Source organism: Alloalcanivorax dieselolei B5 (assembly GCF_000300005.1).
Classification (GTDB): Bacteria; Pseudomonadota; Gammaproteobacteria; order Pseudomonadales; family Alcanivoracaceae; genus Alloalcanivorax; species Alloalcanivorax dieselolei.
In genome coordinates this window covers 3,553,915-3,609,211 of the sequence record NC_018691.1, presented here as the reverse complement: position 1 = coordinate 3,609,211, position 55,297 = coordinate 3,553,915, and the positions used below count along the sequence as shown (strand labels likewise).

Annotated in this window: 60 protein-coding genes and 4 tRNA genes (1 of these 64 cut by a window edge); 37 read left to right on the top strand and 27 right to left on the bottom strand. The window is 60.7% G+C overall.

Features of this window, described 5'->3' with window-relative positions; all coding sequences use genetic code 11:
* The 6 genes from B5T_RS16025 to B5T_RS16000 all read right to left on the bottom strand — a co-directional run.
* On the bottom strand, positions 1–799 hold the beginning of the coding sequence (locus B5T_RS16025) for a translocation/assembly module TamB domain-containing protein (protein ID WP_014995570.1). Its footprint begins 2,645 nt before the window's first position; only the first 799 of its 3,444 coding nucleotides appear in the window; the start codon lies at positions 797–799; the stop codon falls past the left edge of the window.
* A gap of 20 nt (positions 800–819) precedes the next feature.
* Positions 820–2,595: an autotransporter assembly complex protein TamA gene (locus tag B5T_RS16020; protein ID WP_014995569.1), complete on the bottom strand. Its 1,776-nt coding sequence runs from the start codon at positions 2,593–2,595 to the stop codon at positions 820–822.
* Between the two features lie 319 nt (positions 2,596–2,914).
* Complete coding sequence (locus B5T_RS16015) at positions 2,915–3,478, bottom strand: response regulator transcription factor (protein ID WP_014995568.1); 564 nt, start codon at positions 3,476–3,478, stop codon at positions 2,915–2,917.
* Positions 3,468–4,661 carry an ATP-binding protein gene (locus tag B5T_RS16010; RefSeq protein ID WP_014995567.1) on the bottom strand — a complete coding sequence of 398 codons (1,194 nt, stop codon included), beginning with the start codon at positions 4,659–4,661 and terminating at the stop codon, positions 3,468–3,470. Before B5T_RS16010 ends, B5T_RS16015 begins: the two co-directional genes overlap by 11 nt.
* 455 nt (positions 4,662–5,116) lie before the next feature.
* Positions 5,117–5,410 (bottom strand): PA4642 family protein, encoded by a 294-nt coding sequence (locus B5T_RS16005; protein WP_014995566.1) that lies wholly within the window; start codon positions 5,408–5,410, stop codon positions 5,117–5,119.
* A gap of 154 nt (positions 5,411–5,564) precedes the next feature.
* Positions 5,565–5,942, bottom strand: coding sequence for an HU family DNA-binding protein (locus B5T_RS16000; RefSeq protein WP_014995565.1), 378 nt, complete (start codon positions 5,940–5,942; stop codon positions 5,565–5,567).
* A gap of 399 nt (positions 5,943–6,341) precedes the next feature.
* Between B5T_RS16000 and aspS the strand changes: the two genes are divergently transcribed.
* The 16 genes from aspS to nadA all read left to right on the top strand — a co-directional run bounded on the left by aspS (position 6,342) and on the right by nadA (position 19,638).
* Positions 6,342–8,105, top strand: a complete 1,764-nt coding sequence (aspS, locus tag B5T_RS15995) for an aspartate--tRNA ligase (protein WP_014995564.1) — start codon at positions 6,342–6,344, stop codon at positions 8,103–8,105.
* A 104-nt stretch (positions 8,106–8,209) separates the two neighbouring features.
* Positions 8,210–8,941: a YebC/PmpR family DNA-binding transcriptional regulator gene (locus B5T_RS15990; RefSeq protein ID WP_014995563.1), complete on the top strand. Its 732-nt coding sequence runs from the start codon at positions 8,210–8,212 to the stop codon at positions 8,939–8,941.
* Between the two features lie 253 nt (positions 8,942–9,194).
* Positions 9,195–9,713: a crossover junction endodeoxyribonuclease RuvC gene (ruvC, locus tag B5T_RS15985; RefSeq protein ID WP_014995562.1), complete on the top strand. Its 519-nt coding sequence runs from the start codon at positions 9,195–9,197 to the stop codon at positions 9,711–9,713.
* Positions 9,710–10,312 (top strand): Holliday junction branch migration protein RuvA, encoded by a 603-nt coding sequence (gene ruvA, locus B5T_RS15980; protein WP_014995561.1) that lies wholly within the window; start codon positions 9,710–9,712, stop codon positions 10,310–10,312. The genes ruvC and ruvA overlap by 4 nt, the downstream gene beginning before the upstream one ends.
* 83 nt (positions 10,313–10,395) lie before the next feature.
* The gene (ruvB, locus tag B5T_RS15975) at positions 10,396–11,424 is read left to right on the top strand and encodes a Holliday junction branch migration DNA helicase RuvB (RefSeq protein ID WP_014995560.1); all 1,029 of its coding nucleotides are present in this window, start codon (positions 10,396–10,398) and stop codon (positions 11,422–11,424) included.
* Positions 11,417–11,860, top strand: a complete 444-nt coding sequence (gene ybgC, locus B5T_RS15970) for a tol-pal system-associated acyl-CoA thioesterase (RefSeq protein ID WP_022996145.1) — start codon at positions 11,417–11,419, stop codon at positions 11,858–11,860. The genes ruvB and ybgC overlap by 8 nt, the downstream gene beginning before the upstream one ends.
* On the top strand, positions 11,853–12,539 hold the full coding sequence (gene tolQ, locus B5T_RS15965) for a protein TolQ (RefSeq protein WP_014995558.1): 687 nt from the start codon (positions 11,853–11,855) through the stop codon (positions 12,537–12,539). Before ybgC ends, tolQ begins: the two co-directional genes overlap by 8 nt.
* Positions 12,540–12,569: 30 nt before the next feature.
* Positions 12,570–12,995, top strand: a complete 426-nt coding sequence (gene tolR, locus B5T_RS15960; RefSeq protein WP_041717081.1) for a protein TolR — start codon at positions 12,570–12,572, stop codon at positions 12,993–12,995.
* A complete protein-coding gene (locus tag B5T_RS15955; RefSeq protein ID WP_014995556.1) occupies positions 12,992–13,801 on the top strand; it encodes a cell envelope integrity protein TolA in 810 nt (269 codons plus the stop codon). The genes tolR and B5T_RS15955 overlap by 4 nt, the downstream gene beginning before the upstream one ends.
* The gene (gene tolB / locus B5T_RS15950) at positions 13,798–15,075 is read left to right on the top strand and encodes a Tol-Pal system beta propeller repeat protein TolB (protein ID WP_014995555.1); all 1,278 of its coding nucleotides are present in this window, start codon (positions 13,798–13,800) and stop codon (positions 15,073–15,075) included. The genes B5T_RS15955 and tolB overlap by 4 nt, the downstream gene beginning before the upstream one ends.
* 143 nt (positions 15,076–15,218) lie before the next feature.
* A complete protein-coding gene (pal, locus tag B5T_RS15945) occupies positions 15,219–15,791 on the top strand; it encodes a peptidoglycan-associated lipoprotein Pal (protein WP_022996141.1) in 573 nt (190 codons plus the stop codon).
* Positions 15,792–15,863: 72 nt separating this feature from the next.
* Positions 15,864–16,589, top strand: a complete 726-nt coding sequence (gene ybgF / locus B5T_RS15940) for a tol-pal system protein YbgF (RefSeq protein ID WP_229682948.1) — start codon at positions 15,864–15,866, stop codon at positions 16,587–16,589.
* Positions 16,590–16,746: 157 nt separating this feature from the next.
* Positions 16,747–17,388, top strand: coding sequence for a 7-carboxy-7-deazaguanine synthase QueE (gene queE, locus B5T_RS15935; protein WP_041717080.1), 642 nt, complete (start codon positions 16,747–16,749; stop codon positions 17,386–17,388).
* A gap of 32 nt (positions 17,389–17,420) precedes the next feature.
* The gene (gene queC, locus B5T_RS15930) at positions 17,421–18,107 is read left to right on the top strand and encodes a 7-cyano-7-deazaguanine synthase QueC (protein WP_014995551.1); all 687 of its coding nucleotides are present in this window, start codon (positions 17,421–17,423) and stop codon (positions 18,105–18,107) included.
* Between the two features lie 64 nt (positions 18,108–18,171).
* Positions 18,172–18,247, top strand: a tRNA-Lys gene (locus B5T_RS15925).
* 341 nt (positions 18,248–18,588) lie between these two features.
* On the top strand, positions 18,589–19,638 hold the full coding sequence (nadA, locus tag B5T_RS15920) for a quinolinate synthase NadA (RefSeq protein WP_014995550.1): 1,050 nt from the start codon (positions 18,589–18,591) through the stop codon (positions 19,636–19,638).
* 40 nt (positions 19,639–19,678) lie between these two features.
* On the opposite strand, the gene B5T_RS15915 is transcribed toward nadA, so the two are convergent.
* A complete protein-coding gene (locus tag B5T_RS15915; protein WP_014995549.1) occupies positions 19,679–21,112 on the bottom strand; it encodes a M48 family metalloprotease in 1,434 nt (477 codons plus the stop codon).
* Positions 21,113–21,146: 34 nt separating this feature from the next.
* Here B5T_RS15915 and B5T_RS15910 point away from each other — a divergent pair, with 34 nt between their 5' ends.
* Positions 21,147–21,425 (top strand): sulfurtransferase TusA family protein, encoded by a 279-nt coding sequence (locus B5T_RS15910; RefSeq protein WP_014995548.1) that lies wholly within the window; start codon positions 21,147–21,149, stop codon positions 21,423–21,425.
* 120 nt (positions 21,426–21,545) lie between these two features.
* Positions 21,546–22,631 (top strand): AI-2E family transporter, encoded by a 1,086-nt coding sequence (locus tag B5T_RS15905; protein ID WP_014995547.1) that lies wholly within the window; start codon positions 21,546–21,548, stop codon positions 22,629–22,631.
* Between the two features lie 36 nt (positions 22,632–22,667).
* Here B5T_RS15905 and B5T_RS15900 read toward each other — a convergent pair whose 3' ends face one another.
* Both B5T_RS15900 and B5T_RS15895 read right to left on the bottom strand, forming a co-directional pair.
* Entirely contained in the window at positions 22,668–23,132 is a 465-nt protein-coding gene (locus B5T_RS15900; protein ID WP_014995546.1) for a peroxiredoxin, read from the bottom strand.
* 16 nt (positions 23,133–23,148) lie between these two features.
* Positions 23,149–23,682, bottom strand: a complete 534-nt coding sequence (locus B5T_RS15895; protein ID WP_014995545.1) for a glycine cleavage system protein R — start codon at positions 23,680–23,682, stop codon at positions 23,149–23,151.
* A gap of 276 nt (positions 23,683–23,958) precedes the next feature.
* Between B5T_RS15895 and dapA the strand changes: the two genes are divergently transcribed.
* The 4 genes from dapA to purC are packed head-to-tail and all read left to right on the top strand — an operon-like array spanning position 23,959 to position 27,019.
* Entirely contained in the window at positions 23,959–24,840 is an 882-nt protein-coding gene (dapA, locus tag B5T_RS15890) for a 4-hydroxy-tetrahydrodipicolinate synthase (RefSeq protein ID WP_014995544.1), read from the top strand.
* On the top strand, positions 24,840–25,475 hold the full coding sequence (bamC, locus tag B5T_RS15885) for an outer membrane protein assembly factor BamC (RefSeq protein WP_014995543.1): 636 nt from the start codon (positions 24,840–24,842) through the stop codon (positions 25,473–25,475). Before dapA ends, bamC begins: the two co-directional genes overlap by 1 nt.
* Before the next feature lie 19 nt (positions 25,476–25,494).
* Positions 25,495–26,268, top strand: a complete 774-nt coding sequence (locus B5T_RS15880) for an MBL fold metallo-hydrolase (RefSeq protein WP_014995542.1) — start codon at positions 25,495–25,497, stop codon at positions 26,266–26,268.
* Between the two features lie 31 nt (positions 26,269–26,299).
* Positions 26,300–27,019, top strand: coding sequence for a phosphoribosylaminoimidazolesuccinocarboxamide synthase (gene purC, locus B5T_RS15875; protein ID WP_014995541.1), 720 nt, complete (start codon positions 26,300–26,302; stop codon positions 27,017–27,019).
* Between the two features lie 392 nt (positions 27,020–27,411).
* On the opposite strand, the gene B5T_RS22815 is transcribed toward purC, so the two are convergent.
* The 4 genes from B5T_RS22815 to B5T_RS15860 form a co-directional block, all read right to left on the bottom strand.
* A complete protein-coding gene (locus B5T_RS22815) occupies positions 27,412–27,585 on the bottom strand; it encodes a DUF2474 domain-containing protein (RefSeq protein ID WP_081586907.1) in 174 nt (57 codons plus the stop codon).
* Positions 27,585–28,592: a cytochrome d ubiquinol oxidase subunit II gene (cydB, locus tag B5T_RS15870; RefSeq protein ID WP_014995540.1), complete on the bottom strand. Its 1,008-nt coding sequence runs from the start codon at positions 28,590–28,592 to the stop codon at positions 27,585–27,587. The genes B5T_RS22815 and cydB overlap by 1 nt, the downstream gene beginning before the upstream one ends.
* Before the next feature lie 3 nt (positions 28,593–28,595).
* Positions 28,596–30,044 (bottom strand): cytochrome ubiquinol oxidase subunit I, encoded by a 1,449-nt coding sequence (locus B5T_RS15865; protein WP_014995539.1) that lies wholly within the window; start codon positions 30,042–30,044, stop codon positions 28,596–28,598.
* Between the two features lie 261 nt (positions 30,045–30,305).
* A complete protein-coding gene (locus B5T_RS15860; RefSeq protein WP_014995538.1) occupies positions 30,306–30,866 on the bottom strand; it encodes a hypothetical protein in 561 nt (186 codons plus the stop codon).
* Positions 30,867–31,053: 187 nt separating this feature from the next.
* On the opposite strand from B5T_RS15860, the gene B5T_RS15855 reads away from it, so the two are divergent.
* A complete protein-coding gene (locus B5T_RS15855) occupies positions 31,054–31,746 on the top strand; it encodes a GntR family transcriptional regulator (protein ID WP_014995537.1) in 693 nt (230 codons plus the stop codon).
* Positions 31,747–31,763: 17 nt separating this feature from the next.
* Here the strand turns inward: B5T_RS15855 and B5T_RS15850 are convergent, their stop codons facing one another.
* Entirely contained in the window at positions 31,764–33,032 is a 1,269-nt protein-coding gene (locus tag B5T_RS15850) for an MgtC/SapB family protein (RefSeq protein WP_014995536.1), read from the bottom strand.
* A gap of 220 nt (positions 33,033–33,252) precedes the next feature.
* On the opposite strand from B5T_RS15850, the gene B5T_RS15845 reads away from it, so the two are divergent.
* Positions 33,253–33,329: transfer RNA gene (locus B5T_RS15845), tRNA-Val, on the top strand.
* Between the two features lie 93 nt (positions 33,330–33,422).
* On the opposite strand, the gene B5T_RS15840 is transcribed toward B5T_RS15845, so the two are convergent.
* A complete protein-coding gene (locus B5T_RS15840) occupies positions 33,423–34,310 on the bottom strand; it encodes a LysR family transcriptional regulator (RefSeq protein ID WP_014995535.1) in 888 nt (295 codons plus the stop codon).
* A 155-nt stretch (positions 34,311–34,465) separates the two neighbouring features.
* Here B5T_RS15840 and B5T_RS15835 point away from each other — a divergent pair, with 155 nt between their 5' ends.
* The 10 genes from B5T_RS15835 (at position 34,466) to B5T_RS15795 (ending at position 41,768) form a co-directional block, all read left to right on the top strand.
* Complete coding sequence (locus B5T_RS15835) at positions 34,466–35,671, top strand: MFS transporter (RefSeq protein WP_014995534.1); 1,206 nt, start codon at positions 34,466–34,468, stop codon at positions 35,669–35,671.
* 197 nt (positions 35,672–35,868) lie between these two features.
* Positions 35,869–35,936 (top strand) — tRNA-Pro (locus tag B5T_RS23275).
* A gap of 123 nt (positions 35,937–36,059) precedes the next feature.
* Positions 36,060–36,614 (top strand): translation initiation factor IF-3, encoded by a 555-nt coding sequence (gene infC / locus B5T_RS15830; protein ID WP_051015517.1) that lies wholly within the window; start codon positions 36,060–36,062, stop codon positions 36,612–36,614.
* 53 nt (positions 36,615–36,667) lie between these two features.
* Positions 36,668–36,862, top strand: coding sequence for a 50S ribosomal protein L35 (rpmI, locus tag B5T_RS15825; protein WP_014995531.1), 195 nt, complete (start codon positions 36,668–36,670; stop codon positions 36,860–36,862).
* Between the two features lie 43 nt (positions 36,863–36,905).
* Positions 36,906–37,265: a 50S ribosomal protein L20 gene (rplT, locus tag B5T_RS15820; protein ID WP_014995530.1), complete on the top strand. Its 360-nt coding sequence runs from the start codon at positions 36,906–36,908 to the stop codon at positions 37,263–37,265.
* A gap of 178 nt (positions 37,266–37,443) precedes the next feature.
* Positions 37,444–38,463 carry a phenylalanine--tRNA ligase subunit alpha gene (pheS, locus tag B5T_RS15815; RefSeq protein WP_041717654.1) on the top strand — a complete coding sequence of 340 codons (1,020 nt, stop codon included), beginning with the start codon at positions 37,444–37,446 and terminating at the stop codon, positions 38,461–38,463.
* A gap of 67 nt (positions 38,464–38,530) precedes the next feature.
* Entirely contained in the window at positions 38,531–40,906 is a 2,376-nt protein-coding gene (pheT, locus tag B5T_RS15810) for a phenylalanine--tRNA ligase subunit beta (protein ID WP_014995528.1), read from the top strand.
* 12 nt (positions 40,907–40,918) lie between these two features.
* Positions 40,919–41,221: an integration host factor subunit alpha gene (ihfA, locus tag B5T_RS15805; RefSeq protein ID WP_014995527.1), complete on the top strand. Its 303-nt coding sequence runs from the start codon at positions 40,919–40,921 to the stop codon at positions 41,219–41,221.
* Positions 41,205–41,561 carry a MerR family transcriptional regulator gene (locus B5T_RS15800; protein ID WP_014995526.1) on the top strand — a complete coding sequence of 119 codons (357 nt, stop codon included), beginning with the start codon at positions 41,205–41,207 and terminating at the stop codon, positions 41,559–41,561. Before ihfA ends, B5T_RS15800 begins: the two co-directional genes overlap by 17 nt.
* A 130-nt stretch (positions 41,562–41,691) precedes the next feature.
* A tRNA-Pro gene (locus B5T_RS15795) sits at positions 41,692–41,768 on the top strand.
* Positions 41,769–42,533: 765 nt separating this feature from the next.
* On the opposite strand, the gene B5T_RS15785 is transcribed toward B5T_RS15795, so the two are convergent.
* Positions 42,534–43,442, bottom strand: a complete 909-nt coding sequence (locus B5T_RS15785) for a hypothetical protein (protein WP_041717077.1) — start codon at positions 43,440–43,442, stop codon at positions 42,534–42,536.
* A 488-nt stretch (positions 43,443–43,930) separates the two neighbouring features.
* On the opposite strand from B5T_RS15785, the gene B5T_RS23860 reads away from it, so the two are divergent.
* Together B5T_RS23860 and B5T_RS15780 are read left to right on the top strand one after the other, a co-directional pair.
* Positions 43,931–44,728 carry an inovirus Gp2 family protein gene (locus B5T_RS23860; protein ID WP_014995523.1) on the top strand — a complete coding sequence of 266 codons (798 nt, stop codon included), beginning with the start codon at positions 43,931–43,933 and terminating at the stop codon, positions 44,726–44,728.
* Positions 44,652–44,960 carry a helix-turn-helix transcriptional regulator gene (locus tag B5T_RS15780; RefSeq protein ID WP_330932974.1) on the top strand — a complete coding sequence of 103 codons (309 nt, stop codon included), beginning with the start codon at positions 44,652–44,654 and terminating at the stop codon, positions 44,958–44,960. Before B5T_RS23860 ends, B5T_RS15780 begins: the two co-directional genes overlap by 77 nt.
* 45 nt (positions 44,961–45,005) lie before the next feature.
* Here the strand turns inward: B5T_RS15780 and B5T_RS23270 are convergent, their stop codons facing one another.
* From B5T_RS23270 to B5T_RS22365, 5 genes are all read right to left on the bottom strand, one after another.
* Positions 45,006–45,377 (bottom strand): hypothetical protein, encoded by a 372-nt coding sequence (locus B5T_RS23270; protein ID WP_148279284.1) that lies wholly within the window; start codon positions 45,375–45,377, stop codon positions 45,006–45,008.
* A gap of 29 nt (positions 45,378–45,406) precedes the next feature.
* On the bottom strand, positions 45,407–45,712 hold the full coding sequence (locus B5T_RS15770) for a hypothetical protein (protein ID WP_014995521.1): 306 nt from the start codon (positions 45,710–45,712) through the stop codon (positions 45,407–45,409).
* Between the two features lie 71 nt (positions 45,713–45,783).
* The gene (locus tag B5T_RS15765) at positions 45,784–46,581 is read right to left on the bottom strand and encodes an OmpH family outer membrane protein (protein WP_041717075.1); all 798 of its coding nucleotides are present in this window, start codon (positions 46,579–46,581) and stop codon (positions 45,784–45,786) included.
* 44 nt (positions 46,582–46,625) lie between these two features.
* Positions 46,626–46,877 carry a hypothetical protein gene (locus B5T_RS15760; RefSeq protein WP_041717074.1) on the bottom strand — a complete coding sequence of 84 codons (252 nt, stop codon included), beginning with the start codon at positions 46,875–46,877 and terminating at the stop codon, positions 46,626–46,628.
* Positions 46,878–47,010: 133 nt separating this feature from the next.
* On the bottom strand, positions 47,011–49,851 hold the full coding sequence (locus B5T_RS22365; protein ID WP_014995519.1) for a PKD domain-containing protein: 2,841 nt from the start codon (positions 49,849–49,851) through the stop codon (positions 47,011–47,013).
* Between the two features lie 318 nt (positions 49,852–50,169).
* On the opposite strand from B5T_RS22365, the gene B5T_RS15750 reads away from it, so the two are divergent.
* Positions 50,170–50,505 (top strand): helix-turn-helix transcriptional regulator, encoded by a 336-nt coding sequence (locus B5T_RS15750; RefSeq protein WP_041717073.1) that lies wholly within the window; start codon positions 50,170–50,172, stop codon positions 50,503–50,505.
* On the opposite strand, the gene B5T_RS15745 is transcribed toward B5T_RS15750, so the two are convergent.
* The 6 genes from B5T_RS15745 to B5T_RS15720 form a co-directional block, all read right to left on the bottom strand.
* Positions 50,459–51,403 carry a recombination directionality factor gene (locus B5T_RS15745; RefSeq protein WP_014995517.1) on the bottom strand — a complete coding sequence of 315 codons (945 nt, stop codon included), beginning with the start codon at positions 51,401–51,403 and terminating at the stop codon, positions 50,459–50,461. The two genes, B5T_RS15750 and B5T_RS15745, sit on opposite strands and share 47 nt — an antisense overlap.
* Positions 51,404–51,449: 46 nt before the next feature.
* Positions 51,450–52,451, bottom strand: a complete 1,002-nt coding sequence (locus B5T_RS15740) for a YqaJ viral recombinase family nuclease (protein WP_014995516.1) — start codon at positions 52,449–52,451, stop codon at positions 51,450–51,452.
* Between the two features lie 97 nt (positions 52,452–52,548).
* Positions 52,549–52,980 (bottom strand): hypothetical protein, encoded by a 432-nt coding sequence (locus B5T_RS15735; RefSeq protein ID WP_014995515.1) that lies wholly within the window; start codon positions 52,978–52,980, stop codon positions 52,549–52,551.
* Between the two features lie 78 nt (positions 52,981–53,058).
* Positions 53,059–54,030 carry a DUF932 domain-containing protein gene (locus B5T_RS15730; protein ID WP_014995514.1) on the bottom strand — a complete coding sequence of 324 codons (972 nt, stop codon included), beginning with the start codon at positions 54,028–54,030 and terminating at the stop codon, positions 53,059–53,061.
* 131 nt (positions 54,031–54,161) lie between these two features.
* Positions 54,162–54,659, bottom strand: coding sequence for a JAB domain-containing protein (locus tag B5T_RS15725; protein ID WP_014995513.1), 498 nt, complete (start codon positions 54,657–54,659; stop codon positions 54,162–54,164).
* 67 nt (positions 54,660–54,726) lie between these two features.
* Entirely contained in the window at positions 54,727–55,077 is a 351-nt protein-coding gene (locus tag B5T_RS15720) for a hypothetical protein (RefSeq protein WP_014995512.1), read from the bottom strand.
* Positions 55,078–55,297: the final 220 nt, after the last annotated feature.

Below are 55,297 nucleotides of genomic sequence, written 5' to 3'. Positions count from 1 at the left end.
GTACCGGAGTGTCCACGGGTAGCGCCTGGGCCGGCCATTCATGGATCAGATCCAGACTCAGGGTCTGGTCCCGCCAGGCGAGGCTGCCGTTACTGCTCAACGTCAGCGGCGCGCTGAGGTCGTGGCTGATGTTCAGTTTGTTCAGGTCGCCACGAAAAATCAGGCGGCCACCCAGTTGCGGCGTGACCTCGTCTCCCGCGGCGGGGCGGCGCCAGAGCAGATCGCCCTGGGCCGGAAAGGGCGCGTGCAGGTTACCGGAGAGGCTGGCGTCCAGACGGGTGTCGGCCACGGTGAGCGCGATTCGGGGCAGGTTCAGGCGTTGCCAGGCGGCCCACTGCTGCCCTTCCAGATCTTGCAGTTGCAGGTCGGTGGCGCCTTCCAGAATCAGCTCGTTCAGCGAGAAGGTATCGATGCGCACACCCAGGGGCAGGGCAATGCTTTCGGGCAGGGTGAACGGTGTGTTATCCGGTGCCTGATCCGGCGGCGATGGCGGCACATACACCCGCACCCGGTCGGCATGCAGTTCGCCCAGGTACAGCCAGCCGCGCAGCGCCTCCAGCGGCACCAGCGAGAGGCGCAACTGGTGAAGGTCCACCACCAGCTCATCCTGGCGGTACTGCAAATGCGCCACTTGCGCGCCGCCGAGCAGGTTACCTTGCCAGTCCTCAATAGTGAGTTCGCCGGGCAATACCGGTTTGACCCGTTCCAGCACCCACAGATTTCCGGCGCGGGAAGCAAGCAGCCCGTAGACGCCGGCGATCAACAACAGCGGCAGCAGGATCACAACCAGAAGAGCCATTCTTAACCAGCGCCAGCGCTTCACAGGTCCGGCCCCATGCTCAGGTGCAACCGCCAGGTGTCGCCGCCGCCGAGGCCGCGGGCCAGGTCCAGACGGATCGGTCCCAGCGGCGAGCGCCAGCGCGCGCCGAAGCCGGCGCTGCGTTCCACGTCGTAGTCGTTGAAGTCATTAAAGGCGTTGCCGGCGTCGGAGAACACCGCCAGGCTCCATTGCCGGCTGATCGGGTGATCGTATTCGACACTGGTCACCAGCAGGTGGCGACCACCGATGATCTCGTCATCATCATTGGTGGGCCCCAGGGATTCGTAGGCGAAGCCGCGTACGCTGGAGTCACCACCGGCGAAAAACCGCAACGAGGCGGGCAGGTTGCGGACGTTGTCGATCTCGGTGTAACCCACCTCGGCACGGGTCAGGATGCGGCCCTTGCCCAGCGGCAGGACCAACTTGGCCCAGCTGTCCGCCTGTACGAAGCTGGACGACGACGCCATCGACTCATGGGCGCCGCGCACCTTGACCCCCAGCCGCCAGCCCCAGCGCGGGTAGATCGGATCATCGGCGTGGACGCGGCTGAGCTGGATGCCGGGCATGATCAGTTCAATGTGCTCGGCCTGGTCGGCTACGTCGAAGTTCTCTTGCAGGTATTCCAGCGAGGTGGTGACCACCCACTTCGACGGTAACTCACGAATGTAGTCGACCCCGGTGCTGAGGGTTTCGCTTTCGCGGGTGTCGGTGATTTCGTTCAGGTAGCGGGTGTGCAGATCCAGCCGTTCGGTATTGGGATCGCGCATGGGGATCTGATAGCTGGCGCCGATCCCCTGACGCAGGTCGGACAGTTCGGTTTCCGCCCGGGCGCGATGACCGGCGCTGTTGACGCGCCGATTCTCGATCCCCAATCGCAGTCGCGGGCCGGTATCGGTGCTGACCCCGACACCGGTGAGCAGCGCCCAGCGGTTGCGCACGGTCAGATTGATACCGACATCGATGGTTTTGCTGTCGGCGTTGACCTGGCTGCGCTCCAACCGTGCGGCGCTGAAATAACTGGTGCCCATATAAGCCTGCTGGGTTGCCAGCAAACGCTCGTTATTGAATGGCTCGCCGCTGGCGAAACGCAGGTAGGCGTTGACCAGGCGCGAGTCCAGCGGGACCTCGTTGATGGTGACCTCACCCACGCTGTAGCGCGGGCCGCTGTCCACCACCATGACCACCTTGGCCCGATGCCGGGCGCGGTCCACTTCCAGGCGATGGGTGGACAGGCTGCCCTCGGCGTAGCCGCGATCAATCAGCAATTGCTGCAGCCGCCGTTTCAGTGCCTCGTAGCGGTCATGGCGCAATGGATCGCCGGGGGACAGGCTGGCCTTGTCGATGGCGTTCTGAAAGGCGGGATCCTGCTGCGCCTCGCCATTGAAAGTGATCGACAGGGTTTCCACCGTGGTGTGAGGCCCGGGGGTGACGGTGAGTGTAACGCCGAAGCAGGCGTCGTCGGTGGCGTCCTGCCATTGCGGCACGATGTCCGGCTGGTAATACCCCAGGGCCTGCATCGCTTCTTCTGACCGGTTGCGAACCTGGCGCAGAATCAACGCCTTCTGGCCGGGGCCCGGCTGGCAGGCGGCATCGTCCAGACCCACCAGCACGCGCACATTGTCGCGCACCTCATCATGCAGATCGCCCTTGATGGTCAGCACCGGCTCTTTGTCCGCCGCCCGTGCCTGAGCGTTGACGGTAACAGCCAGCACCAGGGGCAGTCCGGAGAGCAGGGCGCGGAGCGCCAGGGGCCGGCGGCGGCGTTCGGTCCTCATAGCACAATGACAACTCGGCGGTCAGACAACGGGCAACCGGTTTGGCCGTGGTTGGGGCAAGGCGTGCGCGTAACGGCATCCCGGTGGTGGAAAGCTCTATCCCTGATCATGACGATGCGACTTCGGTTTCGCCCCTTGCTTGGCCTGGGGAATGGGACCAGACCCTGACTCTGGAAAGACTACTGGAGGAGTTTAGCGGAAAGCCAGTGGAAGCAGGATTGTTTCACATTTCAGGAGTTGGGTCCGCCCTCAGGAGGGCGCACAACTTCGTGGCGGGAGATGCCGGATCGAGTCCGGCATGGCGTTTTTTAGAGGTTCCTTAGTTCTTGCCTGGCCGTTCCCGTTCGAATTGCACCGGGCTGGGACGTTTCTTCAGGCGTCGCTGCAGGGTGCGCCGGTGGATGCCGAGAGCGGCGGCGGCGTGGGAGATATTGCCGCCGTGGGCGTCCAGTACCCGCTGGATATGTTCCCATTCCAGCCGTTGCAACGATGGCGGCGAGTCTGGCAGGGACTCCATTTGCGCCGGGTCGAGTCGCAGCGCGTCGAGAATGTCGCCGGCTCCGGCGGGCTTGGTCAGATAATTATGGGCGCCGCGGCGGGTGGCGGCGACGGCGGCGGCAATGCTGCCATAGCCGGTCAACACCAGAATCCGGCATTGGGGGAAATGCGTCAGTAGCGGGGCGATCAGATCAAGCCCGTTGTCGGCACCCAGATTCTGATCCAGCACCGCCGCGTCCAGGGTGGGCAGGGAGGCCATGCACTGGCGCGCCTGCCCGGCGTCGGCGGCCAGGGTCACGCTCAGGCCGTGGCGTTCCAGCGCCCGGCGTGTCTGGGTCGCCAGTAGCTCGTCGTCTTCCACCAGCAGCAGGGTTTCAAGCGCCATAACCACTCCAACGGATGCGGGCCTGGGTCCATTGCCGGCTGAATTCCATCTCCAGCCGTGCGTCCAGGTTTTCCAGGGTACTCTCCACCAGCGCCAGGCCGATGCCCATCCCCTCGCGGCCGGGGCGTTCCGGATGATCCGGACCATCATCACTGATCTGCAGGCGCCACTCCTCCGGCGCCGTGCTCAATTGAATCGCCAGCGTGCCGGCGCCGGCATCGATGGCGTTGTAGCCGAGATTGGCAAGCACCCGGAACCAGTCGCTGGCCTGTTTGAGCACGGCGTGGTCGGGGCCCTGATGGCGGATCTCCAGGGTGGGTTGCAGATGTCTGAGGTGCAGGCGCAAGCGGTCGATCAGGGCGGCGAAATCGATGTCCTCGGGGACGTCATGGTGATCGGCCCGGCGCAGCTTGCCGGCGACCTGCCGGGCCAGTGCGTGGATTTGTTCCAGATCGGCGCGCGTGGTGCCGGACAGCCCGGGCTCCTGCAAGGCGTTATCGCTGATCATCACCAGACTGCTCAACGGGGTGTTGAGTTCGTGGGCCTGGTGGGCCAGTGTCGCCGCCACCTGGTACATGCGCTCGCGGCGCCCGGCCAGTTCCATGGCCTTGTCCTGCTGACGCTGCTGTTGCCGGGTCAAGGCCTGGATCACCTGACCGAGGATGGAAAGCGTCACCGCCAGCGCGGCGAAAGCCACCGCCATGCCGATATTGTGCAGGGCGCTCAGTTCCCGGGTCAGAGCGTGCAGAGCGGTATGGGGGGCGGGCATGTGGTGCCACTGGCTCACCGTCATATAACCGGTCAGGGCGAGAATCAGCACCAGGCCATTGGTCATGGGGGGCAGGGTCATGCCGGCCATCAATACCGGTACCAGCAGGTAAAAGGTCATCGGGTTGCTGGCGCCGCCGAACAGTTGCACCACGGCGAGAAACAGCAGCACGTCCATGGCCAGCTCCACCGCCAGCAGACGTTGCTGAGGGCGGGGATCCAGATTCAATGTCAGCAGGGTCAACAGATTGGGCAGCAGTAGCGCGCCCAGCCACAGCAGTGGCGTGAGTGATAGCGGCACCAGCGCTGAAAACTGGCGCAGCACCAGCAGCGCCAGGGCGAGGGCGATCACCAGCACCGCCCGCAGCCAGAGCATGCGGCGGCGCCAGACTACGTAGGGAGGCAATCCGGTCATGGGCGCGATTGTACCTGGGCCAGCGCGGACAAGGTGCGGCTTTTTGCCACCGCCATCCCTGGCGGTGGCCCTGCGGGCCGTCGTTGGTACGACGTCGTGAATCGCTCCCGGCGATTCTTTTTGCCACCGCCATCCTTGGCGGCGGCCCTGCGGGCCGTCGCTGACGCGACGTCGTGAATCGTTCCGGACGATTCTTTTTGCCACCGCCATGAAACAGGGTGCCTCTTGCCAAGGGAGGAGAGCCGGCGGGCAGTGTTCCAGGACACGGGAGAAGCACGGTCCTGGAACACTGCCCGCCGGCTCTCCAGGAGCTTTGAAGTCACTCGCCTCGAATCAACCCTGCTACGAAGCCGCTGTAGGAGCTTGCCCTGCAAGCGAATTCCTTGGACGCAGCGGCCCGCTGCCCGGACAAGCTCCCACAGCGGCCTTGTGGCGACCTCAGGATTGATGTTTCCTCAGCCGCCGGCCTGTTCCAGCACGGCGATGTAGTCGTCGTTCTTGCCGTGGCCGCGCATCACCTCGATCAGGGTCCGGCCCTTGTCGTCCCGGGCGCGCAGGTCACCGTCCTGTTCGATGAAGAAGGCCAGGAAACGCTCGAAATCCTCCACGCGCAGGGCGCGATAGGCGCGAATCAGCACATGAAAATCGGCGTTCTCACCTTCCTCGGGAGGCAGGTCCAGAAACAGTTTGATTTGTTCGTCGGTCATCGGCTCGCCGATGACTTTGCGTTTGTCCTTGCGTTCAGCCATGTCGTGTCACCTTGGGAATGCCGGTACGGAGACCTTAAGGCTCCAGGGGCGGGGGATTATAGGGGGTTGGGCGGCGACTCGCATCTGTTGCGCGGGATGGAAGGGGAAGGGGAGGAAAGCCTGGCCGCGAGGAGCTCCCGGCCAGGCCAGCGGATCAGCCCGCCATATCCTTGAGCTTTTTCAACGGACGGATTTTTACCATGGTGCGGGCCGGTTTGGCCGCGAAGGTGGTTTCCTGACCGGTGAAAGGGTTGATGCCCTTGCGGGCCTTGGTCGCCGGTTTCTTCTGGGTGACGACTTTGATCAGACCCGGCAGGGTGAACTGGCCGGCGCCACGTTTCTTCAGATGACCTTCCATCACCACGGCCAGCTCATCAAAGACGGCATTGACGTCTTTTTTGGTGAGACCGGTGGTTTCACTGATCTGAGTAACGATTTGGGTTTTGGTCATCGGCTCGGCGATGGCTTTCACGGCTCGGGCCTTGGGAGTGGAGCTGGCGGTTTTCTTCACCGCTTTTTTCTTTGCAGCCATAGGATCGTTTACCCCTGTGTTTGATGACTTCCTGGAGAAGGTTGTTTAGTTGCTTCCCTGTCAGGGTACCCCTGGACTGCCTGACTCAGAGGCACGACTGAGCTGGTGCGCAGTCAGTTATATGCCAACGTTTCCCGACGTACAAGGCGTCCGGCACCTATTTTTTGCGGTGTTTGGCGTGCTTTGTCGGCTTTTTACAGATTCGCGGCAAGACCGGCACTGAAAATGGGCGATAACGAAGAGGGCGCCCCGCCTTCCGGCAACCCCGCCCAATGCTCCCTCGCGCGCCGGATGGCATGGCCCGGCCGCCCCTGAATCGCTATACTAGGCCGCCTTTTTCGGGCCCTGCCGGTGATGGGCCGGGACCGGCCAAAACGAACTCAAGACTGGACTGTGGACATGCGAAGCCATTATTGCGGTGATTTGCGGGCCTCCCATGATGGGGAGACGGTGGAACTGTGCGGTTGGGTACATCGCCGCCGCGATCACGGCGGGGTTATTTTCCTGGACGTGCGTGACCGCACTGGTCTGGTGCAGGTGGTGTTCGATCCCGATACGGTGGACGCCTTTGCCCTGGCCGACAAGGTTCGTGGCGAATACGTGCTGAAAATCACCGGCCGGGTGCGGCTGCGTGACGAGGCGGTGCGTAATGCGCGCATGGCCACCGGCGATATCGAAGTGCTGGGCAAGGCGCTGACCATTCTCAACGAAGCACAGACGCCGCCGTTCGAGCTGGACGAGTATTCCGCCGCCGGTGAGGAAGTGCGGTTGAAGTACCGCTATCTGGACCTGCGTCGACCGGAAGCTCTGCAGCGCTTCCAGTTCCGTTCCCGGCTCACCCATGCGGTACGCGCCTTCCTGGAGCAGGAAGGTTTCATGGACGTGGAAACCCCGGTACTGACCCGGGCCACGCCGGAAGGGGCACGGGATTATCTGGTGCCCAGCCGTACCCACGCCGGCAGCTTCTTCGCGCTGCCGCAATCTCCGCAGTTGTTCAAGCAGTTGCTGATGGTGGCCGGTTTCGATCGCTACTATCAGATCGCCAAGTGCTTCCGCGACGAGGACCTGCGCGCTGACCGTCAGCCGGAATTCACCCAGATCGACCTGGAAGCGTCTTTTGTCGAGGAAGAGGACATCATGGGCGTGGCCGAGCGTATGGCCCGTACCCTGTTCCGCGAGTTGCTGGATGTGGAGCTGCCGGAGTTTCCACGCATGACGTTCGCCGAGGCGATGAACCGCTACGGTTCCGACAAGCCGGATCTGCGCGTGCCGATGGAACTGGTGGACATCGCTGATCTGATGGATGGCGTGGAATTCAAGGTGTTCGCCGGCCCGGCCAAGGATCCCAAGGGGCGGGTGGTGGCGCTGAAAGTGCCCGGCGGCGCCGATCTGTCCCGCAAGGAAATCGATGAATACACCAAGTTCGTCGGTATCTACGGCGCCAAGGGGCTGGCCTATGTGAAGGTCAACGACCTGGCCGCTGGCGCCGAAGGGCTGCAATCCCCGATTCTCAAATTCCTCACCGAGGACGCCATCAAGGGCATCCTGGAACGGACCGGGGCCGCCACCGGCGATCTGATCTTCTTCGGTGCCGACAAGGCCAAAGTCGTCAATGAAGCGATCGGCGCGTTGCGGGTCAAGGTCGGCCATGAGCGTGGTCTGGCCGAGGGCGACTGGAAGCCGCTGTGGGTGGTGGACTTCCCCATGTTCGAGGAAGAAGACGGCCGCTATTATGCGCTGCACCATCCGTTCACCATGCCCAAGTGCGACCCCGAGGAACTGAAGAGCAACCCGGAAGGCGCGCTGTCGCGGGCCTACGATATGGTGCTCAATGGCACCGAACTGGGCGGCGGTTCCATCCGTATTCATCGCCCGGACATGCAGCAGACCGTGTTCGAGGCACTTGGCATTGACGAACAGGAAGCGCGCGAGAAATTCGGTTTCCTGCTCGACGCACTGAAATACGGTGCACCGCCCCACGGCGGTCTGGCCTTCGGCCTGGACCGCATGGTGATGCTGATGACCGGCAGCGACTCGATTCGTGAAGTGATTGCTTTCCCGAAAACCCAGACCGCGGCTTGCCTGATGACCAACGCGCCTTCGCCGGTGGACAATCAGCAGCTGCGCGAAGTGGGCATCAGCGTTCGCAAGGAAAATAACTAAAGCGCTGACACGCTTGCACGCAACACGCGGGTACGCTAAAAACGCGGGCCTCGCGTAACGGCGTGCCAGCGTGCCGGCGTGTTGCGTGCAAGCGGAGGTTTTTCATGGCAGGTCATAGTAAATGGGCCAATATCAAACACCGCAAGGCGGCCCAGGACGCCAAGCGCGGTAAGATCTTCACCAAGCTGATCCGCGAGATCACCGTGTCCGCCCGCATGGGCGGCGGCGAGATCAACGATAACCCGCGTCTGCGGGCGGCGGTGGACAAGGCGCTGACCAACAATATGACCCGGGACACCATCGACCGGGCGATCAAACGTGGCGCCGGCGGTGACGACAGCGCCAACATGGAAGAGATCACCTACGAAGGTTACGGCAAGGGTGGCGTGGCGGTGCTGGTGGAAACCATGACCGACAACGTCAATCGCACCGTGGCCGAAGTGCGTCATGCCTTCTCCAAGTTTGGTGGCAATCTTGGTACCAGCGGTTCGGTGGCGTTTCTGTTCACAAAGCGGGGTGAAATCTTCTTCGAGCCCGGCGTGGACGAAGAAAAGCTGATGGAATTGGCCCTGGAAGCCGGCGCCGAGGACGTGGAAGAAAACGACGACGGCAGCTTCCTGGTGGTGACCGCCCCGGATCGCAGCTTCGGTGACGTGGTCGATGCGCTCAAGGCGGGCGGCTTGGAGCCGGCGGATGCCGAGGTCACCATGCATCCATCCACCAGCGCGGAGATGGACGCCGACACCGCCGAGACCGTGGGCAAGATGGTCGACCATCTGGAAGATCTGGACGACGTGCAGAACGTCTACACCAACGCCGAGTGGTCGGAGCAATAACAGACGGCATTCACGCCTGCACGCAACACGCTTGCACGCCATGCTTGCCGGCCCAGTAGCGAGACGGGAAGGGCTGATTGCTCGGCAAGTCAGTCATCGCCGGTACGCTATTGCTTAGGGTTTTGCGTGCAAGCGTGTTGCGTGCAAGCGTGCTGGCGCCCATACGCTTGTACTGGACATAAGAACAGCGGAAAGGTTATATGAGGCAGGTAACGGCTACCTGCCTTTTTATTATGAGAATCGGCTGGACTCTATGACCATTTTGCTCGGTATCGACCCTGGCTCCCGGCACACCGGTTACGGTGTCATCGAGCAGCAGGGTAATCGCAGCCGCGCTTTGACCTTCGGCACCATCAGTACCCGCGGTGAGGACATGGCGCCACGCCTGGGGCAGATTTTCACCGGGCTGACCGAGCTGCTGACGCGCTTTCAGCCGGCGGAAATCAGTATCGAAAAGGTGTTCATGGCACGCAACGCGGATTCCGCGCTGAAGCTGGGTCAGGCCCGGGGCGCCGCGTTGGCGGCGCTGGTGCAAAGTGGCGCGCCGATATTTGAGTACTCCGCCCGCCAGGTGAAACAGGCGGTGGTGGGGAGCGGCGGCGCCGAGAAGGTTCAGGTGGCGGAAATGGTCCGGCATTTGCTGGGTTTGGACAAACGCCCGCAGGCGGATGCCGCCGATGCTCTGGCCATCGCCCTGTGTCATGCGCACATGCGCGTATCGCTGGCACGCATCGCCGGCGCCAGCGCGGTAAGACGAAGACGGATACGATGATCGGACAACTCAAAGGACAACTGCTGGACAAACGGCCGCCCTGGCTGCTGCTGGATGTGGGTGGTGTTGGCTACGAAGTGGAAGCGCCGATGACGGTGTTCTATGACATGCCGGAAGTCGGGGCGTCGTTGACACTGCATACCCATTTCGTGGTTCGCGAGGATGCCCAACTGCTGTACGGCTTCAACAGCCGTTATGAGCGCGAGCTGTTCCGCAGCCTGATCAAGGTCAACGGTGTCGGCCCGAAAATGGCGCTGGCGATTCTCTCCGGCATCGAAGCGGATCGGCTGGCCGCCTGTATCCGTGATCAGGACACCAGCTCCCTGGTGAAGGTGCCGGGTATCGGCAAGAAAACCGCCGAGCGTCTGGTTATCGAGATGTCCGATCGCCTGGACAAGCTGGAAGGCGCGCCGGCGATGCCGTCGGGGCTGGTGTCCCAGGCCGGCGCCAATGGCGTTCGTGACGACGCGGTGGCGGCGCTGGAAGCTCTGGGCTATCGCAATAAGGACGCGGTGGCGGCGGTGGCCCGCGCGGCGGAGGCCGGGGAGGAGACCAGCGAAGGTCTTATTCGCCGGGCTCTGCGTGGTCTGGCAAAGTGATGTCCTGTAAAGAGTGATGCCCCCGCACCATAAAGGGTGCTGCTCTGGCTCTATTGCTCTATTAGAGAAGGTGTAATGTCACCATGGACAATGATCGCCTGATTTCCTCCGGCGCTTCGGATCCCCGGGAAGAACAGCATGACCGGGCGATCCGGCCCGCCAATCTGGCCGATTACAACGGGCAACCCAAGGTCCGGGAGCGGCTGGAAATTTTCATCGACGCCGCCCGCGGGCGTGGCGAGACTCTTGATCACACCCTGATTTTCGGACCGCCGGGGCTGGGGAAGACCACGCTGGCCCATATCATCGCCCGGGAAATGGGGTCCGAATTGAAGTCCACCTCCGGTCCGGTGCTGGAAAAAGCCGGAGACCTGGCCGCCATCCTCACCAATCTGGAAGAGGGCGATGTGCTGTTCGTGGATGAGATCCACCGGCTGTCACCGGTGGTGGAAGAGATCCTCTATCCGGCCATGGAAGACTTCCAACTGGACATCATGATCGGCGAAGGGCCGGCGGCCCGTTCCATCAAACTGGATCTGCCGCCGTTCACCCTGGTTGGTGCCACCACTCGCGCCGGTTTGCTCACCGCGCCGTTACGTGACCGCTTCGGTATCGTGCAACGGCTGGAATTCTATAACGTCGACGACTTGTCGCGTATCGTCGCCCGTTCCTGCGACATCCTTGCCATTCCAGTGGATGAAAATGGCGCCCGGGAAGTGGCGCGCCGCGCCCGGGGTACGCCGCGGATCGCCAACCGGCTGCTGCGCCGGGTGCGGGACTATGCCGAAGTGAAAAGTGACGGTCGCATCGTCGGACCGGTGGCGGAGGCGGCGCTGGATATGCTGGAGGTGGACAGCCACGGTCTGGATGGCACCGACCGGCGGTTGCTGAACATGATGATGCATAAGTTCGACGGCGGTCCGGTGGGGCTGGACTCGTTGGCGGCGGCCCTTAACGAGGACGCCGGAACCCTGGAGGAAGTGGTGGAACCCTATCTGATTCAACAGGGTTTCATACAGCGCACGTCGCGGGGCCGGCAAGTGACCAACCACGCCTGGCGCCACTTCGGACTGCGCCGCCCGGGGAGTGATGGGGATTTGTTTAATGACTGAAAAATCTTCGACGGATCAGGACTTTGTCCTACCGGTGCGGGTCTATATCGAAGACACTGACGCCGGCGGTATCGTCTATTACGTGAACTATTTGAAATTCATGGAACGGGCCCGTACCGAATACCTGCGCTCCCTGGGCTACCAGCATTATGGGTTGTCCGAGGAGAATTATCAGTTCGTGGTGCATTCCTGCCAAGTGCGCTACCACAGTCCCGCGCGTATCGATGACGCCCTCGGTGTCAGCGCCGGACTGCGCCATCTGGGCAAGGCGACGTTGCTGTTCGCCCAACAGGTGCGCCGCGGAGATCAGCTTCTATGTGAAGCGGAAATCAAAATAGCCTGCGTCAGTGCCGACGGTATTCGCCCGAAAGCGTTGCCGGCGCCGCTGTACCAAAGATTCAAGGCCGAATATCGAGGAGAACGGGCCAATGATTGAAGCCTCCGACATGTCCATTGCTTCCCTGGTGCTGCATGCCGGGCCGGTGGTGAAGGCGGTAATGCTGGTGCTGCTGTTCGCCTCCCTGTTCTCCTGGTATGTGATCGTTACCCGCTACCGGGTATTGAGCCGGGCGCGCAAGGCGGGGCAGGCGTTCGAGGAAAAATTCTGGTCCGGCGGTGATCTGGCCAGCCTGTATAACCAGGTGCGCAAGAAATCCAATCCGGATTCCGGTACCGAGGCGATTTTCCGCGCCGGGTTCCAGGAATTCGTGCGGTTGTCGAAGACCTCCCGGGACAGTGACGCGGTGATGGACGGTGCCCAGCGGGCCATGCGCGTGGCGCTGCAGCGGGAAGAGGCGAGGCTGTCCCGCTACCTGCCGTTCCTGGCGTCGGTGGGCTCCACCAGTCCTTACATCGGCCTGTTCGGCACGGTATGGGGCATCATGCATTCGTTCCGCGCCCTGGCCAATGTGACCCAGGCCACGCTCAGCGTGGTGGCCCCGGGTATCGCCGAGGCGCTGGTGGCCACCGCCATCGGCCTGTTCGCGGCGATTCCGGCGGTGATGGCCTACAACCGCTACGCTTCTCTGTCCGATTCCCTGGTGGGCAACTGCGAAATGTTCGCCGAGGAGTTTTCCGCCGTTCTCCACCGCCAGGCCCATAGCCGGGAGGAGTAGATCGTGGCCCGATACCGACCTTCTTCAGGTATGCGCAGGCATACTCCGCGGAAGCTGGCCGCGGAGATGAACGTGGTGCCTTACATCGACGTGATGCTGGTGCTGCTGGTGATCTTCATGGCCACCGCGCCGATGATGACCCAGGGGGTCTCCGTGGATCTGCCCCAGGCCAATAGCGCGCCGCTGCCGACGGAAAATGACGAGCCGGTGATGATCGCGGTGGCCGCCGATGGCGGCTACTACATTAATGTCGGCGACGACAGTGAAGCCGCCACCGATCTGGAAGCATTGACCCAGCGGGTCACCGCCATTCACAGCGAGAAACCGGAAACCCTGTTCCTGGTGCGCGGTGATCAGAACGTGCCCTATGGCAAAGTAGTGGTACTGATGTCGGAGCTGCAGAGCGCCGGCGTCACCAAGCTGGGCCTGGTGACCGACCCGGCGGAGTTGCCATGAGTGACCGTGGGGTAGGCGCGGGGCTGTCCCTGTTCCTGCACCTGTTGGTGTTGGGAATGGTGCTGTTTACCTGGACCTCCGAGCCGGAACTGCGCCGTCCCCCGAAGATTCCTCCTCATGTGATGGCGGTGGTTACCGACCAGACCGAGCGGGCGGCGGCGCCCACCCGTCCCGAGCCCAAGCAAGAGACGCCGCAGCCCAAACCAGAGCCCAAGCCGAAACCTAAACCGGAGCCTAAGCCGGAACCGAAGCCGGAACCGAAGCCCAAGCCTGAGCCGAAGCCGGAACCCAAACCGAAACCCGAGCCTAAGCCAGAGCTGAAACCGAAGCCCGAACCCAAACCGGAACCCAAAAAACCGGAACCGAAACCGAAACCGAAACCGGAGCCACCGCTCAAGTTCGAGCAGCCGGACATGGAGGAACTGCTGGCTCAGGAACGGCTGGAGATGGCGCGTCAGGGTAAGAAGCAGGACCAGGAGAATCCCGGCAGCGGTGACCCGGACAGCAAGGTGGAACAGGAAACCGCCAGCTATATTGACGCCATCTCCTCGGCGGTGGCCCAACGCTGGCGCATTCCCGGCAACTACCGTAACCGGAACGACATCCGTACCCGGGTACGTATCCGGATGGTTCCCGGCGGTGACGTGGTCAATGTGGATGTGGTGAAGTCCAGCGGTTATCCGGACTTCGATGATTCCGTGGTCAAGGGCGTACAACTGGCCAGCCCCCTGCCGGTGCCGAAAGGCGACGGTTTTGAAGAGTTCCGAACGCTTGTGCTCGAATTTGAACCTGGAGATGCCAAATGAAGCGACTGATATTGGCCCTGGTCCTGGCGACACTGACGGTGGCCGCGCGGGCCGAGCTGTTGATCAAGGTCACCGAAGGACGGGTGGACGCGGTGCCGATCGCCATCGTGCCGTTTGACGGCGACAACCAGGCGCCGGAGCAGGTGTCCTCCATTGTCGAGGCGGACCTGCACCGCAGTGGTCAGTTCAAACCGCTACCGGCCAAGAACATGCTCAGCCGGCCGCACACCAAGGACGCGATCATTTACCGGGATTTCCGTGTGCTCGGCCAGGAGTATCTGGTGATCGGCCATACCAAGCCGCGGGACGATGGCCGCTATGAAGTGACCTATGGCTTGTATGACGTGGGTCGCCAGCGTGAACTGTTCAGCGAAAGCTACAGTCCCACCAAAGCTCAATTGCGGGATGTGGCCCACGCCATTTCCGATCGCATCTATGAAGAGCTCACCGGCATTCCCGGTGCCTTTTCCACCAAGATCCTTTATGTCACCCATAACCGTGGCGCCAAGCTGCCTTATCAACTGCAGTACGCCGATGCCGACGGCCATCGGGTGAAGACCATTCTGTCCAGTGCCGAGCCGATCATGAGCCCGTCCTGGTCACCGGATGGCAGCAAGATCGCCTATGTCTCCTTCGAGAACAACGGCAAGCCGAACATCTACGTGCACAATCTGGCGTCCGGACAGCGCTCGGTGGTGAGCCGGGAGCGGGGTATCAACGGCGCTCCGTCCTGGTCACCGGACGGTCAGCGTCTGGTGATCACCCTGTCCAAGGATGGTAATCCGGAGCTGTATATGGTGAATGTGAACGGCGGCGGGTTGACCCGGCTGACGGACAACTACGGTATCGATACCGAGGCGCGCTGGATGCCGGACGGCGAGCACGTGGTGTTCACGTCCAGCCGTTCCGGTGGCCCGCAGATCTACATGCTCAACATCAACGACAAATCGGCCCGGCGGGTTTCCTTCGAGGGCAATTACAACGCCCGTCCGGATGTCACCCCGGACGGCCGGTATCTGGTTTATGTGCACCGTCGCAACGGCAGTTTCAACGTCGGCGTGCAGGACCTGCAGCGGGGTACGTTCGATATTGTGACTCAGACCAATATGGATGAGTCGCCCAGTGTTGCGCCTAATGGAAGTATGGTAATTTACGGTACGCAACGTCGCGGCACGGGGGTCCTGGAGGCCGTATCCATTGATGGCAGAGTCAAGGTAGAGCTGCCGTCGAAGGAAGGGGAAGTCAGGGAACCGGCCTGGTCGCCGTTTCTGTAGATGCTGACTCGCATCTCAGGTGTCTGGCCCAGGATGAGCCACGCGTCAGCGTTGTCACTGACGGGCCGGGGACGGATGCGGAGGTTTCTCCATAAACGGGTCTCAGTGTTCGAAATTACAGGAAATTAATCAGGAGTTTTGTCATGCGTTCATTCGTCAATCCTTTGTTTGCCGTTATTCTGGCCGGTGTTCTTGCCGCCTGTTCCAGCACGCCCACCGAGCAGGACACGTCCGCCACGGACACCTCCGGCATGGACTCCCAGACCGGCACCACTCAGCCGGTTCAGCGTCCCGAGTCCACCCGTCCTGACACCAGCAGTGTTCCGCTGACCGCGGATAACTTCCACAACCACCCGTCCAACTACGACGGCACCACCGATACTCGTGTGATCTACTTCGCATTCGACAGCAACACCGTTCCGGCGGCCGCTTTCGAAACCCTGCGTGCCCATGCGACCTACCTGAAGAACAACGCCAACGCCAAGCTGCGCCTGGAAGGCCATGCCGACGAGCGCGGTACCCGTGAGTACAACGTGGCTCTGTCCGAGCGTCGTGCTCAGGCGGTACAGAAGTTCCTGCGCGTTCAGGGCGTATCCTCTTCCCAACTGGAAGTGGTGTCCTACGGTGAAGAGAAGCCCGCCGCTTTCGGTCACAGCGAAATGGACTGGGCGAAAAACCGTCGCGTTGAATTGAACTACGTGGCAGGTCGTCCGTAAGCCATGATGTTGAAGCAGGCCATCAATAGACTCGCAACACATGGGTTCATCGGTGCCCTGCTTGCGGGGGCCGTGATTACTGCGCAGGCGCAGACCGGCCCTCTGTCCGTGGAGGACCGTAGCGGTTCCCGGGGTGGTGCTCGCACCGTCGCTGCGGAACCCGCTGGCGGTAACGACGGCGTGATCATGCTGATGCAGCAAATGCAGCAGTATGAGGAACAGCTCCAGGATTTACAGGGACAGATCGAACGTCTGCGCCATGAAGTGGACCGGCTCAAGGCCGCCGAGCGTGAGCGTTATCTGGACCTGGATACCCGAATCAATGCTCTGGTGGAGAGTACCGCGCCGGCTCCGGCCGACAGCGAGAACGCCACCGGGGATGGAGAGGAAGGCGGCGAGCCGGCGGCGGATCCGCAAGCCGATCGCCAAGCCTATAATGATGCCCAGCGTAAATTGCTGGACCGCGACTTCGAAGGCGCCGTACCGGCCCTGGAAACCTATCTGGAAGAGTATCCGAACGGCCGGTATCGTCCGCAGGCCCACTTCTGGCTGGGTGAAGCCTATTCCAACCTGAAATCACCGCAACTGACCAAGGCCCGGGAACAGTTCTCCAAGGTGGTGGACGATTACCCGGATCACAGCCGGGCGCCCACCAGCCTGTACAAACTGGCCAGCCTGCAGGCGCGGGGCGGCAGTACCGTCCAGGCTCGCGACACTCTGAACCGTCTGGTCAAACAGTATCCGGACTCCTCCGAGGCGGAGCTGGCCAAGGCCATGCTCAAGCAACTGGGCAACTGAACCGCCAGCCCGGCGCCGGGGAGTCCCCGGCGCTTTCCCTGTGTTAGAATGCACGCCATTCCGGGGCTCGATTCCGACCCTGAATGATTCCGCCCTGTTCCGGGCGGTCATCCGTATCCACCATCACATCCGCATTCGCCGCCGGTCAGGAGCCACAGTGGAACTGCGTATCACCGAGATTTTTCACTCTCTGCAGGGCGAAGCCCGCAGCGTGGGACGGCCCACCGTCTTCGTGCGGCTGACCGGCTGCCCCCAGCGTTGCGTCTGGTGTGATACGGAATATGCCTTTCAGGGCGGGCAAAAATGGTCCCTGGACGATATTCTCGAGACCGTGGACGGCTACGGAGCAGGCTATGTCACGGTGACCGGCGGCGAACCGCTGGCGCAACCCAACTGCCTGCCCCTACTGACGCTTTTGTGTGACCGGGGCTATGAGGTGAGTCTGGAAACCGGGGGCGCCATGGACATCGCCGCCGTGGACGAGCGCGTCTCGGTGGTGATGGATCTGAAGGCGCCGGGCTCCGGTGAGCAGCACAATAATCGGCTGGAAAACATTCCACTGCTGCGGCCGAACCATCAGGTGAAGTTCGTGCTGGCGGACCGTCGCGACTACGACTGGGCCCGCTTCATGCTTGATCAGCACCAATTGGCACGGCGGGTGTCCGATGTGCTGTTCTCGCCGGTGCAGGGGCAGCTAGCACCGACCGACCTGGCGGATTGGATCGTGCGGGACCGCTTGCCGGTACGCTTCCAGATCCAGCTGCATAAATTACTGTGGAACGATGCTCAGGGGCGCTGAAGCCCTGGGGCTGTGATGACGGAGAACATAACATGAGCACCGCCGTGGTACTGCTGTCCGGGGGCCTGGATTCCGCCACCTGTCTGGCCATGGCGCGGGCCGAAGGGCACCGCTGTCATACCATCGCCTTCGACTATGGCCAGCGCACCCGCTCGGAACTGAAAGCCGCCGAACGCGTTTCCCGCGCGCTGGGCGCGGAGTCCCATCGGGTGATCGAACTGGGTCTCGGAAACATCGGCGGTTCCGCGCTCACTGACCACGACATCGCGGTGCCGGAAAACGTACCTGAAGAAGAGAGCGACGGCATTCCGGTGACCTATGTGCCGGCGCGCAACACCGTGTTTCTGTCACTGGCGCTGGGATTGGCGGAGGTGCTGGAGGCCGATGTCATTTATATCGGTGTCAACGCGGTGGATTATTCCGGTTACCCGGATTGCCGGCCGGCGTTCATCGAAGCGTTTCAGAACATGGCCAACCTGGCCACCAAAGCCGGGGTGGAAGGACACCCGATCCGTATCGCCACGCCACTGATGAATTTGTCCAAGGCGGACATCATTCGGGAAGGGACGCGGCTGGGGCTGGATTATGGCCTCACTGTGTCCTGCTATCAGGCCGACGAAGAGGGGCAGGCCTGTGGGCGCTGCGACAGTTGCCGGCTGCGCCGCCAGGGCTTCGAGGAAGCATTGGTTAAAGATCCGACAAAGTATCAGGGGGCGTGAAAAAAATCCCGGTTTCCCCCTTGTCATGCGGAAATAAATCCGTATTATTTGCGCCTCGTTCGACGGGTCGTTAGCTCAGTTGGTAGAGCAGTTGGCTTTTAACCAATTGGTCGTAGGTTCGAATCCTACACGACCCACCAATTTCCAAGAGGGCTGCCGCCAGGCAGCCCTTTTTTTTATGACCGCCGTCCATGGCGGCCACACCCTGCGGGCCGTCGCCCATCCTGCCTAGGGGGCGGCATTTTAGCCTTATTTTATATGCATAAAATGCTTTATTCTGAGCCCGAAAGACAATGAATCCGGGGCTTGTGGCGTTTTACTCCATACTCTTGACGGCACCCGCCGTGACCCCCTCTTTGGCTGTGGTATGATTCGCCCCCCCGGTGGCATCAACATCCTTGATTGTCACCGGGACAGCGACGAGGGTCCGATCCGGACCGATTGTCGGCTTTCCGATCCTCACACGGGGCGGCGATGCGATATGAGTGCTCAGGCTAAAGAACTGGTCCGCGCCCATCTGGCCCATGCCGGTGGCGAGCAGGAGATGACCCTGGAACAGCGGGAATTCTACCGCGAGCGGATTAAAGAGAAGTTACAGGCCCGCGACGCGGTGATGGTGGCGCACTATTACACTGATCCGGAGATCCAGGCTCTGGCCGAGGAAACCGGCGGTTGCGTGGCGGATTCCCTGGAAATGGCCCGCTTCGGCAAGGAGCATCCGGCCAGTACCCTGATCGTGGCCGGTGTGCGTTTCATGGGCGAGACGGCGAAGATTCTCAGCCCGGAAAAGCGGGTGTTCATGCCCACTCTGGAAGCCACCTGCTCCCTGGATATCGGCTGTCCGGAGGATGAGTTCGCCGCCTTCTGCGAACAGCATCCGGACCGTACCGTGGTGGTTTACGCCAATACCTCCGCGGCGGTGAAAGCCCGGGCTGACTGGGTGGTGACGTCGTCCATCGCGGTGGAACTGATCGAGTATCTGGACCAGCGCGGCGAGAAGATTCTATGGGCGCCGGATCAGCATCTGGGAGCCTATGTGCGCGACAAGACCGGTGCCGATGTGCTCTGTTGGGACGGCGCCTGTATCGTCCACGAGGAGTTCAAGGCGCGCGGCGTGGAAGAGCTGAAAGCCGTCCATCCCGGTGCCGCGGTACTGGTGCACCCGGAGTCACCGGCCTCGGTGGTGGCCATCGCTGACGTGGTGGGTTCCACCTCGCAGTTGATCAAAGCGGCCACCGAGATGCCCAACGACACCTTCATCGTCGCCACCGACAAGGGCATCTTCTACAAGATGCAGCAACTGGCGCCGGAGAAGACCTTCATCGAAGCGCCCACCGCCGGCAGCGGCGCCACGTGCCGCAGTTGTGCCCATTGCCCGTGGATGGCCATGAACGGCCTGGAGAACACCCTGGCGGTGCTGCAGGACGACAACGGTTGCGGGCAGGAAATCTTTGTCGATCCGGACCTGGCCCGCCGCGCCATGGTGCCTCTGGACCGCATGCTGGATTTTGGCAAGAGCCTGAAACGCTGATCGATTGGGCGGCGGTTCGGGGATGCGTCCCGGGCCGCCGTCAAAACTCCTCTTCGGAAAGCCGCTCCATTTCCTTGAGACGCGCATTCAGAGCGCTGCGTAGGGCGAACTGTCCGCTGGCTTCCTTCAGAGCAAACTGCATTTGTTGTTTGGCCTCGCGGTCCCGGCCGCGCAGGAACGCGTATTCGGCCCGGCCCCGATGAGCGCGCGCCAGTTCCCCGCTGTTGCCCCAGGCATCCGCCGCCATGGACCACAGCATGGGATCATCCGGGCGCTGCCGTAGCAGCGGTTCCAGGATCGGCACCGCTTTTTTCGGCTGCTTGGAATACAGATACGCCCGTGCCAGCAGTACCGAGCTGGGGTAGCCTTCCGGGTTGATCTTCTGCACCCACTGGGCCATTTCGATGGCACGGGGATAATCGCCTTCCGCCAGCGCCACTTCCGCCAGGCCCAGCGGATACCACAGTTCGGTGCGGTCCTGTTGGCGTAACTGCTCCAGCCGACGCCGGGCCAGATCGTACTTTTTGTCGTACAGGGCCGACATGGCGAGGCCATAGCGGGCCGCTTCCTGCTGCCTGGCGTCGCCGTTTTTCAGCCGTTTCTGGAAGTAGGCTTCGGCGCGTTGATAATCGTCGAAGAAGGACGCCTGGATACGGGAGCGTACCAGCTCGAAGGGCAGCGAGGTTTCCTGTTTCGGGTGAGGAAGGTTACGGGCTCGGGCGCGGCTGTCCGCCACCCGGCTTTCGGTGACCGGGTGAGTGAGCAGAAACTCTGGCGGATCGCCGGCGAATTGTTGCTGTTCCACCAGCCGTTCAAAAAAACGGGGCATGGCATTCGGGTCCAGGCCCGCCGAGACCAGAGTCTGCATGCCAACCCGATCCGCCTCCCGTTCGTGGTGGCGGGAGTAGGCCAGTTGAGACTGGATCACACCGGCCTGGGTGGCGGCCATGCCGGCCATGCCGGCTTGAGCGTCGCCCGCCACCGCCACCGCGATGCTGGCCAGCATGGCCGCCAGCATGGCGATGTTGGTGCGCTGGGAATCCACGTAGCGACGGGTAAAATGGCGTTGACTGACGTGGGCGATTTCGTGGGCCACCACACTGGCCACTTCATCCATGGATCCGGCGTTGAGAAACAGGCCGGCGTTGAGGCCGATGACGCCACCGGGTACCGCGAAAGCATTGATGGCATGGCTGTTGATCACCACGATGGAGAGATTGGGTTCGTGCAGGTCGCTGAACGAAGCCAATCGATAAACCAGGCTTTCCACGTAGTCTTGTACCAGTGGATCGGTCATGATCGGTGTCTTGCCGCGCAGACTGCGCAGCCAACTACGGCCCAGCCGGTACTCCTGGTCCGTGGACAGCAACGCCGCCGCCGGATCACCGAGATCGGGCAGATCCTGGGCGCGGCCGGGCGGCGCGGCGAGCACCACCACCAGGCTGAGTATCAGAGCGTGCATGGCACGGATCACAAAGTAACTCCTGATATAAGGATGGCACCCTTTGATGGATGGCACCCGACACAATTCCGAGGATCCGATGACAGTTCATCAGACCCTGGACGCCAGGGGGCTTCAATGCCCCTTGCCGTTACTGAAAACCCGCCAGGCCCTGCGACATCTGGCGCCGGGGCAGATGTTGCGGGTACTGGCCTCCGATGCCGGTTCGGCAAGGGATATTCCCGCCTATCTTCGACAATCACCTCATGATCTGGTTCGCGATGGCGAAACGGAGGGCGAGTACGAGTTTCTGATACGCTGTGGGGCCGCCGACGACGGCGCATAGAGACTGTGTAAATTACACGGAACTATCAACCCCTCCGAGAGTTCTTTACGCCGTGGCGGCGTAAAGGTTATGAACAGGCTCTGATAATCCGATACCCGGTTTTAATAAGGAAGGCACTCGATGTTCAAAGTGTTCAAGGGCTGGATGGAACGCTGGTTCGCTGATGAAGAGGCGGTCTATCTGCTGGTGGCCCTGGTGGGGGGGCTGGCCGTCATCCTGCTGTTTGGCAACATCCTGGCGCCGGTGCTGGCGGCACTGGTGCTGGCCTATCTGATGCAGGGGCTGGTCAGTGCCCTGGAACGGCGTGGTTTGCCCTCTCTGTTGGCGGTGACGTTGGTGTTCCTGCTGTTCCTTGGCGGCCTGGTGGCCACGCTGGTGGTGCTGTTGCCGATGGTGTGGCAGCAAACGGCCATGCTGGTGCGGGATCAACTGCCCCACGTGCTCAAGAACAGCGAGCAATGGTTGCGGGAATTGCCTCAGCAATATCCGGAAGTGATTTCCATCGAGCAGGTGAACATCCTGGTCAACTCCGCCCAGCGGGAACTGGCCCAATTCGGACAGGCGGTGCTGTCGTTGTCGCTGTCATCGATTCCCAACTTGTTGGAAATTTTGGTGTTTCTGGTGCTGGTGCCGCTGCTGGTGTTCTTTTTCCTCAAGGACCGGCAGGCACTGGTGTCCTGGCTGCTCGGGCTGCTGCCTTCCCGGCGCAACGTGCTGGGCCGGGTTTGGCAGGAGATGGACGGCCAGATCGCCAACTATGTGCGTGGCAAGGCCATCGAAATCCTGGTGGTGGGAACGGCAAGTTTCGTGGCGTTCCTGTTACTGGATCTCAATTACGCGCTATTGCTGGCGGTGATGGTGGGCTTGTCGGTCATCGTCCCCTATGTGGGGGCGACCCTGGTGACCTTGCCGGTGGCGGCGGTGGGCTACGCCCAGTTTGGCTGGAGCGGAGACTTCGCCCTGGTGATGGTGATATACGGGGTGATTCAGTTCCTGGACGGCAACATCCTGGTACCGTTGCTGTTTTCCGAAGCGGTGAATCTGCACCCGGTGGCGATCATCATCGCGATTCTGTTCTTCGGCGGGATCTGGGGGCTGTGGGGTGTGTTCTTCGCCATTCCCCTGGCCACTCTGCTGAAAGCGGTGCTCAACGCCTGGCCGCGGGAAGAGAAGGAAAAGCCCCAGGAACTACCCGCAGCCGAGTAAAGGGGGGCGGCTCGTGAGCCGCGCCCCCTCCCGGGCTCAGAGCGCTTGGGCCGCTTCCAGCACCTCGTCCACGTGGTCCTTGACCTTGACCTTGCGCCATTCCTTGCGCAGTACGCCCTTGGCGTCGATCAGGAAGGTGCTGCGTTCGATGCCTTCGAATTCCTTGCCGTACATCTTCTTCAGCTTGATCACATCGAACAGACGGCAGACGGTCTCGTCCTCGTCGCTGATCAACTCGAAGGGAAATGCCTGCTTGGCCTTGAAGTTCTCGTGCCGGCGCAGGGAATCCTTGGAGATGCCGAACACCTCGCAGCCGGCTTTCTGGAAGGCGCCGTACTGATCGCGGAAGTTCTGGCCCTCGGTGGTGCAGCCGGGGGTGCTGTCTTTCGGGTAGAAGTACAGCACCAGATTCCGGCCCTGCCAGTCACTGAGAGTGAAGGTGGTGTCGCTGGTGGCCGGAGCGGAAAAGTCGGGGACCGGCTTGTCCAGTTCTACGGTCATGGGGTGTCCTTATCGTTTATCGTTTCGGGGTCATGGTGGCGTCCAGGTTGCGGCCTTCGCAGAAATCCAGGAAGGCCTCGCGCAGGCGCGCCACCGAGTGTTCGGTGGGAATGCTCAGTGCCAGATGCAGGCGGAACATGGCGGTGCCGGTATGGGGCGCGGCGTAGGTGCCGGTGGTCAGGTCGGCGATGTTGATGCCGCGTCCGGAGAAGAACTCGGCGATTTCATGGACGATGCCCGGGTGGTCCATGGCCACCACCTCGACTTCGTAGGGCAGCGCCTGCTGCGCGGTATCGCCGCTGCGGGTGCGTTTCAGCGTCAACGCCAGATCCAGCTTGCCTTCCAGGGTGGTGCGGTCCTGTTCCAGACGCGCCAGGGCGTCTTCTTCCGCCGCCACCAGCATCAGCACGGCGAACTCGCCGCCCAGCAGGGTCATGCGCGAGTCCAGAATGTTGCCGCCATACTCCAGCACGGTCCTGGACAGGGCATGAACGATGCCCGGCCGGTCGGAGCCAAGGGCGGAAATGACGATCAGTGACTCAGTGGCCATGATGGGATCCTCGCAAGCGTAAAAACTTGCTAACGTCGGTGGAACGTCGGCAAGCGGGAAGGCAGTAGCTTAACGCTACTGGTCGGGGACCGAAACCTCGCTCCGATGTTCCGGGAATGCGCCGCGAATGCCCCGTGCCGATGCCTTTTCCGGCGAATTGATATTGTTCAGGCCAAGCGCGGAGGGGTACCATACGCGGTTTGGGGAACCGCGGTTCCCAAGCGTCTGTGCGCTAAAACGAACCGGCTCTCAACGGGCCAGGCAGGAGATGACGGCATGATTCGCGGCAGTATTGTGGCGCTGGTCACCCCGATGCGGGAAGACGGCTCGGTGGACTGGGAGCGGTTGCGGAACCTGGTCGACTGGCACGTCGAGCAAGGTACCCACGCCATCGTGGCGGTGGGCACCACCGGTGAATCCGCTACCCTCGGCTTCGAGGAGCACGACAGCGTGGTCCGTGAAGTGGTGGCCGTGGCCAATAAACGGATTCCGGTGATCGCCGGTACCGGGGCCAACAATACCGAGGAAGCCATTCGCCTGACCCGTGACGCCAAACGCGACGGCGCCGATGCCTGTCTGCTGGTGACCCCGTACTACAACAAGCCGCCCCAGGAAGGTCTGTATCAGCACTTTCTGGCCGTGGCGCGGGCGGTGGATATTCCCCAGATCCTGTATAACGTGCCCGGGCGTACCTCCTGTGATCTGCTGCCGGAGACGGTGGAGCGCCTATGCCGGGTGCCGAACATCGTCGGCATCAAGGAGGCCACCGGTAATCTGGAGCGGGCGCGGGAGATCCGTGAACGCTGCGGCGCGGATTTCATGGTCTATTCCGGTGACGACGCCACCGCTTGCGAGCTGATGCTGGCCGGCGGTGATGGCAACATTTCCGTCACCGCCAACGTGGCGCCGGCGAAGATGGCGCGGCTCTGTGATGCGGCGCTCAGTGGCGATGCCGATGGTGCCCGTGCATTGAATGCGGAACTCGAGCCCCTGAATCGTGATCTGTTTATCGAAGCGAACCCGATCCCGGTGAAATGGGCGCTTTATGAGATGGGGATGATCGACCGGGGAATCCGGTTGCCCCTGGTTACATTGTCGGAGGCCGCACAACCGCGCTTGCGTGAAACGCTGCGTCGTAGCGGGCTCCTGGAGGCATGATGCAGCGCTGGCTTACTGTTGTCGCGCTGGCTACCACGAGTATGGTGGCCGGCTGTGGTTTGATTCCGAATCAAAGTCTGAAGTATCGCGAAGCCGAGGTGGTGGAGCCGATGACCGTGCCGGACGGCTGGGTATTCATCGGACAATCCCCGCTCTATGAGGTGCCGGACGCGGATCAGCGGCTGACCGCCGCAGACGGCGAACGGAGCTTCCAGGCGCCGAAACCGCCGGATCTGGTCGGCGCGGTGCCGGAAGACGGCGACCAGACGCCGGTGCCGGCGTCGCCGGCCGGCGCCAAGGCGGTGCTGGCGAAGGACGGTACCGGTTATCCCATCATCATGATGCCGGACCGCTATGCACAAGCCTGGGAAAGCGTGGGGCAGGCACTGACGCAGACCGACCTGCGCGTCACCGACCGTAACCGCGACCAGGGTGTGTTCTTCCTCACCACGCCGGAACGCTATCAACTCCAGCCGGCGGAGGCTCAGCTCAAGCTCAGCCATACCACCAACGGCATTCAGGTGGCCCTGATGAACGCCGAAGGCACCGCGCTGGCGGATAAAGCCTCGAGCCTGGCGGTGCTGGAAAGTCTGTACGGCGAGCTGCAACGTATCGGCTCGGGTATCCGGCGCTAGGCGCCGGCGGAAGGCCGCGGTGCGCCTGGCTTCCCTGGGCAGTGGCAGTAAAGGCAACGGCACCCTGGTGTCCGCTGGCGACTGCCTGGTGCTGGTGGATTGCGGCTTTTCCGTCAAGGAAACCGAGCGGCGTCTGGCCGGGCGCGGTCTTGGCGGCGATGATCTCGGCGCCATTCTGGTCACCCACGAGCACGGCGACCACATTCGTGGCGTGGGCGCTTTGGCCCGTCGGTACCGGATCCCGGTTTACAGTACCTTTGGCACCGCCCGGGCGGTAACCGGGAAGGCGGCGGGCCTCCATCGCTGTGACTGGCACGAAGTGCGCCCCGGACGGCCTTTCCAGATAGGGGCGCTGGCGGTGACGCCGGTGACCGTGCCGCACGACGCCCGTGAACCGTGCCAATACCGGTTCTCCTGGCGGCAACGGGAGGTGGGCGTGCTCACCGACCTGGGCTCGGTAACCCCTCACGTGCTGCAGGCCTATGCGGAATGCGACGCGCTGGTGCTGGAATGCAACCATGAGCCGGAATTGCTCGCCAATGGCCCTTACCCGCTGTCGCTGAAGCGCCGGGTCGGGGGGCATCTGGGGCACTTGAGCAATCAGCAGGCGGCGGCGATGCTGGCACAGTGCAACGTGGATCGCTTGCAACATCTCGTGCTGTCGCACTTGAGCGAGCAAAATAACACTTCCGACCATGCCCTGTGGGAGATCCATCAGGTCATGGAGCAGGGCCGGGAGCGAATTCAGGTGGCCAGCCAGACCGGTGGGTTTGACTGGCTGGATGTTTCCTAGCGCAGGATCACGAGGTCAAAGCAGGTACCCCATGGAAAAACGTGACGAACTCTACGCCGGCAAGGCCAAGTCCGTATACACCACCGACGACGCCGACAAGCTGGTGATCGTGTTTCGCAACGACACCTCTGCTTTTGACGGCAAGAAGAAAGAGGCGCTGGACCGTAAGGGCGCGGTGAACAATCAGTTCAACGCCGCCATCATGGAAAAGCTCCAGGCCGCCGGTATTCCCACTCATTTCGAGAAGCTGCTGTCCAACACCGAATGCGTGGTGAAGAAGCTGGAGATGATCCCGCTGGAATGCGTGGTGCGTAACATCGCCGCCGGGTCCATCGTGCGCCGCCTGGGCGTGGAGGAGGGCAAGGCACTGAATTCGCCCACCTTCGAGCTGTTCCTCAAGGACGATGCCCTCGGCGATCCGATGATCAACGAATACCACGTTCGCAGCTTCGGCTGGGCCGAACCCGAGCACCTGGAAAAAATGAAGGAACTGACCTTCAAGGTGAACGACGTGCTCAAACAGCTGTTCCTGGATGCCAACATGCTGCTGGTGGACTACAAACTGGAGTTTGGTCTGTTCCACGGCGAGGTGGTGCTGGGCGACGAGTTTTCCCCGGATGGCTGCCGCCTGTGGGACAAGGACACCCGCGAGAAAATGGACAAGGACCGTTTTCGCCAGGGGCTGGGCAATGTGGTGGAGGCCTATGAAGAAGTCGGCCACCGCCTTGGTATCACCTTCCAGTACGACTGATCCGACCTGAGCTCTACCGCGGTCCTTTTCTGATACCTTTCTGACACCGGAAAGGACCGCGATTGTTGCCCGTTCCCGCCTTCCCGCTCCCTCCTTCCGCCCACCCCCGGGGCCCGCTTCCGGCGCCATATCGGTGCGTTCAGCGTTACGGTTTTGCACAAGGTAACGAAAATTTCACAATGCGCTGAAGCTGCTTGGCGCAAGTCGTTGTTTTTTCTTGGATCGATATTTAACTTATTGATTTAAAAGGAATTTAATTTTATGGATACTTTTTCGTCATTCTGTCGAAATGTCAGGGTAAATGGGGCCTGGCGACAGTTGATGACAGTCTGTGCACAGAGTTATCCACAGATTCTGTGAGTAACTCGCCGGTGGATAAACCCTGATCAATTTCAGCCGCCGTGCAGGCCCAGGGCGTTCATGAACAGACGCATCAGTCCGGCGGCGAAACCGAGCGCCAGCACGCTGGCACTCCAGATCAGCGCCATCCATCCCAGCCGTTTCGGCCAGGAGGGCGGCGGGGTGGCTTGGGTCGTTTGAGGGTGTTCCATCTGCCGGGGTGCCATCAGTGGTAACCGTCCTCCGGCCGGACTTTGCCACGGAACACGTAGTAAGCCAGGGCCGTGTACATCAGGATGAAGGGGATAATGAACAGGGCCCCCACCAGGGTGAAGCCGAGGCTTTGCGGTGGCGCGGCCGCCTCCCACAGTGTCACGTCCGGAGGCAGGATGTGCGGCCAGCCGCTCACCGCCAGGCCACTGTAGCCGAGGAAGATCAGTATCAGGGTGTAAATGAACGGCGCAACCTGGGCGCCCTGTTTCAGCCCCTTGAGCATGAGCGTGGCGCAGAACACCACCAGCAATGGTATCGGCGAGAACCAGAAAATATTGGGAAAGCTGAACCAGCGCGCGGCGATTTGCGGGTGCGCGATTGGCGTCCACACGCTGATAATGGCGATCAATGCCAGCATTATCCAGGTCAGCGGATGGGTCAGGCGGCGCATACGGTCCTGAAGGGGGCCTTCCGTTTTCATCAGCAGCCAGGTGCTGCCCAGCAGGGCGTAGGCGAACACCAGACCGACCCCGGTGAACAGCGGGAAGGGCGCGAACCAACCGAAAGCGCCGCCGGTGTAGACACCGTTTTCCATCGGCAGACCGCTGATGAAGGCGCCCAGCACCACACCCTGAAAGAAGGTGGCGGCCAGCGAACCGCCGATGAACGCCTTGTCCCATATCGGCCGCTCGTGCTCGCGGGCCTTGAAGCGGAACTCAAAAGCGATGCCGCGGAAGATCAGCCCCAGCAGCATGAAAATCAACGGCAGGTAGAGCGCGGTGAGGACCACCGAATAGACCATCGGGAAGGCGGCGAACAGGCCGGCGCCGCCGAGCACCAACCAGGTCTCGTTGCCATCCCAGACCGGCGCCACCGTGTTCATGGCCACGTCCCGATCCTGTTTGTCCGGCAGAAACGGATAGAGGATGCCGATGCCGAGATCGAAGCCGTCCATGATCACATACATCATCACCCCGAAGCCGATGATGAGCGCCCACAGCAAAGGAAGATCGATACCCATGGTTCAGCTCCTGGTGTGCGGTTGTGGATGCCCGGCATCGTTCTCGTCGTCCTCCACGGCGGACAACGGGCGCATGGGCTGGCGATATTGGCCGGGGCCGCCGTGGGCTTCCCGTTCTCCTTCGCTGATCACCGGCCCCTTGCGCACCAATCGCAGCATGTAGGCGATGCCGGCGCCGAACACGAACAGATAGACCAGCACGAACAGCGACAAGGACAGCGCCAGTTGTCCCGGAGGGTGGGGCGATACCGCGTCGGCGGTGCGTAACAGCCCATATATCACCCAGGGCTGGCGGCCCACTTCGGTGGTGTACCACCCGGCGAGAATAGCGATCAGACCGGCGGGGCCCATCACCAGCGCGAAGCGCAGCAGCAAAGGGTGGTCATAGAGGCGCCCGCGCCAGCGTTGCCACAGGGCGTAGGCACCGAGCGTGATCATCAGCAAACCAAGGCCGACCATCACCCGGAACGACCAGAACACCACCGGCACATTGGGACGATCCTCCGCGGGGAAGTCCTTCAACCCGGCGATGGTGCCGTCCCAGCTGTGTGTCAGGATCAGGCTGGCGAGCCGCGGAATCTCCACGGCGAAACGGGTGGTTTCCGCTTCCATATCCGGCCAGCCGAACAGGATCATCGGCACGCCTTCGCCGGCCGCGTGTTCGTCGCCACCCCAATGGCCCTCCATGGCGGCCACCTTGGCCGGCTGATGTTCCAGTGTGTTCAAGCCATGGGCATCGCCGATCAGCGCCTGGATCGGCGCCACCACGATCAGCATCCACATGGCCATGGAGAACATCTTTTTCACCGCCGGGTTATCGCGCCGCCGCAGCAGGTGCCAGGCGGCGGATGCGCCGACGAACAGGGCGGTGGCAAGGAAGGCGGCCACACTCATGTGCAGCAGGCGGTAGGGGAAGGAGGGGTTGAAGATCACTTCGAACCAATTCACCGGCACCACCACGCCGTCGATGATCTCGTGCCCCTGGGGGGTTTGCATCCAGCTGTTGGAAGCCAGGATCCAGAACGTGGAAATCAGAGTGCCGATCGCCACCACCACGGTGGAGCAGAAATGCAGGCCGGGGCCCACCCGGTTCCAGCCGAACAGCATGATGCCGAGAAAGCCCGCCTCCAGAAAAAAGGCGGTCAACACCTCGTAGGTCAACAGCGGGCCGGTGATGCTGCCGGCGAACTCGGAAAAGAAGCTCCAGTTGGTGCCGAACTGGTAAGCCATGACCAGGCCGGAGACCACGCCCATGCCGAAATTGACAGCGAACACCTTGCTCCAGAAATGGTAAAGATCGCGGTAGACCGTGTTCTTTCGATACAGCCAGAGCCCTTCGAGCACCGCCAGATAGCTGGCCAGACCAATGGTGATGGCGGGAAAGATAATATGGAACGAGATAGTGAAGGCGAACTGCAGACGGGCAAGGTCCAGCGCCAGGGCGTCAGACATGGGCGTACTCCTTCCGGCGGCAATGGGGCTCGCGCCCCGGCCCAACGGGCAAAGGATCGGGTGGCGTCGCCGCCCCCGTTCAAGAATCCTTTAAAGGCTAGCAAGAAGGGCGGATGCCGGAACCTGGGCAGAGTGTCCTTGGGCATTGTGTCCTTGGACCGAATGTCCCAGGGGCCTCTGTGCAGGTAAGGAGAATCGCCGGTCAGAGTTCCAGGACACGCGACAAGCACATCCGTGATAAGGAAGAAGGGGCAGTGAAAGCTATCGCCGCAGCATCGGCAGAGGGCGCCAGGGCTCGGTGGCCATCTGACGCAGGAACAGCGTCAGCAGCCGGCGGTGGAAGCCGGCGTTGGGGAAGCGGCGCAGCACCGCGCGCAGAGCCGGGCGCGGCACGGTAAAGTGCAGCAGTCCCCGGGACAGATCGATCCAGTCGGCGCGGCGGAAGGCCTCCACCAGCGCTGTCTTGCCGGGCTCGCAGGCGCTGAGTTTATGGTGATCCAGGATCATGTCCTGAACTTCCGTGCTCCAGGCTCCGCGACCGTTTTCGTGGAGATAGTGGCAGGCCAGGCGGGCGGAAGGGCTCAGGTAATTGAAGGTGCCGGCCAGCCAGATGCCGGCGTCATGGAAGAAGGCCGCGACTTGCAGCTTCTCCAGGGTGTCTTCCGTCAGCGGCTGCTGCAGCGCCACCAGATTGACCAGGCGATAGACATGGTTGCGGTAGGCGGTCTGGTCACGGCCAAAGCGCTCCGCGTACTGGTCGAACAGGGCGTCCACCAGCGGTAATTCAGTAATCAGAGCCTGATGCATTGACACGGTGTCCACGGACCCGTCCTCCTTTGTGTCCCTGTTTGGTCGGGAGCTTATCCTTGAGCTAACCAGACCGGGGTGAGCTTGTCACCGGGCAGAATGCCGATAATTGCAAACCGTTACGTAAACAGGGCGCTGTGTTGCTTGATCTCCTGTTGTATAGTCCGACAATGCTTCCAAATTGTTAAACAATGCGACGATCGTGACCTTTAAAGCCAGCCAAAGCCTTGCCGAACAGATCGCCGGACACCTGGCCGGCCAGATCATCCGTGGGGAAATGCTGGCGGGAGACCGGATTCAGGAACTGCGGGTAGCCGGTGAGCTGGAAGTGAGCCGGGGATCGGTGCGCGAGGCGTTGCTGATCCTGGAGCGCCGTCATCTGATCGAGATCCTGCCGCGGCGGGGCGCGGTGGTGCGGGAACTGACGGAGGCCCAGGTACAGGGTCTGTATGAGCTGGTGCAGGTGCTGCTCGGGCTGGTGATCCGCAAGGCCATCAAGTCCCTGCGCGAGGAGGACCTGGACCCGTTCATCGAGTTGATTCACGAGCTGCAACTGGCCGCCGGCGAGCGCAACGTGGAGCGCTTTTTTACCCTGTGCTTCCGTTTTCTGGAACTGGCCTATCCGTTCGCCCGCAACAGCTATGTGGAATCGGTGCTGGGTAACCTGCAACCGGCGCTGCAGCGTACCTGGTTCATGGCGCTGCATCTGGATCACGACGAAATGAAGGAATGCCTGTCTTTCTTCAAGGCGCTGGTAGAGACCATCTTCCGCCGTGACGTGCGCTCCGCGCTGGAAATCATCCGTGAGTTCGCCGAGCACCAGAGCGCTCTGGTGCAGGACTCCATCATCCGCGCCCGCCAGATCGAGGCCGCCTGGAGCGCCCGCCGCCGCTGATCGCGCCGATTAGCCCTCTATAACAACCAGGCGGTGAGCAGGCCGGCGCCCAGGGACACCGCCATCGGGACCAGCACCGAGCGGCCCAGGGCTCGGTCGCCGATGGTCAGGGCCATGCCGGTTTTCACCAGATTATTCACCACCGTTGCCAGCACGATGGCCAGCACGGCGGTATCGGTGGTCAGCCCCTGGCGGGAAAGCCGGGTCAGCGACAAGGTAATGGCGTCGACATCGGTGATGCCGGACGTGGCGGCGAGAAGGTAGATGCCGGTATCACCCAGCCACTCCTGGAGCAGGGCGCCCAAGGCCATGATGATCAGCAACAGTAAGCCGAAAAACAGGGCCGATTTCAGATCCAGCGGGTTTTGCTTCAAGGCCGGCTGCTCGACGCTGGTTTCAGTGCGGTGGCGTAACCAGATGACCAGGGCCGGCAGATAAAGCAGCAGGGCCATCACCAGCACTGGCGGCGCCAGCGCCGGCAGCAGCTGCCGATTGATCAGTAGGCAGTAGATCAGGATGCGCGGAAACATGGTGCCGCAGGCCAGCAGGATACCCGCCGCCAGCAGCGGCGAAAGCGCTGGCGACTTCCGTGACAGGCGGGCGAAGTGCAGGGTCAGCGCGGTGGAGGAACTGAGGCCGGCAAAGACGCTGGTGAACAGCAGACCCCGTTCGGTTCCTCCCACCCGTACCGCAAAGTAGCCAACGAAGGAGATGGAGGCGATCAACACCACCATCCACCAGATCTCGTAGGGATTGATCATTTCGCCCGGGCCGTAGCCCTGGTTGGGCAGAAGAGGCAGGACCACCACCGAGATCAGCAGCAGTTTGAGGCCGGCGTCCAGTTCCTGCTCGTGCAGTTTGCGCAGTAATTCGTGCGCCTCCTTCTTGTTGTCCAGCACGATGGTGGTGATCACGGCCACGGCGGCGGCGATCTCCGGGGCTTGCAGTATGGCCAGAGCGCCCACGGTGAAGGTAAGCAGCAGCCCGATCAGCCCGGTGATGCTGTAATCACTCACGCGATAGGAGCGTATTGCGAAAGCGAAAGCCCCCACCAGCGCCACGGTGGCGAAGCCCGCGACCAGAATCAGGCCGCCGGTATGGTCCGTGAGCGCCGCGCAGACACCGCCCAGCAGTCCCACCAGAGCATGGGTGCGCACTCCGGCCACCCGCTGGCCCGGTGGCTGATCACGGTCCCGCCAGCCCCGCTGAATGCCCACCAGCAAGCCGAGAAGCAGTGCCAGTCCCAGCTTGATCAACAAGGTGTCTTCCCAGGCGAGGTCGCTCATGGTGTCGGATTCCGGTGTTGGCGAGCGGTGAATCGTCCCGGCCGGGTCCTCTTGGTGGGGGCTGTTTCGCCGGGAATACTATTCAATGGGCTCTGGCAGTATAGCGGCAAGGCACCCCCGGCCGGGATGGCGAATGCCCTTATTGCCATGGTTCGGTCAATAAAGCCGCCACCAGGGCTTGCCAGGGCGCGCGCGTATCCCTAAAATTGCGCCCCTCTTCAGGCACGTAGCTCAGTTGGTTAGAGCACCACCTTGACATGGTGGGGGTCGTTGGTTCGAATCCAATCGTGCCTACCAAAAATACTATGTAAATCAACGGCTTGCCCGGTTTCCCGAGCAGGCCGTTTTTATATTCGGGGAAAATTCGGGGTATTTTCGGGGAATGAGCGGTCAGCGCTTGAACAGCGTCTCGACCACGAAATCGATGAAGACACGCAGCTTGGGGGCCAGCTGTTTGCTCGATGGCCACAGCAACCGAAAGGTGCCTTGATGTTCGACACAGTCATCCAGCACCGCAACCAACTCGCCCCGCTCAATGGCCTGTCGCACCATGAAGTCCGGCAGGCAGGCGATGCCAAGACCGGCCAGGGCCACGTCCATCAAGGCGGCGGACGTATTGCACACCATGGTGACCGGTAACTCCCATTCCGGTGCTCTTTCGGCGCGCTGCAATGGCCACGGTTCAAGCTTCCCGGTGGAAGGGAACTTGTGCTGTAAACAGGCGTGACTCGCCAGATCCGCGGGAACCCCGGGCGTTCCGTGGGCCGCCAGGTAATCCGGGGAGGCGACCAGTTGCAGCCGATAGTTACCGAGCGGGCGGGACATCAGACGCGAGTCGGTGGGTTCGCCGGTGCGCATCACCACATCGAAGCCTTCTTCAATCACGTTCACCAGGCGATCCGAGAAATCCACGTCCAGCTCGATGGCCGGATAACGACGCATGAAGGCGGTCAGCGCGGGCATGATCAGCATACCGACCAGGGGCAGGCTGATGCGTAGCCGGCCCCGTGGCGCTTGGCGCGTTTCAGATAGTTCCAACTCAGCCGCTTCGACTTCGCACAGGATGCGCCGGCAGCGTTCCAGAAACAACGCGCCTTCGGTGGTCAGAGTGATGCTGCGCGTACTGCGATGAAGCAGGCGCACTCCCAGGCGCTGTTCCAGCCGGGACACACTTTTGCCCACGGCTGACGAGGACACGCCGAGGATGCGCCCGGCCTCGGTAAAGCTGCGGGTTTCCGCCGCTTGCACGAAGAACGCAATGCCGTTGAGCGATTCCATTATTGGGCCTTTTTAGGAATATTTGTCCGATATGATTTGAATATTAGCATTATTGTCTTGCATTGAAATCCCTCCAACAATGGCCGCCTGAGTTCAATTCATGCCGATTCCGCGCCATTTGCACGCGCTCCCGGCACTCAAAAAAAGGCCAAACCATGCCAAGTTCAACAGCAACGGCTCTCGGTGGTGACACGGATCAACGGGCTGCACGTCTTCCAATCGCATCGCTGCTGGCCCTGTCGCTGGCGGGGTTCGTCACGATCCTGACCGAAGCCTTGCCGGCGGGCCTGTTGCCACAGATCAGCGCCGGCCTGGGGATTCCCGAGGCGCTGGCCGGGCAGCTCGTCACCCTCTACGCTATCGGGTCGCTGGTTGCCGCGATTCCTTTGGTTGCCGCTACGCAAGGTGTGCGCCGCCGGCCGTTGCTGCTGGCAGCCCTTGCCGGCTTTGTCGTCGCCAATACAGTCACGACATTTTCCAGCAGCTATGTCCTGACGATGGTGGCGCGCTTCCTGGCGGGCGTCTCGGCGGGACTGCTTTGGGCGCTGCTGGCGGGCTATGCCGCGCGCATGGTCCCCGAGCAGCAAAAGGGTCGGGCCATCGCGATTGCTATGGTGGGGACACCTCTGGCGCTGTCGCTCGGCGTGCCGGCGGGCACGCTTCTGGGCAATCTGGTGGGCTGGCGGATGTGCTTCGGCATCATGAGCCTGCTGGCGTTGCTGCTGATGGTGTGGGTGCGCGTCAAGGTGCCGGACTTCGCCGGGCAGGCGGCGGGCAAGCGGCTGTCGCTGGGGCAGGTGTTCACCATGCCGGGGGTGCGCCCGGTGCTGTTCGTGGTGCTGGCCTTCGTGTTGGCGCACAACATCCTTTATACCTACATCGCGCCGTTCTTGGCGACGGCTGGCCTGGCCGAGCGGACGGACCTGGTGCTGCTGGTGTTCGGCGTCACGTCTTTGCTGGGAATCTGGATCATCGGTGTTCTGATCGATCGCCATCTGCGTGTGCTGACGCTCGCCAGCACGGCCCTGTTTGGCCTGTCCGCTCTGATGCTCGGCGTCGCCGGAGAAGCGCCTGCCGTGGTTTATGTGGCGGCCGCAGTCTGGGGGTTGGCCTTCGGCGGTGCGGCCACGCTGTTCCAGACCGCCATTGCCAAGACGGCCGGGAAGGCGGCCGACGTTGCGCAGTCCATGCTGGTCACGGCCTGGAATATGGCGATTGCCGGTGGTGGCATCATTGGCGGCATGTTGTTGCATCGTCTTGGCGTGGCGGCATTCCCACCAGCAATGCTGGTGCTGCTGGCGGCAACGCTGGTCGTCGTGTGGGTGGCCAGATATGGCGGGTTTCCGGCTCCGCGGGGGTAACGAGGAAAGGGCTTTGGCAAAATGACCCCGTTGTCCCACCACGGTCATATTGCCCTGCCACAATGGCGCTGGCGCAGATGGGCCGCGATTTGACCCAATCCATGCCTCCCGGGCAGCCAGGTACCAGACGGCGACGGTCCATGCGTATCTCGCTACTTGAAAATGGCTGGTTTTCCGTTATCATACGCGGCCTTATTGGCACAGCATTGGCACAGGCCCCGGTCTTGGGATCGCGGAGGGCCTTGGTTCGAATCCAATCGTGCCTAGCAAACATTCCCGTTTTGAGATTCGATGCCCGGCGTCGGGGTTGTCCGGGTGTCGCTGCGTGGCATACAATGTCGCGCTACCCGTCAAAACGGGCGAGGTTCGCCTCATTTCGATTCACTAAGTGGAGGTTCACGACATTAAGCGTGGAGGCAAGGGACGCGAGCAGCGTGCCAACATCAATCAGCAAATCCAGGCCCGCGAAGTGCGGCTGATCGACGAAGACGGTGAGCAGCTTGGTATCGTTTCCCTAGAGGAAGCGTTACAAACGGCCACCGGAAAGCAGCTGGATCTGGTGGAAATCTCCCCTGGTGCGGAACCGCCCGTTTGCCGGATCATGGATTACGGCAAGCATCTGTTTGAGCAAAAACAGAAGGCCAAGGAGTCTCGCAAGAAACAGCGTCAGACTCAGGTCAAGGAAATCAAATTCCGGCCTGGCACCGATTCCGGCGACTACGAGGTGAAGCTGCGTAATCTGAAGCGCTTCCTCGAAACCGGCGATAAAGCCAAGGTCACTGTCCGTTTCCGGGGTCGGGAAATGGCGCACCAGGAGCTCGGTCGTGAGCTGCTGGCACGGATTGAAGAGGATTTGGCGGAATACGGTTCCGTCGAGCAACGCCCGAACATGGAAGGGCGCCAGATGATCATGGTGCTCGGCCCGGGCAAAAAGAAGAAGTGATCCGGATTCGGGTTGCTTAAGGTAATCAAGCACTCAGCAACGAGAAGGTAACCATGCCTAAAATCAAGACAAACCGCGGGGCTGCAAAGCGTTTCAAGAAAACCGCCTCCGGTTTCAAGCGCAAGCAGGCATTCAAAAACCACATTCTGACGAAGAAGTCCTCCAAGCGGATTCGTCAGCTGCGTCCGAAGCAGGAAGTCCACGAAAGTGATGTGGCCCTGGTTAAACGCATGATGCCCTATAGCTGAGCCAGCAGCTCAGTATCGCAATTGGTTTTTGGAGATCTGAATAATGGCTCGAGTTAAACGTGGTGTGCAGGCCCGTCGCCGGCACAAGAAAATCCTTAAGCAAGCCAAAGGTTACTATGGCGCGCGCAGCCGGGTGTTCCGCGTAGCGGTACAGGCGGTAACCAAAGCGGGTCAGTACGCTTATCGCGACCGTAAAGTTCGCAAGCGTCAGTTCCGTCGTCTGTGGATCGTGCGTATCAACGCCGCGGCCCGTGTCAGCGGCCTGTCCTACAGCCGTTTGATCGATGGCCTGAAGAAGGCGTCCATCGACATCGACCGTAAAGTGCTGGCCGATCTGGCCGTGCGTGATCTGGGCGCGTTTGGTGCTTTGGCTGAGAAAGCCAAAGCGAGCCTCGCCGCCTGAGCACCTGTGACGTTACTCTTGTAATCAGAAGCGTAACGACAAGGCACTCTCGACGGGGGAAGAGCTCGCGCTCTTCCCCCGTTTTCGTTTGCGCGGCCGCCAGGCCGCGCCGGGATCGACCCGCGGGCCAGGGGCGTGGCGGGGGAAATCAGCAACCACTGGTGGATATGGCTTTATGATGGAGAACCTGGAAACCCTGGTCAGCGAAGCGTTGGCGCAGGTGGCCGAGGCCGGCGACGCCCGTGTTCTGGACGAGGTGCGGGTCCGCTATCTGGGCAAGAAAGGGGAAATCAGTGCTCTGCTCAAGAGCCTGGGGGGGTTGGGGCCGGAAGAGCGCCCCAAGGCCGGGGCTTTGATCAACGAGGGCAAGCAACGGGTCCAGGACGCCATCGAAGAGCGCAAGTCGCTGCTGCAGGAGCAGGTACTCAATGCCCGTCTCGCCGAGGAAGCGCTGGATGTGACCCTGCCGGGCCGTGGCGAAATGCCCGGCGCCCTGCATCCGGTGACCCGCATGCGCCGGCGCATGGAGGATTTCTTCCTGCGGCTCGGTTTCGACATCGCCGAGGGCCCGGAAGTGGAGGACGACTACCACAATTTCGAGGCGCTCAATATTCCCGATCATCACCCGGCCCGGGCCATGCATGACACCTTCTACTTCGGTGACGGACGTCTGCTGCGCACCCATACCTCACCGGTACAGGTACGGGTGATGAAGGCCGGCAAGCCGCCGTTCCGGATCATCGCCCCGGGCCGTGTTTATCGCTGCGACTCCGACCTCACCCACACCCCCATGTTCCACCAGGTGGAAGGGTTGCTGGTGGACGAGGGCATCACTTTCGCCGATCTCAAGGGCACGGTGGCGGAGTTCCTCAAATTCGTGTTTGAAGTGGATGATCTGCCGGTGCGCTTCCGCCCCAGCTATTTCCCCTTCACCGAGCCCAGCGCCGAAGTGGACGTGGGCTGCGTGAGCTGCGGCGGTAAAGGCTGCCGGGTGTGTTCTCACAGCGGCTGGCTGGAAATCATGGGCTGCGGCATGGTGCACCCGAAAGTGCTGGAGCACGGTGGCGTGGACCCCGAGCGCTACACCGGCTTCGCCTTCGGCATGGGGATCGAACGCCTGACCATGTTGCGCTATGGCGTCAACGATCTGCGTCTGTTCTTCGAAAACGATGTGCGTGTGCTCTCGCAGTTCGCCTGAGCGCGTCACCACCGGATACCGCAGCGTAGGCCGAGCGGCCGCGAACCGAATTTAAGGAACACCGAGAATGCGTTTCAACGAAGCCTGGTTACGGGAATGGGCTAATCCCGACATCGATACCGACACGCTGGTGCACCAACTGACCATGGCGGGTCTGGAAGTGGACGCCGTGGAAGCGGTGGTGCCGGCCTTCAGCGGAGTAGTGGTGGGCCGCATCAAAAGCTGCCAGCCGCACCCGGATGCCGACAAGCTGCGTCTGTGCGAAGTGGACGATGGCACCGAGGTGTTCCCAGTGGTGTGCGGCGCCCCCAATGCCCGCGAAGGGCTGAAGGCGCCGTTCGCCCGTATCGGCGCGGTGTTGCCCGGCGACTTCAAGATCAAGAAGGCCAAGCTGCGCGGCCAGCCTTCCGAGGGCATGCTCTGCGGTGCTTCGGAACTGGGCATGGAAGACCTCATCGACGGCCTGCTGGAATTGCCGGAAGACGCGCCGGTGGGCACCGATATCCGTGACTATCTCGGGCTCAACGACACCATCATCGAAGTGGACCTGACCCCCAACCGGGCGGATTGCCTGAGCCTGCGCGGTGTGGCCCGGGAAGTGGGCGTGCTCAACCGGGTGCCGCTGAATGAACCGGTCATCGAGCCAGTGGCGCCCCGGATCGACGACGTTTTCCCGGTGTCCGTGGAAGACGCCGAAGCCTGCCCCCGTTATCTGGGCCGGGTGATCCGGGACGTCAACGTTTCCGCGCCGACGCCGTTGTGGATGGTGGAACGGTTGCGCCGGGCTGGCCTGCGCTCCATTGATCCGGTGGTGGACGTCACCAACTACGTCCTGCTGGAACTGGGGCAGCCGTTGCACGCGTTTGATCTGAACCGTCTCAGCGACGGCATCCGTGTACGCCGGGCACAAGCCGGTGAACGGCTGGAGACCTTGGACGAGCAGACTCTGGAACTGCGTGACGATACCCTGGTGATCGCCGATGGGCAGGGGCCACTGGCCTTGGCCGGCATCATGGGCGGCCGCCCCAGCGCGGTGTCCACCGATACCCGTGATCTGTTCCTGGAATGCGCTTTCTTCAGTCCGCTGGCTGTTGTTGGCAAGGCCCGTTCCTACGGCCTGCACACCGATTCTTCCCACCGCTTCGAGCGTGGCGTGGATCCGGCGCTGCAGGTCCGGGCCATCGAGCGCGCCACTGCCCTGATCCTGGAGATCGCCGGTGGCCGCCCCGGCCCGGTGAGTGGCAGCGAGGACACGGCGTCCTTGCCGACCCCGGCAGCCATCGAACTGTATGCCGACCACGCCACCCGATTGCTGGGCAGTCCCCTGCGGAACGACGAAATCGTCGATATTCTGCAACGGCTCGGCATGGACGTGAGTGAGCAGGGTGAGGGGCACTGGCGGGTAACCGCGCCGAGCTGGCGTTTCGACATGGCCATCGAGCAGGACCTGATCGAGGAACTGGCGCGGATTCACGGTTACGACCGTCTGCCCAACCGGGTACCGGCGGGCACGCCCGCGGGCAACACGCAATACGAACACAAGGTGCCGCTGCGCCGGCTGTCCGATGCGCTGCGCGATCGCGGCTATATGGAAGCGATCACCTACAGTTTCGTGGCGCCGGAAATCCTGGCCCAGGTGGATCCGGACCACCCACCTCTGGCGTTGCTGAACCCGATTTCCGCCGATCTGGGGGTGATGCGCACCACCTTGATGGCGGGTTTGCTGACCACCGCCCAGCGTAACCTGAACCGGCAGATCGACCGTCTGCGCCTGTTCGAAACCGGGCTGCGTTTCGTGCCCGGTGAGCAGGAACTCACTCAGCAGCCGATGGTGGCGGGGCTGCTCTACGGCAGCGCGGCGCCGGCCCATTGGCAGAGCAAACCGCGGGCAGTGGATTTCTATGACCTGAAAGGGGACGTGGAATCTCTGCTGGCGCTGTCCGCCAGCGGGAACTTCCGCTTTGTCGCCGCCACCCACCCGGCATTGCATCCGGGACAGTGCGCGCGGCTGGAGCGCGACGGCGAGACAGTGGGTTATCTGGGGCGTATTCATCCGCGTCTGGCCGCTCAACTGGATCTGCCCACCGACCTTTACCTGTTCGAGCTGATCCTGGAACCGCTGGTGACTGGGCGTTTGCCACGGTTCCAGCCGGTGTCTGAATTCCCGCGCGTGCAGCGGGATCTGGCTTTCGTGGTGGACACCGAGGTGGCGGCTGGGGACATGCTGGAACTGGTGCGGGAAACCTGCGACGAACGTCTGCGTGACGTGCAGGTATTCGATGTCTACCAGGGCGAGCACATTGACCACGGTTACAAAAGCCTGGCCATGACCTTGACCTTCCAGGACGCTTCCAGCACTCTTAGGGACGATCAGGTCAATGCCCTGGTCGAAGCAGTAGTATCCCAGTTAAAACAACGATTTAACGCCAATCTCAGGGTCTAAACCGAGGCAGATATGAGCGCGCTGACCAAGGCCGGCATGGCGGAGCGACTGCACGAAGAATTGGGACTGAACAAGCGGGAAGCCAAGGAATTGGTGGAGATGTTTTTCCAGGAACTGCGTGAAGCGCTGGAAAATAATCGCCCGGTGAAACTGTCCGGCTTCGGCAACTTCGAACTGCGTGATAAAAGTGAACGGCCCGGTCGCAATCCCAAGACCGGTGAGGAAATTCCCATTACCGCGCGTCGGGTGGTGACCTTCCGGCCTGGACAGAAACTCAAGCAGCGGGTGGAAGATTACCATGCTGGAACCCAGTAATAACGACGAGCTTCCCGCCATCCCCGGCAAACGCTACTTCACCATTGGTGAGGTCAGCGAGCTGTGCGATGTGAAGCCGCATGTGCTGCGTTACTGGGAGCAGGAGTTTCCGCAACTGAAACCGGTGAAGCGGCGCGGCAACCGCCGCTATTACCAGCGTCAGGATGTGCTCACCATCCGCCAGATCCGTAGCCTGCTGTATGAGCAGGGTTTCACCATCGGCGGTGCCCGTCAGCAGCTCTCCGGCGACGCCAACTCCGAAAGCGCCACTCGCTACCATCAGCTGATCCGGCAAATGAGGGTGGAGCTGGAGGAAGTGCTGGACGCGCTGAAGGCCTGACGAGGGGCTGGCCAATTCCCACCCAACCAACGCCGGGCGGCGGTTTTTCGGGTTCCATCCGCGTCATGAATCCGTTATGATTCCCGCCGCTTCGACGCAGAGCCCTCTCTGCCGAGCAAGCAACCACTCTCGGGGCGTAGCGCAGTCTGGTAGCGCACTTGCATGGGGTGCAAGGGGTCGGAGGTTCGAATCCTCCCGTCCCGACCAAACAAAACAAGGGGTTAGGCGATTCACAGCCTAACCCCTTTTTTGTTGCCTGCATTTTTGCCCCACTTTTTGCCCCACCGAATAATTGCTCGGCCCCGGCGATGACGCTTGCCCGGGCCCGAGTGAACCCGTCGGACAGAAGGCCCTGCGCGCCAGCGGCGTCTGTCCCAAAGCGGAGTGTACCCGCGAACGGCAGGAACAGGCCGGCAGCTTCACCATCGCTGATCTGGTGGAGCTGTATCTGTCTGAGAGTCGGGTGGTTGTCGATTCCCAGGTGAGCGTAAGTGCATCCCTGGCAGGCGCAAGCTCAAAGCCCAAGCAATCGGCCCGCCGTACCCTCTTCAACACCCTGCGCGCCGCCTGAGGCGCTCCGTGCGCACTGGCTTGGCATGGCTGCGCTGCCCCAGTGATGTCGCCGAAGTGATCGGGGCCCTCCTGGCATCGAGGGGGCCTATAACTTGCGCGGTTATGAGGAAGAATGCCGGGAGTGGCTGCAGCGTTGGGCGGACCACCTGGATACGCTTCGATAGACTTTCAGCTTCAGAGCGTCTCGTTGTCCGGTGCTGGGGAAGTACGCGATACCATTGGCCGGGGGCGTCCAGGTGGTCTTGGGGTTCGTGACAGTTCCGCCAGGTATTGCTGGTCCATGTCTTGGATCTGCTTATCGCGAAAAATAAATAAAACCTTATAAAACAATGGGTTGCTTATTTTTAACAGTGGATTATTGCGTGTTGCCCACCGTATTGTCCACCAGTTAGCCGAGGGTTACTCGAAGGGCTTGGATTTCACTGCTTGTGAGAGCAGGTCTTCGATGATGCGATTCTTTGACTGTTTTCGGGCTTTTTCGAGCTGTTCAAGGTGGCGCCTAGCCTCGTCGCTTAACGAGAAGTATACCTGCTTCTTCGCCTTCTCGGACTCCCGATATTTCTTCTGGGACCAAGTCTTGCGCATTTTGATTGTGAAAAGCTCTTGGGAGTCCTTGCCCAACCTATATAAGTGGTCGAGAAAGCCAAGTATATACGTATATTTCTCTTTGGGGTCGGAGGAGTGCCGACATGAGAAAAGCAGATCGTGCTGCTTCCAGAGCATGGACTTATTGATGTACTCAATAGCCCAGTTTAGCTGGCTGATATCTCTTTTATTAAGCCACTTTATCTGACTCCAGGTTATCTGACATTGATCCCAATATTGTCTCATTTTATCAAGGACCTCTCTCTTTTGGTCCAAACGAATGGCCCAGGCGTCAATTGTTGCAATGACGGAGTGATATCTTCGTTCAGAGGGTATGGTTGCTGGGTCAGGAGGTTGGAGCAATATCTGAACTTGGAGAAAGAGAGAAGGGGGAGGATCTCGAACAATTATATTTGGAATGGCAATGTTTAGTTCATTGAGTAGCCAAATTAACTGCCTGTCATTATCGGCTGATATCCAACTCAGTTCATTGTTGGGCAGAAAATAAGCCTCCTTCCATGTCCTAATGTGAGAGGACATGTAATGTCTGTTCCAGTTGTCGGCCAAATCCTCAACGATCGACTCGACACTTTTGATCTTCTCAGAGCTTCCTGGGTAAACCCAATCCGAATTGTAGGATAAGTGCAGGCGTAACCAATACTTCTCTCGTTTACTGAGGTGGGGGAGGGGCGGTGTTTCTGTGAAAGGGGAGTACATGATCATATGGCATCTACATGTAGAGTTTTGAGTGTAATTAAAAGAAGGGTTTAGTGTAATGTTTAACTTAGGATTAAATGTATGTCAAGTAAACCGCAACACTAAAGAATACATCGTATGTATAAAGTGGAAGATAAAGAAGAAAAGGATTTTGAAAAAATTAAGAGCGAGAGGTTGAGCGATGGAGCATCTCTCAAAAGGCACGAATTAGGATGAGGGTTGGCAGCGTTCTCAAATCATGAGAGTCAAGGGATGATCTAAAGCGGAAGCGTAGATAACTATCTTGGCGCAGTGTTTGTGCGCAGAAATGGTTATTTTCTGAACGGTATATAGTTATGATTATAATGATTTTTTATCATTAACAGGGGCTTTTGGCTTATTCTTAGATAGGTTCTTCGGCATGAAAATGTCAAATTCTCTTGTGGCTGATGGAAAATAAAGAATATAGCAGGGTGTAATTGGTGTTGCTGGAGTTGCAGAGCTTAAAAAAATAAATGGCGGCTTGTTCCTATGAACACTACTGTTCTGAGGAGCAAAAAATGCGAAAACGTAATCACGATAATACCAATCTCTCCCTTCATCACTCAGGCCCTTGGCAAGGCTACGATGTTCAGCTTCAACGAGGACCTCTCTTTATCCCCTATTTAGAGCGAATTCACGAAACGATGACACGGGCTATCCACAGCCAGCCAAGAACTATGGCTGTGCGGGTGGATCTTGCTCTGCCGGTAAATGGGTATTATCGCCGAGGGGATCTAATAGAACGGTTTATACAGTCATTGCGAGCTCAACTAGAGGCTGAGCTGATGAAACGTAAGCGGGATGGAAGGACAGCACCTCGGTGTCGACTCGAATATGTTTGCGTGAGAGAGCAAGGCGTGTCTCATCAGCACCACTTTCATGTGTGCTTGTTTCTGAACGGGGATTGCTACCGAGGCCTTGGCGAAATGCCGCGAGCAAATGGGACGGGCGAGTTCGATCCTGATATCCCGGCGGACCCTCGCATTGAACGTCCAGATGGTCTGGCAAAACGTATTGTCGCGGCTTGGGCCCGTGCGTTGGGGTGGACTACGGAGCAAGCGGTGGGGTTGGTGCATTTTCCGGAAGGAGGTGTCTACCGGATAAAGCGGCATTCGGCAGTGTGTGATAGCCAGATAGCAGGATTATTCAATCGACTGAGCTATTTGGCCAAAGAAGAGACAAAGCAGTTTGGAGATGGTTTTCGGAACCTTCGGTGCAGTCGAGGGGGAGGTCGTTACGGTTATATTTTACAGCCAGGCCCTATCGCATGAGACGAATGCCGAGGTGTTAATCATCATGAGAATCATGCGTTTGAAAGAAGTTATGGATACCACCGGTCTGAAGCGGTCAGCCATTTATAAAGCGATCTCTGAAGGACGCTTTCCCAAACAGGTCAGTTTGGGTGCACGTGCAGCAGGCTGGGTCGCTGATGAAATAGAGTCTTGGATTATGGAGCGGATAGAGGAGAGGGATGGGGAGGAGGAGCAAAGCACAAGAAATTAAGGATGTATTTTGGTTGGATTGTGAATTGTATCGGTTTTTATAAGATTAATTATTTGGGCTGCTAGAGTAGGCTATTATAAAAGTGAGAAAAGAGATTATAAGATAAACAATGTATTTGTTGTCTGGTGAAGAAAAGAAGGCCACACCAACAGCTATTACGGCCCACTCTATAAAAGGAGCTCCTCTCCTTCTGAAAACTTCACTTATTGATATTATTGAGTATATAAACGCGGTGCTTGCCATGAAGGCAGATGGGACCTTTCCGTTAAAGGATGCAAAGAATCTTTCTGTAGCCATGACTGAGATAAGAGGCGTGTTTGCCCTTACATAAATCCCCATTGCAGACGTTTCTTTGAATAATGTGAGAGGTAATGATATAATTCCAATTAACAGGATAACTGCAATAACTATTCCCATAACGGTGCCTTCCAGTAATGGTAATGCTGTTATTCATCGTGTTGAGAGTAGTAGTCGACTTTGTCGTAGTGCTGCCAGAGCTCATTCATGACTTCATCGAACTTCATCCCATGTAGGTTTTTAAGGTCTTCTGTAACGATCTCGCCATTGATGTCTTCGTATGGTTGTAGGTATGCGACATAGAGATCAAAAAAATACTCCTTCTGATCATTTGGGGCATTCGATGCCAGTTTTATAAAGCTATCAATCTGAGTGCTCTTGTCTTTGGCGTTATAGCTTGGTTCTGAGCAGGCAAAAAGGGATAAAAAAAGAAAGCAGAGTATAATATTTCTCATTAGTATTTCCTATGAAGTTGAGACGGCCTCTCAGATGGAAAGAAGCCGTTGGTAACTTGGGTGGCGGTGTTTTAGAATAACCCTAGTGCTTCTTTGTAGTAGAAGTAATGGCTTGGTACGTTCTGGTAGATTAAGTCAAGAGCTAGGTCAATATCCTGGTTGGGTATTTCTCTAAATTCGCTCTGCCCAAGTTCCACTTCATGAAGACTCCCCCCAATAACCATAAAGGTTCCATCCTCGATCACAACCCAGTCGATGGTTTCATAGGCGCCGGTGCCTTTGTAGTTGTTAAGGATGTATTCGCCGGTTTTTCTGTTTTTCTTGTCTAGTATATCCTCTTCTTTTATGAGTTTTTTGTTCTGCTCTATCTTCTTTGTTAATTGGCGCTCTCTCATTATTTGGTTTGCTCTTGCAATATTCAGGTTTCCTATCTCGTCTCTTTGACGCCAATATTCATTAAAATCTTTTCCTAGTAGTCCGGAACCATCAAGGGCTTCTCGATCATTTTTCATTTTTTCGAATTTTTCTTTGTTTGTCTTTATTTCTTTTTCCATTTTTTGAATTTCTGATCTAAGCTGATTTTGCACAGATTTGTCTTCCGATCTTGATATCAAATCGTTAGCCATGTCGAGATTATATTTCTCGATGCCTTTCATTTCGCATTTGTAACGAACGATCTTTCGGCCTCGGCTGTCGGTAAAGGTAGTCCAGCTGGTGTCTTCGCATATATCTCTATTTTCTAATGCTTGAGACACAGTATACTCAGGAAACTCCTGTAGACGACCCTTTCTTACCGTGTCGACATCTGATGAACAGCCGATAATTAATAATGATAAAAGTAATATGGTTGTTACTTTGGGTAGCAGCATGGTTTGTTCCTTGTCGATATAAATTATAAATGAGGCTAGGGAGCTTAAGGGTTGCGTTCTTCGGGGCTGGTGTGTTTACCCTCGGTTCGGTCGGAGTGAGGCGGGTCCAAAGGCGGTTGTCGCCATAGCTGTGAGGCGCCGATGATCCCCAGGATCAGTGCGCCGGAAGCTGCAAGTTTGCCGATCTTCTCGTCGGTTGCTCCGAAGAGCAGGGCAACAAGTAAAGCGGCCACTCCCAGCCCCACAATCACGATTGCGAGGGCGCTCTCCCGTCTCGGGTTGCGATGGGGTTTCACTCAGTATTCCTTTTCCGAGTTTTTGGGGGATCGATGGCCAAGCTGGGAGACGGTGGTTCGCGCTGACCAGCCCATCGTCATGCTCGGGGCCCTGATGCACAGCCAGGCCCCCGAGCAAGACGCGAGTGTCGGTTTATCGCAGCGTTATGGTCTCCGTAGCCGTGAATCGATCACCCGTTTCGTCCACCTCGAACGAGAATTGGACGGTAACGTTGGATACCCGCACGTAGGACACGTCCAAAGTGAAGCCAACGGTGGTGCCGTCCGCGATGACCTGGTCGGAACTCAGGCCTGTGATACGCGGATTGAGGCCAGTACCGGCGCCACTGATGATGACCGCCTGAACATTTTTCACGGTGTAGTTCCGGCCCACGGCCGTCAGTCGGAAGGTGCTCAGCGTATACCGGTCTCCACAGGAGCCGACACAGCTTCGGGAGGATGAGCGGCTGGTCGTATAGGGAAGGCCAACTGAACTCCAGCCGGTTGGATTGCCCAAGACATCCGTTTCCTGCTTTTCCATTCGAAGCTTGGGATTGGCGGCCTGGATCTTAACGGAGGCTGTATTACTGCTGCTTTCCCCGTCACTCACCGTCAGGTTCACCACATAGTCACCCGCCACATCCGGCGTGAAGGACGGGGCGACGGTACCGGCATCCACCAACTCTGCGGAGGAACCGGCCGGACCGGACTGAAGGGTCCAGGTGTAGGTCAGTGGATCCCCGTCCGCATCCGAGCTGCCGCTGCCGTCCAGGGTGACCGTGCTGCCCACATAGACGGATTGATCCGGCCCCGCGTTGGCCACCGGAACGCTGTTTGCGGTAGTGGCGGTGATGGTGACCTGGCTTGCCGGGCTTTCCTGTTCGCCATCACTGACTTTCAGTTCGGCCACGTAGGTGCCATCAAAATCCGGCGTGAAAGACGGCGTGGACGTTGTGGCATCGACTAAAGCCGCCGCACTACCCGCCGGCGAGGAGACCAGCCGCCATTGATACGTCAGCGAGTCACCGTCCGCATCATGGCTGCCGGAGCCATCCAAGGTGACCAATGTGCCGGTATAGACGTTTTGGTCATGCCCGGCGTCCGCGACCGGTGCCGTGTTGAGACGTTCCGCGGTGATGGTCACGTTGTCGCTGGCGCTGTCGGCCTCGCCGTCGTTTACCACCAGGCTGAGAACGTAGTTCCCTTCCACATCAGCCACGAAGGTGGGGGACACGACCTGGGTATCCGACAACGTCGCGGTGCTGCCCGCAGGTTTCGACACAAAGCCCCATTGGTAGTTCAGAGGATCGCCATCGGCATCCCGGCTGTTGCGACCGTCCAGAACAACGATGTCATCCACCAGTACGCTCTGGTTGGCACCCGCATCGGCGACAGGGATGGAGTTAGCTTTGCTGACCGTGATCATTACCGTGTCCGCGTCGCTCACGCCGCCGGCCTCATCGGTCACGACCAGTCGCACGACGTACTGCCCCTCGACATCGGCGCCGAATTGGGGCTTGGCACTGTTGGGCTGATCGAGCGCCGCAGCGCTGCCGTCAGGCCGGGATACGAACGACCATTGATAACTCAAGGGGTCGCCATCGGCGTCGCTGCTGGCGGAGCCGTTCAAGGTAACGGTGGCGCCTTCGGTGACGTTCTGGTCCGGCCCGGCATCGGCCACGGGCAAGGTGTTTTCCCGTTCGGCGGTAATGGTGATCCGGTCACCAGCGCTGGCGGTCTCGCCGTCGTTGACCACCAGCTCCAGCACATAGGTGCCCGCCAGATCCGCGATGAACGTCGGGGTGACTTTGGTGGCGTCGGAAAGGGCCGCCGCGCTGCCATCGGGCTTGGCAACGAAGGTCCATTGATACGTCAGGGAATCCCCATCCGCGTCGCTGCTGGCGGAGCCGTCCAGTGAGACAGTGATGCCCGCGATGACGTTCTGATCACGGCCGGCGTCGGCCACCGGTGGAACATTGGCCTGTTCCGCCGTGACGGACACGCTGGTCGGCTCGCTGTCGATCTGGCCGTCGTTGACGATCAACTCGATCACGAAAGTACCAGCGACATCCGCGACGAAGGTGGGCGCCACGGTATCCGCACTGGCGAGCGTAGCGGTACTGCCGTCAGGGCGGGATACGAACGACCATTGATAACTCAAGGGGTCGCCATCGGCGTCGCTGCTGCCGGAGCCGTTCAAGGTAACGGTGGCGCCTTCGGTGACGCTCTGATCGTTACCCGCGTGAGACACGGGGGCGCTGTTCGGGGTTGAGGCGGTGACGGTGATCGTGGCGGAGGCACTATCGATGAGGCCGTCATTGACCACCAATGCGATCTCATAGACGCCATCCACATCCGGTACAAAGCGCGGCTTGGCGGTGTCGCTGGCTTCCAACTCCGCCATGCTCCCTTCAGGGCGGGTGACGAAGGACCATTGATGGCTTAGGAGGTCGCCATCCGCGTCGCTGCTGGCGGAGCCATCCAAGGTAACAGTGGCTCCGGTTTTCACCGATTGATCGGGACCAGCGTCCGCAACCGGGGCGCTGTTGTCGTGGTCGGCGGTAATGGTGACGCGGTCGGCTTTGCTATCGGCCTTGCCGTCGTTCACGGATAAACTGACGACGTACTCGCCGTCCAGGTCGGGGACGAAAGTGGGCTTGACGGTGTCCGCACCCTGCAACTCAGCGGCGCTGCCATCAGGACGGGATTCCAGTTCCCATCGATAGGTGAGGGGATCGCCGTCTTCGTCGCGGCTTTTGGTGCCATCGAGGGTAACGGTATCCCCCACCTTGACGTTCTGATCCGGTCCGGCATCCGCCTTGGGAGACACGTTAATGGTGCCGGGCGGCGGTCCATTGTCGTCTCCGCCGTCGTCGGGATTCGTTGGTGGGGTGCCGCCGTTATTACCAGGGTGGCTGCCGCCACCGCTGCCACCACAGGCGGTGAGAATCAAGCAGGCCAGGATAAGACTGAGGCCGGTCCATCGTTTGATCATGATGACTCCTTTAGGTATTGAAGCTGCCAATCGGCAAAAGGGACCCGAACCGGGTGCAGGGGGAGGTCCTCTGTGTGCTCTTCCGTGTCGTATCACCGCTTATGTGGCTTTGCCGTTTCCCCCCAAAAGGCGGTCAGCCGGGCAATGACGCCAGAGCGGTGTTTTGAGTTATTTCAAGTTCGGAAAGTGAGGGCTGGTTCACGGATTCCGTACTAATTAAGTATGGTATAAATATACTTTTGAGGTCTATTTATGCCATACGACAAAAGTATGGATATTCCATAGTGTGCTAGGGGTCATCCATGCTGAGGCCCCCTAATGTCAGGCTTTCACACGCGTCTGAAGTCAGCCCGGCGACGCCTGGGAATGACCCAGGAACAATTGGCCTTTGAGCTGGAGGTGACCAAAGCCTCCGTGTCTGCCTGGGAAAATGACCGGGAAAAGCCGGGCTTTCGTTTACTGCACAGGCTGAGCATGGTGCTCGGCGTCTCGTTGGACGAGCTGGTCTACGGCGAGGGGGAGGGCGGTCTGCCGGAAACCCCGAAGGCCTTGTCGGCACGCAATGATGCGGAGGAAGCGTTGTTGCGCTCCTTCCGCCGCATGCCAGTCAAGCGACGCCAGGCCCTCCTGGCCTTGATGGAGACGCTGGATTAGCGTCGGAGGGATGAGCCAGTCCCAGCTTCTGGCGCAGCCCCGAGGGCGGGGTCTCGTCCGACTTGGGACCGTCCCTGTGCGGTTCGGAGCCAGGGGCTTCCGGCGGGAACTCTTCCACCACCTCCAGCCCTTCATCCTCACTGTATTCAAAGGCTCCATTGGCCAGTCCGGCTTGAGCGGCGGCATCCAGGGCGGCCTGATCGAACCCGCGGGCCGCCAGGGTCTCAGCTAGATCGCGAGCCTCGACCAGGGCCACGTCCAGGGGCTGCTCCTCACGCAGAGTCAAATCCACATAGTAGATCGCGGTGCCGTGACTTTGCCGGGTGCTCTTGCCGCGCAGTTTCAGACACAGCGGCAGAGTGGCGAGGTGCCCACCGGACAGGGCGTGGTAGTAGCTCAGCCGGGCGGTGAGGGTACGAATGCTGTTGTAGCTGGTGGTCCGGAACAGAAACACACCGACATCATCGTCATCGCCAATCCGGACGCTCAACCGGGCGTAGGGTTTGCAAGCGCCCTCGCCGGCCAGCGGGCAGGCCTCCGGGCCGGGACAGGGTAAGGACTGAACACCGTCCTCGGTCCGCCGCCGACAGGTTTCCCCATCCCCCACACACAGAGGGCGTCCCGTGTTGCGATCGAAACGGGTGTAATTGGCTCTCAGGTTGAGATCCGGATCGTTGAACAACAGCCGCACCGGCAGGCTCCGTAGCTTGCCGCCGGGGGCGTCCTGACGCAGCTGCCCGTCCAGGGGGTGGGTGACCCAGCCCTGACGGGTCTGGATCTGGGTAGTGAGCGTGAACTGATCGTCTCTCTCCGGTCGGCGTTTCCCGTCTTTCTCGACGATGCGACCGATGCTGATCCGACCGATCACGGGCGGCGTGATGGCAAGCTGCTTGAGCATGGTGAACTCCCGTAGATGAGGCAGTGGTGATAGCGGTGGTGAGGTGTCAGGTGCGTACTAAAAAACGGCGTGTACCCGGTTTGACTTTCCCGTAGCGCTTGAGCAATCCGGGATGGACCTGGAGCAGTCGCTCGCTGTCCAGCACGGTACTGTCCGCACTGCGTTTCCAGGACACCTCGCCGTTACCAAAAAGGGCGCCGGATGCGTGGCCCATGGCCTGTTGGAGGCGTTGCTTGAGCCGGGATTCCCGCGCCTGTAGCCGGGCCAGGCGCTCGCGCAGATCCAGCAGCTCGTCGAAATCGCCGCACAGTCCGGCGTCGTCGGTGAAATCCAGCACCGCCCCGTCGTCGTGGGGGTAGAGCGCCCGCAGGGCCCGGTCCGAGGAGGCGCTGCCATCCACGGGGGGCGGCGTGTCGTTCTCGACGTGGCGCCAGAACGTCCGCTCCCGTTCGATCAATCGCTCGATCACGGCGTCGTCCCGTGGGATGCGGAAGATTTTCATCTCATGGCCGCAGAGCAGCACGCAGACATCGGCCGCCTGTTTGCCGGTGACGGCCAGCTGGTGTTGGACCTGGCATTGGACGTAGTCCGGTACCCCGTCCCGCCAGAGGCGGGCGCCGTACTCTCCGGCGGTCTTGCACTCCAGGATCTGGACGTCGGGATGCCCGACCACGGTGTAGTCCAGATTGGCGAGCATCCAGGCCTTGTCCGAATCCGGATGTTGCAGGACCGCGTGGACGCGGCGCACCTTGCGGCCGGTGTGACGGGCGTAGGCGTCGGCCACGATGGGTTCCAGCACGGTGCCCCAATACAGGGGGGAGGCGAGGTCGTCCTGAGGCGCGGTGGGCAACGCGTCCTCTCTCCCGGTTTTGATCATCCACAACTCCAGGGGAGACTGATAGGGATTGAGGCCGATGGCGCTGGCGGCGTCGCTGCCGCCCAGGCCCTGTTTGCGGACTTCGAGCCAGTCTGCTCGGCTGAGACGTTTGGTGGAGACCAGGCGCAGAGCCGGGCGGCGCCGTTGTGGGCGATGAGGGTGAGGGTTCATGGGGCGTACTCCATAACCGGGCCGCGCGGCAGCCGCTCGGCTGTCGCAGGGCTTGGATCGAGAAGGGAGAGAGAAGACGAGATCGGGGAAGAGTGGGCTACGCGGGCGCGGAAGGCCCCGACGGATACCGATTAAAAAACGCGGTGACAAGATCGTGGATGACCGCTTCCGCTTCAGTGTCCGAGGGCCACTGACCCTGGTGCAGAACCAGGTGGTAACCGAGCAGCTCGCCGAAGGGGCGCACCACGTCCGCTTCAAAGGCCCCGTCCGCCGGTGCACCCGGTGGCCAGAAGCGCCGGCAACAGGTCCAGAGCGGCGCCAGATAGCGGGTGCTGGCGCAGATCAGATCAATCCACTCGCCGTGCCCGCACGGCCGAAGACGCTGGTCATGACCGGGCGCTCCGGGTGAGCCCATCAAGCCGTCGAACAGGGCGGCTCCCCAAACGGCCGCTACCCCCGTGGGTAAGGTCTCACTGACCCGGTCCGCCGCCTGTCCACAAGGGCGGAAATACAGTGGGGTCGTTTTCATTATCGATTATCCTCCATAACAACGCCCACCAGAGCCTACCGCTCTGGTGGGGGTATGGCATGTCGTGGGCAAAGGGCGTCATGCCGTCAGCCGCAGTGCCTGGTCCAGCGCCTTGCGTTTGAGGGTGGCGCCCTGGCCGAACCAGGCGGAGTCCAGGCGATGATCGGCGGTGCGGCTGCGCCGTTCGTGATCGACGAACTCGGTGACCGCGTTTAACAGGCCATAAGCGGTGCGGTGCGAGGAGGGCAAATGAGCGCCCCGGCCCCGGCCGTCGTACAGGGCCCTGACCGTTTCCATGGCGCGTTCGTTGACGGGCGTGATCGTCGCCTTGGTCCGTTGGGCGGTTTCGTCCTGAAAGACGCTGCGGAGGAAGGTCTGTACCTCGGTGTCCTTGACCTGGCGCTCGCTCAGCCGCTTGAGGCGGTACATGAACTCGTCCCAGGCGGACACGGAAATCCCCAGCTGGCGCTTGACCGCGTCCGGATCGAACACCGATCGGTGGGAGACCTTCACCGCCTGGCTCTGGCCGTTCAGCGCCACCGCCAGCGTGTTGTTGCAGACCACCCGAACGCTGGTGAACTGGGCCGTGGTGGCCATGGTGCCGTCACAGGCGGTGGCCAGCAGGACGTAGGCGTCGGTGCGGTCGTTGCCCTTGAGCACGCCGGTCTGGCCGGTGCGGGCCAGCGCCCAGATCTTGCGGCCACCCCTGAGGACTCCGGCGGTCTCCAGCTCGAAGCCGGACACCTCGGTCAGATCCCGGTAGAACTCCAATATGGCCTCCGGCTGCACCACCTTGTAACGCTGGCTGACCACGGAAAGCGGTGCGCGGCTGTCGGAGCGATAGAGCACCTTGTGATCCTCGAAGGACAGGATCTCCCCGAGGCCGCCGCGCGGGCTGTCGATAAAACGGACCGGGGCTTCTTCGATGTGCCAGTCCAGGCCGGCCTGGTGGCGCCAGACCTCAAGCGGTTGATGCGGGGTTAAACGATTGCCCAGGCCGTGCCAGGGCGTTTGGCCGACATAGGCCATGTTTTCAACAAGATGCGCCATGATGATTTTCCTTAAAAATGGCAATAGGGATTACCGTCGGATGACGGGCAAGTAAGAAAGTGAAGAAACGAGCGCGGGCCGGGCCGTCAGACAGGCGGGTGGGGCACGGGGCGACGCCCGTTCAAATCCGCTTAAAGAAACCCGAGACGGCCGAGACTGGTCCATTCGGTGGGCGTCACGATCAGATGATCCAGGACCCGGATGTCCACCAGCTCCAACGCCTGCGTCATCCGGCGGGTACTGGTGCGATCCGCCGTCGAGGGCTGGGAACAACCGGACGGATGATTGTGGGCCAGGATCACCGCCGCCGCGTTCAGCGCCAACGCCCGTTGGGCGATCACTCGGGGATGGATGGTGGTGGTGTCGATGGACCCCTGAAAAAGGTGCTCATAGGCGATCACCCGGTTCTTGTTGGTCAGGAACAGCACGCCGAAGTGCTCGGTGGGGTGCTGCGCCAGGGTCAGCTTGAGGAAGGCCACCGCCTCCTCGGGATCGGACAGGCGGTCCTGACTGACCAGATCTTCCAGCAACAGTGCCGAGGCGGCGTTAATCAGTTCGTCGCGGGACAGATAACACGGCACGCGGTGAAGTACGCTGTCCTCGCACGTGGAAGGGACATCTTTGGCCATAGCGGTCTCCAGACATAAAAAAGCCCGCAAGCGCGGGCTGAACAAGACAAGAGGGGAAAGGGGAAGATCAGTCCCTGGAAGGCGGAGGTTGGGTCGGAGCCGGAAAACGATGACCGCACTCCAGACACTCCTGGCTGTCGAGCACCAGATCATCGAGCATGTCGCCGACCACGGCACCGGCGGAACCGCCGGCAAAACCGCCGGCGAGCGCCCCGACCAGGGCCCCCGCCAGACCGCCCACCGCCGGGCCGAATCCTGCCGCCAGGGTACCCACGACCATGCCGGCGCGGGCGCCGGACAGCGCGGCGGAAAAACCACCGGCGGCACCGGCCGCCGAGCCCAGAGCGCCGCAGACCTTGCGGCCCTCGTGATGCCGGAGGGTTCGGGAAGAGCCACATTTGGGGCAAATGGGGAGCATACCGTCTCCATATTGGGGGATGAGGGAAAGAGCAGGACAAGAAGTCACACCGAGAGGCTCCGTCATGACGGTGGTATGTATCTGAAATTTGCTTGAGTAGCGGCACTTTGCGCGTAAATCCCCAGCCTATGGCGCTGTGCTTGTGATGCGTGACGCCTCTACGCACATCAAGGTAGAGAAGGACCATTATTAGGCACCAACGGGGTATTTGTGCCTTGTA

Bases quoted from the DNA above. Each gene is read 5' to 3' on its own strand.
- B5T_RS16020 (WP_014995569.1), bottom strand. From the start codon at position 2,595: ATGAGGACCGAACGCCGCCGCCGGCCCCTGGCGCTCCGCGCCCTGCTC.
- B5T_RS16015 (WP_014995568.1), bottom strand. From the start codon at position 3,478: ATGGCGCTTGAAACCCTGCTGCTGGTGGAAGACGACGAGCTACTGGCG.
- B5T_RS16010 (WP_014995567.1), bottom strand. From the start codon at position 4,661: ATGACCGGATTGCCTCCCTACGTAGTCTGGCGCCGCCGCATGCTCTGG.
- B5T_RS16005 (WP_014995566.1), bottom strand. From the start codon at position 5,410: ATGGCTGAACGCAAGGACAAACGCAAAGTCATCGGCGAGCCGATGACC.
- B5T_RS16000 (WP_014995565.1), bottom strand. From the start codon at position 5,942: ATGGCTGCAAAGAAAAAAGCGGTGAAGAAAACCGCCAGCTCCACTCCC.
- aspS (WP_014995564.1), top strand. From the start codon at position 6,342: ATGCGAAGCCATTATTGCGGTGATTTGCGGGCCTCCCATGATGGGGAG.
- B5T_RS15990 (WP_014995563.1), top strand. From the start codon at position 8,210: ATGGCAGGTCATAGTAAATGGGCCAATATCAAACACCGCAAGGCGGCC.
- ruvC (WP_014995562.1), top strand. From the start codon at position 9,195: ATGACCATTTTGCTCGGTATCGACCCTGGCTCCCGGCACACCGGTTAC.
- ruvA (WP_014995561.1), top strand. From the start codon at position 9,710: ATGATCGGACAACTCAAAGGACAACTGCTGGACAAACGGCCGCCCTGG.
- ruvB (WP_014995560.1), top strand. From the start codon at position 10,396: ATGGACAATGATCGCCTGATTTCCTCCGGCGCTTCGGATCCCCGGGAA.
- ybgC (WP_022996145.1), top strand. From the start codon at position 11,417: ATGACTGAAAAATCTTCGACGGATCAGGACTTTGTCCTACCGGTGCGG.
- tolQ (WP_014995558.1), top strand. From the start codon at position 11,853: ATGATTGAAGCCTCCGACATGTCCATTGCTTCCCTGGTGCTGCATGCC.
- tolR (WP_041717081.1), top strand. From the start codon at position 12,570: ATGCGCAGGCATACTCCGCGGAAGCTGGCCGCGGAGATGAACGTGGTG.
- B5T_RS15955 (WP_014995556.1), top strand. From the start codon at position 12,992: ATGAGTGACCGTGGGGTAGGCGCGGGGCTGTCCCTGTTCCTGCACCTG.
- tolB (WP_014995555.1), top strand. From the start codon at position 13,798: ATGAAGCGACTGATATTGGCCCTGGTCCTGGCGACACTGACGGTGGCC.
- pal (WP_022996141.1), top strand. From the start codon at position 15,219: ATGCGTTCATTCGTCAATCCTTTGTTTGCCGTTATTCTGGCCGGTGTT.
- queC (WP_014995551.1), top strand. From the start codon at position 17,421: ATGAGCACCGCCGTGGTACTGCTGTCCGGGGGCCTGGATTCCGCCACC.
- nadA (WP_014995550.1), top strand. From the start codon at position 18,589: ATGAGTGCTCAGGCTAAAGAACTGGTCCGCGCCCATCTGGCCCATGCC.
- B5T_RS15910 (WP_014995548.1), top strand. From the start codon at position 21,147: ATGGATGGCACCCGACACAATTCCGAGGATCCGATGACAGTTCATCAG.
- B5T_RS15905 (WP_014995547.1), top strand. From the start codon at position 21,546: ATGTTCAAAGTGTTCAAGGGCTGGATGGAACGCTGGTTCGCTGATGAA.
- B5T_RS15900 (WP_014995546.1), bottom strand. From the start codon at position 23,132: ATGACCGTAGAACTGGACAAGCCGGTCCCCGACTTTTCCGCTCCGGCC.
- B5T_RS15895 (WP_014995545.1), bottom strand. From the start codon at position 23,682: ATGGCCACTGAGTCACTGATCGTCATTTCCGCCCTTGGCTCCGACCGG.
- dapA (WP_014995544.1), top strand. From the start codon at position 23,959: ATGATTCGCGGCAGTATTGTGGCGCTGGTCACCCCGATGCGGGAAGAC.
- bamC (WP_014995543.1), top strand. From the start codon at position 24,840: ATGCAGCGCTGGCTTACTGTTGTCGCGCTGGCTACCACGAGTATGGTG.
- purC (WP_014995541.1), top strand. From the start codon at position 26,300: ATGGAAAAACGTGACGAACTCTACGCCGGCAAGGCCAAGTCCGTATAC.
- B5T_RS22815 (WP_081586907.1), bottom strand. From the start codon at position 27,585: ATGGCACCCCGGCAGATGGAACACCCTCAAACGACCCAAGCCACCCCG.
- cydB (WP_014995540.1), bottom strand. From the start codon at position 28,592: ATGGGTATCGATCTTCCTTTGCTGTGGGCGCTCATCATCGGCTTCGGG.
- B5T_RS15865 (WP_014995539.1), bottom strand. From the start codon at position 30,044: ATGTCTGACGCCCTGGCGCTGGACCTTGCCCGTCTGCAGTTCGCCTTC.
- B5T_RS15850 (WP_014995536.1), bottom strand. From the start codon at position 33,032: ATGAGCGACCTCGCCTGGGAAGACACCTTGTTGATCAAGCTGGGACTG.
- B5T_RS15840 (WP_014995535.1), bottom strand. From the start codon at position 34,310: ATGGAATCGCTCAACGGCATTGCGTTCTTCGTGCAAGCGGCGGAAACC.
- B5T_RS15835 (WP_014995534.1), top strand. From the start codon at position 34,466: ATGCCAAGTTCAACAGCAACGGCTCTCGGTGGTGACACGGATCAACGG.
- rpmI (WP_014995531.1), top strand. From the start codon at position 36,668: ATGCCTAAAATCAAGACAAACCGCGGGGCTGCAAAGCGTTTCAAGAAA.
- rplT (WP_014995530.1), top strand. From the start codon at position 36,906: ATGGCTCGAGTTAAACGTGGTGTGCAGGCCCGTCGCCGGCACAAGAAA.
- pheS (WP_041717654.1), top strand. From the start codon at position 37,444: ATGGAGAACCTGGAAACCCTGGTCAGCGAAGCGTTGGCGCAGGTGGCC.
- pheT (WP_014995528.1), top strand. From the start codon at position 38,531: ATGCGTTTCAACGAAGCCTGGTTACGGGAATGGGCTAATCCCGACATC.
- ihfA (WP_014995527.1), top strand. From the start codon at position 40,919: ATGAGCGCGCTGACCAAGGCCGGCATGGCGGAGCGACTGCACGAAGAA.
- B5T_RS15800 (WP_014995526.1), top strand. From the start codon at position 41,205: ATGCTGGAACCCAGTAATAACGACGAGCTTCCCGCCATCCCCGGCAAA.
- B5T_RS15785 (WP_041717077.1), bottom strand. From the start codon at position 43,442: ATGATCATGTACTCCCCTTTCACAGAAACACCGCCCCTCCCCCACCTC.
- B5T_RS23860 (WP_014995523.1), top strand. From the start codon at position 43,931: ATGGCGGCTTGTTCCTATGAACACTACTGTTCTGAGGAGCAAAAAATG.
- B5T_RS15780 (WP_330932974.1), top strand. From the start codon at position 44,652: ATGGTTTTCGGAACCTTCGGTGCAGTCGAGGGGGAGGTCGTTACGGTT.
- B5T_RS23270 (WP_148279284.1), bottom strand. From the start codon at position 45,377: ATGGGAATAGTTATTGCAGTTATCCTGTTAATTGGAATTATATCATTA.
- B5T_RS15770 (WP_014995521.1), bottom strand. From the start codon at position 45,712: ATGAGAAATATTATACTCTGCTTTCTTTTTTTATCCCTTTTTGCCTGC.
- B5T_RS15765 (WP_041717075.1), bottom strand. From the start codon at position 46,581: ATGCTGCTACCCAAAGTAACAACCATATTACTTTTATCATTATTAATT.
- B5T_RS22365 (WP_014995519.1), bottom strand. From the start codon at position 49,851: ATGATCAAACGATGGACCGGCCTCAGTCTTATCCTGGCCTGCTTGATT.
- B5T_RS15750 (WP_041717073.1), top strand. From the start codon at position 50,170: ATGTCAGGCTTTCACACGCGTCTGAAGTCAGCCCGGCGACGCCTGGGA.
- B5T_RS15745 (WP_014995517.1), bottom strand. From the start codon at position 51,403: ATGCTCAAGCAGCTTGCCATCACGCCGCCCGTGATCGGTCGGATCAGC.
- B5T_RS15740 (WP_014995516.1), bottom strand. From the start codon at position 52,451: ATGAACCCTCACCCTCATCGCCCACAACGGCGCCGCCCGGCTCTGCGC.
- B5T_RS15735 (WP_014995515.1), bottom strand. From the start codon at position 52,980: ATGAAAACGACCCCACTGTATTTCCGCCCTTGTGGACAGGCGGCGGAC.
- B5T_RS15730 (WP_014995514.1), bottom strand. From the start codon at position 54,030: ATGGCGCATCTTGTTGAAAACATGGCCTATGTCGGCCAAACGCCCTGG.
- B5T_RS15725 (WP_014995513.1), bottom strand. From the start codon at position 54,659: ATGGCCAAAGATGTCCCTTCCACGTGCGAGGACAGCGTACTTCACCGC.
- B5T_RS15720 (WP_014995512.1), bottom strand. From the start codon at position 55,077: ATGCTCCCCATTTGCCCCAAATGTGGCTCTTCCCGAACCCTCCGGCAT.